The sequence below is a fragment of the Bradyrhizobium sp. CCBAU 65884 genome, from assembly GCF_028128835.1.
Classification (GTDB): Bacteria; Pseudomonadota; Alphaproteobacteria; order Rhizobiales; family Xanthobacteraceae; genus Bradyrhizobium; species Bradyrhizobium ottawaense.
This window is the reverse complement of record NZ_LBJU01000132.1, coordinates 57,672-115,342: the sequence shown is the minus strand read 5'-3', so window position 1 is coordinate 115,342 and position 57,671 is coordinate 57,672. Positions and strand designations below refer to the sequence as shown.

The window sequence follows — 57,671 nt, the reverse complement described above, 5'->3', positions numbered from 1 at the left end:
CAGCATCGAACGCATCAAACCGGCCTCTTGTGCATCATCGCCATGCGGCGGCATTTGCCGACGATCTCGTCGTTCTGGTTCAGGGCATGGTGCTCGAACTCGACGATGCCGGCCTTGGGCCGCGATTTGGATTCCCTCAACGAAAGCACCTTCGTCGTCGCCCGCAACGTGTCGCCATGGAAGACCGGCTTTGGAAAGGTGACGTCGGTCATGCCGAGATTGGCAACGGTGGTCCCCATGGTCGTATCATAGACCGTCATGCCGATCATGATGCCGAGGGTGTAAAGGCTGTTGAAAATGCGCTGGCCGAACTCGGTCTTTTCGGCGAAATGCGCATCGATGTGCAGCGGCTGCGGATTGAGCGTCAGCAGGCTGAACATGGTGTTGTCCATCTCCGTGACGGTGCGGGTCAGCGGATGCCTGAACTCCTGGCCTACGGAAAAGTCTTCGAAATACAGCCCGGCCATCGCGGTTTCCTCCCTGCGAAATAACGGCGCGCTCATAGCTTTACGTCGCATGACCCTATGCATGGTAGACACAGTTGATAGACAAATTCACGTATCTGTACGCGGTTTTTCGAGCTAAGAACCCAGCCAAGGGCACGTCAGGGCGCGAAGCAAGCGGCCGCGGCCTTCGAGCGGGGAACGCGAAGAGACGGGGGATGGCGCGGTCGCGGCTCCCGACAAGGAGATCAAGACCATGGATTTCGCGCTCACCGATCAGCAGGAAGCCATTCGCGATGCCATCGCCAAGATCTGCGAAGGCTTTCCGGATGCCTACTGGCTGAAGAAGGATCATGACGGCGGCTTCCCGCACGATTTTCATAAAGCACTTGCCGACGCCGGCTGGCTCGGCATCTGCGTGCCGGAGGAATTTGGCGGCTCGGGGCTCGGCATCACCGAAGCTGCGATCATGATGCGCACCATCGCCGAATCCGGCGCCGGCATGTCCGGCGCATCCGCCGTGCACATCAACGTGTTCGGCCTCAATCCCGTCGTCGTGTTCGGCACCGAAGAGCAGCGCAGGCGCATGCTGCCGCCGATGGTGGAGGGCCGTGAAAAGGCCTGCTTCGCCGTCACCGAGCCCAACACCGGCCTCAACACCACGCAGCTCAAGACCCGCGCGGTCGCCAAGAACGACCGTTACATCGTCAACGGCCAGAAGGTGTGGATCTCGACCGCGCAGGTCGCGCACAAGATCCTGCTGCTGGCCCGCACCACGCCGCTGGAGGAGGTGCGCTCGCCGACCCATGGCCTCAGCCTGTTCTACACCGATTTCGACCGCAACAGAATCAAGGTCCACGAGATCGAGAAGATGGGCCGCAAGATCGTCGATTCCAACGAGCTGTTCTTCGAGGACTTTGAAATTCCGATCGAGGATCGCATCGGCGAGGAAGGCAAAGGCTTCCAGTACATCCTCGAAGGCATGAACCCCGAGCGTATCCTGATCGCGGCGGAGGCGGTCGGCCTTGGCAAGCTGGCGCTGGCGCGGGCCACGGAATATGCCAAGACGCGCGTGGTGTTCAACCGTCCGATCGGCAAGAACCAGGGCATTCAGCATCCGCTCGCGGTGAACTGGGTCGAGCTCGAGGCGGCCTGGCTGATGGTGATGTCGGCGGCGTGGCAATACGACAAGGGCATGCCGTGCGGCGCTGCGGCCAATGCCGCAAAATACCTTGCGGGCGAAGCGGGCTTCTCGGCCTGCGAGCAGGCGGTGATGACCCATGGCGGCTTCGGCTACGCCAAGGAATTCCACGTCGAGCGCTACTTGCGTGAAGTGCTGATCCCGCGCATCGCGCCCGTCAGCCCGCAGCTGGCGCTCAGCTTCATCGCGGAGAAGGTGCTGGGGCTCGCGAAGTCGTACTGAACGAGCCTTGTCCCAAACCAAATGGGCCGGCCTATTCGGCGGCGATCCGCTCCATCGCCATGGCGCGAAGCCTGGCGCGCTGGATCTTGACGCCGTTGGCGCTGTCGGTGACGGGGAAGGCCTCCACCACATAGATCCGGGCCGGGATCTTGTAGCCGGCGAGCCGCTCGCGCAGGCGCGCGACCAGCGTCTCCTGCATTGGCGGCTCCTTCGCCGGGATCACGAAGGCGACGCAGCGCGCCTGACCCTTGAGGTCGACTGCAACCACCTGGGCATCAGCCACGCCGGCACATGATTTGAGCTCGTCCTCGATCTCGCCGGGCGCGACGAGGAAGCCGCCGAGCCGCATGGCGTCGCCCGCGCGGGTCTCGTAGACGAAGGAACCGTCGCCGCGCAGCCGGCCGATGTCGCCGGTGCGGAAGAACCCGTCCGCGGTGATCGCATCGCGCGTCGCATCCGGATTGTTGAAATAGCCGAGGAAACGTGACGGCGCGCTGATCTCGATCTCGCCGGAAACGCCTTCGGCCGCAAGTTCGCCGGTCTCGGTGTCGCGCACGCGCACGCTTGCGTCGGGTGACATCGGCCAGCCGCCGCCCTCGATGCGGTCGGAAAAGGTGTCGCTGGTGCGGGCGATCGAGAATAGGGCCTGAACCTCGCTCGACCCGTAGAGGCCGAACAGCGGCAGGCCGCGCGCCTCGGCCTCCGCGGCAAGCTCGCGCCAGCCAGGCTGGAACGCGGCGAAGCCGCAGAGTTCGAGATGCGGGAATGGGCGTGGCGTACCGCTGAGGGCGACAATGCGCCGGAACATCTCGTCGGAGCCGAAGGCGTGCGTGATCCCCTGCGTGCTGAGGATCTCCAGTGCCGGTGCCGCCTCGAAGGCGTCGAGCACATGGATGGTCGCGCCCGCCGCGACGAAGCCGAGCAGGCTCGTCATGCCGAACGTGCCGCAGAACGGAAGCATGGCCAGCAGCGAATGACGCTGCGGATCAAGCCGAAGCGCCTTGGCGACAGAGACGGCGTGGCCCGCCAGCGTGCGCTGCGTATGCGCGACGAGCTTCGGGCCCTTGGTGGTGCCCGATGTCGTGTAGAGCAGCACCGGCAGATCGACGTCGTCCCGTATCGGAGAGGCGGCCGGATAGGGCTTTTCGAAAGCGTCGAAGCGGACACAGGGCCAATTGGCCTTGATCGCGTCCGCGCCGACCACCGCAAGCCGCTGCAGCGCCGGCACTTCGTCCTTGGCGATGTCGGCGAGGATCGCGGCAAAATCCACCGAGCGGAATGCGGCCTCTACCACCATCAGCCTGGCGCCGGACAAACGAAGCAGATGCGCGACTTCCGCGCTGCGATAGCGGGTATTGACGGCCGCGACGATCGCGCCAAGGCGGGCGGCGGCGAACAGCAGCGCGATCCATTCGATCCGGTTGACCAGCCAGACCGCGATCACGTCGCCCTTGCCGATGCCTTGCGCCGCAAGCCAGGCCGCGGTCTGCTCTATCCTTTCGGAGAACTCAGCGCGCGAGACCCGCGTGCCGTCGAATACGAAGGCGGTATCGGCGGCGGCCTCGGTCCGGATCAGCGATTGCAGTGAAAACGCGTTGGCACTCATGGCAAGGGGAGTAACCCGATCGCGCCAACCTGTCTACTTGGTGCCGAACATCCGGTCGCCGGCATCGCCCAGGCCCGGCACGATGTAGCCGTGGTCGTTGAGCCGCTCGTCGATCGCGGCGGTCCAGATCGGCACGTCAGGATGCTCGCCCTGGAATTGCGCGATGCCCTCGGGCGCGGCCAGGAGGCACGCGAAGCGGATGTCGCGGGCGCCGCGGGCCTTGAGCAGAGAGGCGCCGGCGCAGGCCGAGTTGCCGGTCGCCAGCATCGGATCCATCAGGATCACGGTGCGATCCGACAGGTCCTGCGGCGCCTTGAAGTAATATTCCACGGCTTGCAACGTCTCGGGGTCGCGGTAGAGCCCGATATGGGCGATGCGCGCCGATGGCATCAGCGCCAGCATGCCGTCGAGGAAGCCGACGCCGGCGCGCAGGATCGGCGCCAGCGTGAGCTTCTTGCCGGCGATCTTGGGCGCCCGCATCGGCGCGATCGGCGTCTCGATCTCGACCAGCTCCAGCGGCAAATCCCGGGTCACCTCATAGCCAAGCAGCATCCCGATCTCGTTCAGGATCTCGCGAAAGCTCTTGGTCGAGCGATCCTTCTCCCGCATCAGCGAGAGCTTGTGCTGGACCAGGGGGTGGGCGACGATGTTGACATTGCCAGTGCTCATGAAACCGCTCTACACGTTTCCCTAGAATTGCGCCAGATCGGCCCGGTTTTTTCCGCCGGACAGGCGGCGTCAACCGGGCATCGCCACCGCGCTGCGGGCCGGGTTGCTCGCGGCATAGGCAGCCATGGTCAGTTCGCGGTTGGAGCGGAGGAGCTAGACGCCGAGCCCGCGTGCGACGAGGATGAGTGCAGCGGTTGTTCAAAGCCATCTGTCAGCACCGGCATTTTCCAGGATCCTTCCGTCAGGCTGCCTAGCCGCAATTGTCGCAGGCGAGCGGCTCGTAAAGCGGAGCCGGCACAGGGCGAACGGAGGGAACGCTCGGCCGCGGCACGTCCGCGGCCAATGCCCGGACCTCGACGAGGGCCGACAGCAGAGCCAGCGCGAGGTCGGAATGGCGCGCCTCGACCGCGGCGTCCAGCCAGTCCGGCAGCTCACGCGCGCGCGACAGTGCACAATGCCACTCGCCCTCGTCATAGGCGATGCGGCGGACCTGCCACATCGGCAGCTCGAGCTCGATCAGCGCCAACGCCGCATCGGCCCAGGCCTCGACGTCGATCAGGCGCATGATGCGTGCGGGGCGTTCGCCTTGGCCGAGCGTGGGGACACGCCGGCAGGCGTGCGCGATGATGTCGAGCATCAGCGGCCGGGTCATCGCCGGTGCCGCGCGGAGCTGCTGGTCGAGGGAAGGTGGGGCGAGGCGTCGGAGAGCGGCGGTCATGTCAGGCCTCCTGGAGTTGGCGTCGGTCAGTCGGCCGGCCTTGCCAGGATGGCGGGCAGTGCATTTGAAAACGAGATGGGGAAGCGGGGGGAGATATAGGGATTTCATAAGTGGCGCGTGGGTGGGCGAGGGGCGCAATCGCCCCATTCTCCGCTGTCATCCCCGCGCGCGCGGGGATCCATAACCACAGGCAGTAGCTGAGGCGCAAATCAGGTCACTCCGAGTCCTCGCCCAACCTCTCCCTGTGGCTATGGATCCCGGATCTGCGCTGCGCTTGTCCGGGACGACGGGGGTTGTCTTCCGATCTCGGCCCGCGCCGGCCTTTATGAGATTCCTATATCTTCGCCATAGCCCTCATCTCGAAAACCTATGTCCGGGGTGGCACTTCAGCACGGTCGAGAATCCCGACTGTCGCCCGTGGAAATGCGTTCCATTTCCGGCGCGAGCCGCCGGGTCACCGTGAGAAAGTTGCGCCGGATCTTACGGCGCAATGAGGAGTATCGCCATGATGGACATCCTGATGCTGGCGCTGGGCTTCGTCTTCTTCGCCCTCGCGATCGGCTACACCTACGCCTGCGAACGGCTGTGACGGAGCAAACCATGATCTTCGATTATGCGCTCGCCGGTGCCGTCTCGTTCGGTCTGCTGGTCTACCTCACCTATGCGCTGCTGCGGCCCGAGCGGTTCTGACCCGTGCTGCTGCTCGTCGAATTGCTGCTGGCGGACGCGGTGCTCGTCGCCTGCCTGCTGACGGTGCTCCTGCCGCTGTTGCGGGCAAAAAGTCTGAAGGATTGCACCAAGCCTGAAGGGTTGATTCCATGACTGTGATCGGTTGGCTCCAGATCATTCTGTTCTGCGCCATTATTGTTGCGCTGACCAAGCCGCTCGGCTGGTACATGACGCGTGTGTTTGGCGGCGAGCGGACGTTCCTGTCGCCGGTGCTGCGCCCGATCGAGGCCGGCGTGTACTGGATCTCCGGCGTCGACGAGAAGCGCGAGCAGCATTGGCTGACCTACACGGTCGCCATGCTGCTGTTCCATGTCGGCGGCTTCCTCATCATCTACGGCGTGATGCGGCTTCAGGCCGTGCTGCCCTTCAATCCGGCCGGACAGGGCGCGGTCGCTGAGGATCTTTCCTTCAACACCGCGGTCTCCTTCATCACCAACACCAACTGGCAGAACTACGGCGGCGAGAGCACGCTGTCCTATCTCGTCCAGATGCTCGCCCTGACACATCAGAACTTCCTGTCGGCGGCAACCGGCATCGCGCTGGCGATGGCCCTGATCCGCGGCTTCTCGCGCGCTTCGATGCGCACGGTCGGCAATTTCTGGGTCGACGTGACCCGCTGCACGCTCTACGTGCTGCTGCCGATCTGCGTCGTCTACGCGCTGTTCCTGGTCTGGCAGGGCATGCCGCAGACGCTCGGCCCATATATCGAGGCGACCACGCTCGAAGGCGCCAGGCGGACCATTGCGGTCGGCCCGGTCGCTTCCCAGGTGGCGATCAAAATGCTCGGCACCAATGGCGGCGGCTTCTTCAACGCCAACGCCGCGCACCCGTTCGAGAATCCGACCGCGCTGTCGAATTTCGTGCAGATGCTGTCGATCTTCGCGCTCGGCGCCGCGATGACCAACGTGTTCGGCCGTATGGTCGGCAACCAGCGCCAGGGCTGGGCGATCCTGTCCGTGATGGGCGTGCTGTTCGTCGCAGGCGTCGCCATCACCTATTGGGCGGAGGCCAATGGCACCTCGACCATGCATGCGCTGGGCCTGACCGGCGGCAACATGGAGGGCAAGGAGGTCCGCTTCGGCATCGTCGCGTCCTCGCTGTTCGCCGTCGTCACCACGGCCGCCTCGTGCGGCGCGGTCAACGCCATGCATGACAGCTTCACCGCGCTCGGCGGCATGATCCCGCTGATCAACATGCAGCTCGGTGAGATCATCATCGGCGGCGTCGGCGCCGGCCTCTATGGCATGCTGCTGTTCGTCGTGCTCGCGATCTTCGTGGCGGGGCTGATGGTCGGCCGCACGCCGGAATATGTCGGCAAGAAGATCGAGGCACGCGAGGTCAAGATGGCGATGCTCGCGATCCTGGTGCTGCCGCTGATGTATCTCGGCTGGACCGCGGTCGGCGTGGTCTATCCGGCGGCGGTCGCCTCGATGGCCAATGCCGGCCCACACGGCTTCACCGAGGTGCTCTATGCCTTCACCTCGGCGACCGGCAACAACGGCTCGGCCTTCGCCGGCCTGACCGGCAACACCCTCTTCTACAACCTCACGCTGGCAAGCGCGATGTTCGTCGGCCGCTTCTTCATGATCGTCCCGGCGATGGCGATTGCGGGCTCGCTGGCCGCCAAGAAATCCATCCCGCCGTCGGCAGGCACCTTCCCGACCACGGGCGGGCTGTTCGTCGGCCTCGTCGTCGGCGTGATCCTGATCATCGGCGGCCTGACCTTCTTCCCGGCACTCGCGCTCGGCCCGATCGTCGAGCATCTGGCGATGAACGCTGGCAACCTCTTCTGATTGTCTGGAGTGACCTCCATGGATACGATGAAACTGCAAAAGCGTGCTGCCGTCTCGGCAATGCTCGATCCGAAGATCGTGCTGCCGGCGATCCGCGCCTCCTTCACCAAGCTCGATCCGCGGCTGATGGTCAAGAACCCCGTGATGTTCGTGGTCGAGGTCGTGGCCGCGCTGACGACGGTGATCTTCCTGCGCGACGTCGTCGCGGGCGGCGCTGGCCTCGGCTTCACCTTCCAGATCATCGTCTGGCTCTGGTTCACGGTGCTGTTCGCCAATTTCGCCGAAGCGGTGGCCGAAGGCCGCGGCAAGGCGCAGGCTGAATCGTTGCGCAAGACCCGCACCGAGAGCCAGGCCAAGCTGCTGACCGGCGCCGGCCAGGACTTCAATCTCGTGCCGGGGACCAGCCTCAAGGTCGGCGACATCGTGCTGGTCGAGGCCGGCGACACCATTCCCTCCGACGGCGAGGTGATCGAGGGCGTCGCGTCCGTGAACGAGGCCGCCATCACCGGCGAGTCCGCGCCCGTCATCCGCGAATCCGGCGGCGACCGTTCCGCGGTGACCGGCGGCACGCAGGTGCTGTCCGACTGGATCCGTGTCCGCATCACGGCGGCGCAAGGCTCGACCTTCATCGACCGCATGATCAAGCTGGTCGAAGGCGCCGAGCGGCAGAAGACGCCGAACGAGATCGCGCTCAATATCCTGCTCGCCGGTCTCACCATCATCTTCGTGTTCGCAACCGTGACCATTCCGAGCTATGCGGCCTATGCCGGCGGCTCGATCTCGGTGATCGTGCTGGTCGCGCTGTTCGTGACGCTGATCCCGACCACGATCGGCGCACTGTTGTCGGCGATCGGGATCGCCGGCATGGACCGCCTGGTGCGCTTCAACGTGCTGGCGATGTCCGGTCGCGCCGTCGAGGCCGCCGGCGATGTCGACACGCTGCTGCTGGACAAGACCGGCACCATCACGCTCGGCAACCGGCAGGCGACGGCGTTTCGCCCGGTGCGCGGCGTGACCGAGCAGGAGCTCGCCGACGCAGCCCAGCTCGCTTCCCTCGCCGACGAGACGCCGGAAGGCCGCTCCATCGTGGTGCTGGCGAAGGAGAAATACGGCATCCGCGGCCGCGACATGGCGGAGCTCGGCGCCACCTTCATTCCGTTCACGGCGCAGACCCGCATGAGCGGCGTCGATGCCGGCGGCTCGTCGGTGCGCAAAGGCGCGGTCGATGCGATGCTCAACTATGTCGGCGGCGGCGCGCAGCTGGCGGTTGCTTCGGGCAACGCGGCGCGCGCCATTCAGCCCAGCGGGCTCTCTGAGATCGGCCGCGAGATACAGACCATCGCGGATGAGATCGCCAAGGCCGGCGGCACGCCGCTGGCGGTCGCGAGGGACGGCAAGCTGCTCGGAATCATCCAGCTCAAGGACATCGTCAAAGGCGGTATCCGCGAGCGTTTTGCCGAGCTGCGCCGCATGGGCATTCGCACCATCATGATCACCGGCGACAACCCGATGACGGCGGCTGCCATCGCAGCGGAGGCAGGGGTCGACGACTTCCTGGCGCAGGCAACCCCCGAGGACAAGCTCAAGCTGATCCGCAACGAGCAGGCCAAGGGCAAGCTGGTTGCGATGTGCGGCGACGGCACCAACGACGCCCCGGCGCTTGCGCAGGCCGACGTCGGTGTCGCCATGAACACGGGTACGCAAGCTGCCCGCGAGGCCGGCAACATGGTCGACCTCGACTCCAACCCGACCAAGCTGATCGAGGTCGTCGAGATCGGCAAGCAGCTCCTGATGACGCGCGGCGCGCTGACGACGTTCTCGATCGCCAACGACGTCGCAAAATACTTTGCGATCATTCCGGCGATGTTCCTGGCGTTCTACCCCCAGCTCAACGTCCTCAACGTCATGAATCTGTCGAGCCCGCAGAGCGCCATCCTGTCGGCGATCATCTTCAACGCGTTGATCATCATTGCGCTGATCCCGCTCGCGCTGAAGGGCGTCGCCTATCGCGCCGTCGGTGCCGGCGCGCTGCTCCGGCGCAACCTCTTGATCTACGGCCTCGGCGGCATCGTCATTCCCTTCATCGGTATCAAGGCGATCGACCTCGTCGTCGTTGCTTTACACCTGGCTTGACCGTCCCCGCGCGGTGCAAGGCGCCGCGCGCCATGACGAAGACTTAGGAGACCAACATGCTCAGAGAAATCCGCCCCGCCATCGTCCTCTTGCTGGTGCTCACCGCCATCACCGGCCTTGCCTATCCGCTGGCGATGACGGCCATCGCCGGCGCGCTCTTCCCGGCGCAGGCTCAAGGCAGCCTGATCGAGAACGACGGCAAGGTGATCGGCTCCGCCCTGATCGGGCAGGAGTTCAGGGACAACAAATACTTCCACGGCCGTCTCTCGGCGACGGTGGCGCCCGACCCGAACGATCCGACCAAGACGGTGCCGGCGCCGTACAACGCCGCCAATTCCGGTGGCTCCAACCTCGGCCCGACCAGCAAGGCGCTGGCCGACCGGCTCAGGGAAGATGTAGACAAGCTCAAGGCTGAGAATCCGAACGCTGCCGTGCCGGTCGACCTGGTGACAACCTCCGCCAGCGGCCTCGATCCTGATATCTCGCCGGAAGCGGCGCAATTCCAGGTGCCGCGCGTGGCCAGGGCGCGGAATATGCCGGAGGATCAGGTCAAGCAGATCGTGACCGCCAATACCGAAGGCCGCTTGTTCGGTCTGATTGGCGAACCCAGGGTTAACGTTCTGGCACTGAATCTCTCGCTGGATCGCGCCGCCGCCAGGTAGCGGTCTAGGCTCGCGTCACGCAGATGATTATATTGGCAAAATGGTCCGAGAGCGCCGCGATCCCGAACAACGTCCGTCGCCCGAGGCGCTGCTGGAAGCGGCGCGGCGGGAAGGGAGCGCGAGCGGCAAGCTGAAGGTTTTCGTCGGCGCCGCCCCCGGCGTCGGCAAAACCTACGAGATGCTGCAAAGCGCCCACGCCAAGCGCAAGGCCGGCATCGACGTCGTGGTCGGCTTCGTCGAGACCCACGGCCGTGCCGAGACCGAGGCGCTGGTGCGCGGTCTCGAAGTGGTCCCGCGCAAGCGGCTCGACTATCGCGGGCAGATCGTCGAGGAGATGGATCTCGATGCGGTGATCGCGCGCCGGCCGCAGATCGCGTTGGTCGACGAGCTCGCCCACACCAATGCGCCCCTTTGCCGCCATCCCAAGCGCTATCTCGACGTCGAGGAATTGCTGTCCCACGGCATCGACGTCTACACCGCCGTCAACATCCAGCACATCGAGAGCCTGAACGACGTCGTGGCCCAGATCACCCATGTCAGGGTACGCGAGACCGTGCCGGACTCGGTGTTCGATCGCGCCGACGCGATCGAGCTGATCGACCTCACGCCCGACGATTTGATCCAGCGCCTGAAGGAGGGCAAGGTCTATGTGCCCAAGCAGGCCGAGCGTGCGCTGGAGCATTATTTCTCGCCGGGGAACCTGACGGCGTTGCGCGAGCTCGCTTTGCGCCGCACGGCGGAGCGGGTCGACGAGCAGCTCCTCAACCACATGCAGGCCAACGCGATTCCCGGGCCCTGGGCCGTCGGCGAGCGCATTCTCGTCTGCGTCAGCGAGGATCCGCGCGCCGCCGGTCTCGTCCGCTACACCAAGCGGCTGGCGGACCGGCTGCATGCCCCCTTCACCGCGGTTTCGATCGAGACGCGGCGATCGCTGCAATTGTCCGATGAGCAGCGCGACCGGCTGGCCGATACGCTGCGGCTCGCGGAATCGCTCGGCGGCGAGGCGTTGACCATTCCGGCGGTCGGTCGCCGCATCGCCGACGACGTCGTCAATTTCGCGCAAGGCAACAACGTCACCCAGATCGTGATCGGCAAATCGACCCGCTCGCGCTGGTTCGAGATGACACGCGGCTCCGTCGTCCATGATCTGGTTCGCCGCGCGGGCAATATCAGCGTTCACGTCATCCCCGGCGACGAGCTTCCGACCGAAGACGTGCCCAAGACGGCGGTACAGACCGCTGCGCGATCCGAGCCGTTCGATCCGCTGCCCTATCTCAAGGCACTCGGGGTTGTGCTGATCGGTCTTGGTGCCGCCGAGCTGATTCAGCCGCGGTTCGGCATCGAGAACGTCGACCTCGTGCTGCTGACGGCGGTGGTGGCGGTCGCGGTCCGCTACGGACTATGGCCGTCGCTGCTGGCGACTGTCGCGGCCTCGCTCTGTTACAATTTCTTCTTCCTGCCGCCGATCCACACCTTCACGATCACCGACCCGACCAACGTCGCCGCCTTCGTGCTGTTCATGGTGGTGGCCATGCTCGTCTCCAATGTTGCGGCGCGCGTGCGCACCCAGGCCGATGCCGCCATCGGCCGGATCAGGATGAGCGAGCAGCTCTACGCCTTCAGCCGCAAGCTCGCCGGCACCGCGACGCTCGACGACGTGCTGTGGGCGACGGCCTACCAGATCGCGTTGATGCTGAAAGTCCGGGTGGTTTTGCTGCTGCCGGAAGCAGGTCTGCTCACGGTGAAATCCGGCTATCCGCCCGAGGACGAGCTCGATCAGGCCGATCTCGCCGCCGCCAACTGGGCCTGGAGCAACGACCGCCCCGCCGGCCGCGGCTCGGACACGCTGCCGGGTGCAAAGCGGCTGTTCCTGCCGATGCGCACCGGGCGCGGCCCGATCGGGGTGATCGGCATTGACGACGACCGCACCGGTCCGCTGCTGACGCCGGACCAGCGCCGCCTGCTCGATGCGCTGGTCGACCAGGGCGCGCTCGCGATCGAGCGCGTGCTGCTGGTCGAGGACATGGACCGCGTCAAGCGCACCGTCGAATCCGAGCGGCTGCGCTCGGCGCTCCTGACCTCGATCTCGCACGATTTGAAGACGCCGCTCGCCTCGGTGCTCGGGGCGGCCTCCACCATGCGCGATCTCGCCGGCGCGCTTTCCGACAGCGAGAAGCGCGACCTGCTCGCGACCGTGATCGACGAATCCGAGCGGCTCAACCGCTTCATCGCCAATCTGCTCGACATGACCAAGCTCGAGTCGGGTGCCGTCGTGCCCAACGCGGCGCTGCACGATCTCAGTGAGATCGTGGGCAGCGCGCTGCGGCGTGCAGCCAAGATTCTCACCGCACACGAGGTCGAGCTGGTGCTGGCCGCCGATCTGCCGATGCTGCAGCTCGATGCGGTGCTGTTCGAGCAGGTGCTGTTCAACCTGCTCGACAACGCTGCGAGATATTCGCCACCCGAGACCACAATCTCGATCCGCAGCCGGCGTGACAGCGATCATGTCGTGCTCGAGATCGCGGACGAGGGGGCCGGCATCCCGCCTGATGAACTCGAGAGCGTGTTCGACAAGTTCTACCGCGTTCAGAAAGGCGATCACGTCCGTCCCGGCACGGGGCTCGGGCTCGCCATCTCGCGCGGCTTCGTCGAGGCGATGCGGGGCACGATCTCGGCCGCCAACCGCAGCGACCGCAGTGGCGCTGTCCTCACCATCCGTCTTCCCGTTCCGGCAGAGAGCCGCGCATTGGATACCGCCGCATGAGCGCTGCCCCGATCAAGGTCCTGGTCATCGACGACGAGCCGCCGATCCGCAAATTGCTGCGGATGGGGCTGACGACGCAAGGCTATGAGATCCTGGAAGCGTCGAACGGCAAGATCGCACTGGAGAAGCTCGTTGAGGAGCCGGCGCTGATCATCCTCGATCTCGGTCTGCCCGACGTGCAGGGACACGAGCTGCTGCGCACCATCCGCGCACGCAACGAAGGCGTGCCGATCGTGGTATTGTCGAGCCGTGGCGACGAAGCCGGCAAGGTACAGGCGCTCGATCTCGGCGCCGACGATTATCTGACCAAGCCGTTCGGCATGGACGAGCTGCTGGCCCGCCTGCGCGCGGCGCTGCGGCACCAGCTCCAGGTCCAGGGCGAGCGCCCGGTGTTTCGCAGCGGTGATCTCTCGGTCGATCTCGTGCGCCGCATCGTCAAGGTCGGCGAGCGCGAGGTGAAGCTGTCGCCGAAGGAATACGACCTCCTGCGCGTGCTGGTGCAGCACGCCGGCAAGGTCCTCACCCACCGCTTCCTGCTGAGGGAGCTCTGGGACGAATTGACCGACGCGCAATACTTACGCGTCTATGTCCGCCAGCTCCGCCAGAAGATCGAAGCCGACCCGGAGCGGCCGCAATTTGTGCTGACCGAGACGGGGATCGGGTACCGGTTGAAGGCGGGGGATTAGGCTCCGACTTCGACAGCCCGTAGGGTGGGCAAAGGCGCAAAGCGCCGTGCCCACCATTCTCGCGATTTTGATAAAGGTGGTGGGCACGCTCCGCTTTGCCCACCCTACGATATCGAGTGCCGGGCGAGCGATCCCCTCAACCCGCCTTCCGATGTCGCGCCGTGGACCGATGCGTCTTCTTCGCGGCCCGCTGCCGTCCAGTTGCCCGCCGCGCATGCGACTTCGCGGCCGTCTTCTTGCCGCCACGTCCTTTCAGGCTCTGCTTCAGCGCATCCATCAGGCTGACGACGTTGCTGGGGCGCTCCTCGGGCTCCGGCAGCTCGATCTTCTTGCCGCTGGCCTTGCGTTTCACCAGCGCCTTCAGCGCGTTCTCGTACTCGTCCTTGAACTTGCCGGGGTCGAAATGGGCGGCCTTGGTCTGGAGAATGTGGCCCGCGAGCTCGACCATGTCCTTGGTGATCTTCGGGCTCTTGATGTCTTCGAAGAACTGGTCCTCGTCGCGCAGTTCGTAAGGAAAGCGCAGCGTGGTGCCGAGCAGGCCCTTGCCGAGCGGCTCGATCGCCATGATGTGCTCGCGGTTGGTGAGCACGATCTTGGCGAGCGCCACGCGCTCCTGGTCCTTCATGGCGTCGCGGATCACCGCAAAGGCATCGACCGCGGCCTTGCCGTCGGGTGCAAGGTAATAGGGATGGTTGAGGTAACGCTGGTCGATCTCCTCGCTCGGCACGAAGCTCTCGATGTCGATGGTGTGGTTGCTCTCGATCTGGACCGCCTCGAGCTCTTCCGGCTCGATCTCGACGTATTTGCCCTTGCGCAGCTCATAGCCGCGGCCCTTCTGGTCGCTCTCGACGACATCGCCGGTCTCGGCATCGATCATCTGCTGCTTGAGCCGGTTGCCGGTCTCGCGGTTGATCAGATGAAACCGCGTCTTCTCGGCCGCCGTGGTCGCCGGATAAAGCACGACCGGGCAGCTGACCAGCGACAGCTTCAACGTTCCCTTCCAATAGGCGCGCGGGGCCATTCCATTCTCCAGCGTTCTCAAGGCGTTTTGGAACCCCAACCGCCCCGCGGGGTTTTGGTTCCGGATGGGACTTTGGCCGTGATAGGCTTGAATCCCCGAAAGAGAAGCGGGACCGGTCGTGCTGCAAAAACTCTCCACTTACCGACAGAAGCGTGATTTCGAGAAGACACCGGAGCCGTCGGGCAAGACGGCGGTGACGCCGTCGAAGCAGCGGCGCTTCGTGATCCAGAAGCACGACGCGAGCCGGCTGCATTACGATCTCAGGCTCGAATTCGACGGCGTGTTCAAGTCCTGGGCGGTGACCAAGGGTCCCTCGCTCGATCCGCACGACAAGCGGCTGGCGGTCGAGGTCGAGGACCATCCGCTCGACTATGGCGATTTCGAAGGCACGATTCCGGAAGGGCAATACGGCGGCGGCACGGTGATGCTGTGGGATCGCGGCACCTGGGAGTCGGAAGATCCCGAACGCGGCTTCAAGAAGGGCGATCTGAAGTTCACACTGCATGGGGACAAGCTGCAGGGAAGCTGGGTCCTGGTCCGCATGCGCAGCGACCGTACCGGCGGCAAGCGCACCAACTGGCTCTTGATCAAGCACCGCGACGAATTCGTCCGCGAAGGGGCCAAGAACGACATTCTCGACGAGGACAAATCCGTCGCCTCCGGCCGTGCGATGGAGCAGATCGCCGAGGGCAAGGGGCGCGCGCCAAAGCCGTTCATGCTGGCCAAGGGTGCCAAGACCAAGGCCGACGCGGTCTGGCAATCCAACCGGGCCGAGGAAGCGAAAGGGCAAACGGTCAAGCCGGCGCCACGTACGGCATTGAAGGGCGGCAAGATCTCTAAGAGCGGGGCGGCGAAGAAGGCCACAACTGCCATCAGTGGCAAGAAGGTCACCGAGATGCCGGACTTCGTGCCGCCGCAGCTCTGCACGTCGGTCGAGCGGCCGCCGGGTGGCGAGGGCTGGTGCCACGAGATCAAATTCGACGGCTACCGGGTGCAGCTCCGGGTCGAGGACGGCAAGGCGACGCTGAAGACGCGCAAGGGTCTCGACTGGACCGACAAGTTCGCCTCGATCGCGAAGGAGGCGGCTGCGCTGCCGGACGTGATGATCGACGGGGAGATCGTGGCGCTCGATCACGACGGTGCGCCGAATTTCTCCTCGCTCCAGGCCGCGCTGTCGGACGGCAAGACTGAAGAGCTGATCTTCTTTGCCTTTGACCTCCTGTTCGCGGAAGATCTCGATTTTCGGCGTCTGCCGCTCGGCGAGCGCAAGGCGCGGTTGAAGCAGCTGCTGGGAGCGCGCAAGCGGAAATCGGCTCAGATCCGCTATGTCGAGCATTTCGAGAGCGGCGGCGACGCGGTGCTGCAATCGGCCTGCAAACTCGAGCTGGAGGGCGTGGTGTCAAAGAAGCTGGAGGCGCCCTATCGCTCCGGCCGCACCGAGAGTTGGACCAAGGCAAAGTGCCGTGCTGGCCATGAGGTCGTGATCGGCGGCTACAAGACCACCAACGGCAAATTCCGCTCGCTGATGGCCGGCGTGCATCGCGGCGATCATCTTGTCTTCGTCGGCATGGTCGGCACCGGCTTCGGCGCGGACAAGGTCAAGCGCATCATGCCGTCCCTGAAGGCCATGGAGGCCAAGGAGAGCCCCTTCGGCGGCAAGAACGCGCCGAAGAAGAGCCGCGAGGTGCACTGGCTGAAGCCGGAGCTCGTCGCCGAGATCGAGTTCGCCGGCTTCACCGCCGACGGCAATATCCGCCAGGCCGCGTTCAAGGGCCTGCGGCAGGACAAGCCCGCCGAGGAAGTCGAGGCGGAGACGCCTGTCGACACCGAGCTCGCCGAGCCCACGCCCCGCAAGCGCGCGGCGGAGACAGCCAAGCGATCGAAGGACACCGGCACCGCCGAGGTGATGGGCGTCGTCATCTCCAAGCCGGACAAGGAGCTGTGGCCCGACGGCGGTGACGGCGAGGGCGTGACGAAGCTTGATCTCGCGCGCTATTTCGAGGCGGTCGGGACCTGGATGATCGAACATCTGAAAGGGCGCCCGTGCTCGATCGTGCGTGCGCCCGACGGCATCGGCGGCGAGACGTTCTTCCAGCGTCATGCCATGCAGGGCACCTCGAATTTGCTCGAGCTGGCCAAGGTCTCGGGCGATCGCAAGCCGTATTTGCAGATCGATCGCGTCGAAGGGCTGGCCGCCGTCGCGCAGATCGGCGGCGTCGAGCTGCATCCCTGGAACTGCGCGCCTGATGCCTACGATACGCCGGGCCGGCTGGTGTTCGATCTCGATCCGGCGCCGGATGTGGAGTTCGCCGATGTCGTCGAGGCCGCCAAGGACATGCGTCAGCGGCTCACGGACCTCGGCATGGAGAGCTTCTGCAAGACCACGGGCGGCAAGGGCCTGCACGTGGTGGTGCCGCTGCTCCACGGCGCGCGCGACAAGGTGAGCTGGAAGGAAGCCAAGGCCTTCGCGCAGGGCGTCTGCCAGTGGATGGCCGACGACGATCCAGAGCGCTATCTGCTCAACATGTCGAAGAAGCTACGCAAGGGGAAGATCTTCCTCGACTATCTCCGTAACGACCGGATGTCGACGGCGGTGGCCCCGCTGTCGCCGCGTGCGCGGGCCGGAGCCACGGTTTCGATGCCCGTCACGTGGGCGCAGGTCAAGAGCGATCTCGATCCGAAGCGCTATACGCTGCGGACCGTGCCGGGCCTGCTGCCGCGGTCGAAGGCGTGGGAGGGCTATGACGATGCGGCCGCGTCGATCAAGGCGACGATCAAGAAGCTTGCGGAGAAGATGAAGTAGGGTGGATTAGACGGCGCAGCCCCCGCTCCAGCCGCGACACTCGTAGGGTGGGCAAAGCGAAGCGTGCCCACCACCTTCTTGTTGCGGCGAGGGAAGGTGGGCACGGCGCAAGAGTGCCTTCCCACCCTACGAAGTCCTCGCTGTGTCGCTAGATCCGTCCCATCAGCAGCAGGATCAGCAGAATGACGATGACCAGTCCGAGGCCGCCGCCGCCGTAATAGCCGGTGCCGTAGAACGGGCCGCCGCCGATGCCGCTGAAACCGCCAAGCAGGGCGATGACCAGAATGATCAGAATGATCGTACCGATTGACATGCGAATCTCCTCAGCCCTTCGTTGCAAGGGTCGTTTGCACCTGTCCCCTCGTGCGAGGGCAACTTGCCGCAGGGTTTTAGGTTCCGTTTTTGAAACAGGGCCACAGGTCCAAGTTGCATGGAACCTTTGCCGCGTCGTCCGGCATGACTATGTGAGGATCGATCATCACGGGGCAGGGCCATGTCAGCACCGCTTGTCGTTTCAATTCCGCATCATCTCGGCCGCGAGGAGGCGGTCCGCCGGCTCAAGACCGGGCTCGGCCGGGCGGCAGCCAGCATTCCGGTGATGCAGGTCGAGGAGGAACGCTGGACCGGCGACAGCATGGCCTTTCGCATTCGCGCGCTCGGGCAGATCGCGACGGGTCAGGTCGACGTCGCCGAAGACCATGTCAAGGTCCAGGTGGTGTTGCCCTGGCTGTTGCAGCGCTTTGCCGAGATGGCGCAGGCCACGATCAGGAAGCGCGGGCAGTTGCTGCTGACCAAGGACGACGGAAAGTAGCTTCAGGCGCGCACGCGCGGGCGCGCGGGCCTGATGGCGCTTGCCGTGCGGGCCTCGATGACAGCGGCGGGAAAATCACGGAAAGCCTGCGTGACCGGCAGTTCGTGGCCCTCATGGCCTGTCGCGGCATAGCCCGTGATATCGACGGTCGCGTCAATTCCCTCCACCGCGGGCCATTCCCGGCCCGCTTGGGTAAACGGCGCGAACTGGCGCCCGACCACGACGATCGCCGCAGCGCGGCCATGGCGCCGGGCGTAGGCAATGACATGGTCGGCATGGGCGCCGCGCACCGCCAGCGGCTGATAGTCGCCTTGAGCGAAGACGTCGGCGAGTTCATTGCGCAGCTTGAGAAGACGCCGTGTCCAGGCCAGCTTGATCAGGCCGTCGGGCCAGCTCTTGGTCAGGCTACGCCAATCCGGATCGTCCAGTGACCTCAGCGCCGCGTGCCGCGCGCCAAAATCGACCGGGCGACGGTTGTCGGGGTCGACCAGTGACAGGTCCCAGAACTCGGTGCCCTGGTAGAAGTCGGGCACGCCGGGCAGGGTGGCCTTGAGGGTGAGCTGGCTCAGAGAATTCAAGGCGCCGAGCAGCGCCAGGCGCCGGGCCAGCGTTTGCAGTGAATCCAGGAATTCACCGGATAGTGCGGGATCGAGAATCTTGTCGATGAAGCTCTTGGCGCCGTTCTCATAGGCTTCATGCGGGTTGAGCCAGCTCGTCTCTTCCTTGCCCTCGCGCGCGGCCTTCAGCGCATAGGCCTGGATGCGCTCGACGAAGCCGGCATCGACCGGTCCCTGCAGCGGCCAGGCTCCGAGCAGGGTCTGGTAGAGCATGTATTCGAACGTCGCCGACGGCGCGCGGTAATTGCCATGGAGCGTGAGGTGTGGCGCGTTCAGCACCTTCCATCGCGCCACCGCGCTGGTCCATTCGCCGGGAATCTCGCTGATCGCCGCGATGCGCGCGCGGGCGTCCTCGCCGCGCTTGGTGTCGTGGGTGGCGGTCGCCGTCATTCCCAATGGCCATTCCTTGGCGCGGGCCTGCATGGTCTCGTGGAAGGCGGAAATCGTGAGCCCGGTGCTGGCGGGATCGCCGCCGACCTCGTTCAGCGCGAGCAGCCGGTGGAATTGATAGAACGCGGTGTCCTCCAGCGACTTCGCCATCATCGGCCCGGTGAATTGCTGCACCTTCAGCGCGAAACGACGCACGCGCGGGGCGCTGTGCGGGGGGCGGCCGGGCTTGAGCAGGTCCATGGTCAGCGCGTCGCGCAGGAAGTCGAAGATGCCTTCGTCCGCGGCGAACCATTCCGCGCGGGCGCGCGCGATGGTGTCATCGATCAGCTTGCGATCGGGCGCGGTCGGGCCGCTATTGGTCAGATAGGTGCGGTACACCGGGAAATGCAGCACATAGAGCTCCAGCGCCTGCCGCAAACTGTCGGCGGAGAAATCGCGCGTCGAATAATGCCCGTTGGCGATGCGCGCGAGCAGGCGGGTCAGCACGGTGAATTCGCTGGTGAGCAGCGTCTCCAGCACGCGCCGCTTGGCGTCCTTGACGTAAGGCGCAAGCCGCGGCGGCCGGTTGCTGACCTGCCGCCAGGTCTCGTCCAGCGCCCCCAGGCCCCCGGCCTCGACCAGCGCATGGGTGATGACGTTCATCCATTCATAGCCGGTGGTGCCCTGAACGCCGGCGAGGTGCGGCAGGCGTTCGTGCTCGCACAGGATCTTCTCGATCACGGTGTAGAACGGCTTTGTATTTCCTTGCGCGTCGCGCACCAGCCGGCGCAGCCGCTGGCAATATTGCGCGGGGTCGCGCAGGCCGTCGATGTGATCGAGCCGGATGCCCTGCAGCTTGCCGCTGGCGATGAGCTGCTTCACCAGCCGGTGCGTGGCGGCGAAGGTGCTCGCGTCCTCGACGCGCAGACCTGCGAGCCCGTTGACGTCGAAGAAGCGGCGATAGTTGATATCGCTGGAGGCAAGCCGCCAGTGCCCGAGCTTGTAGTGCTGGCGCTCCAGCAGATGGTGCAGCGCCAGCGTCTGCGCGGGACGATCCTTGGCGGCACGATAGGCGGCAAGGCCGCGTGCGATCACCTCGGCAGCACCAGGGATCTCCCTGAGCTCGGTCTTGAACGCCGGTGCCTCCTTGCGATTGGGACGACGCAATCCCGTATAGCGCGCCGCAAGCGACAGCAGAAGTTCGCCGGCCTCCGTCTCGGCGGCATCCGCTTCCTTCACGATCATGCGCAGCATCTCGCCATAGCGCTCCGGCGCGACGGGCAGGCGATGCTCGAAATACCAGGCGGAGAAGCTTCCCTGGTCCGGATCGTAGCGCAGCTCGATGTCGCCGCGCTCGAGCGCCTCGCCATAGGACGCGCCGAGGATGGGCAGCAGCACGCCGCCGCGGGCGCGGTAGGCGAGCTGATCCCAGTCGATGTCGAAGGAGACCGCGTGGGGCGAAGCCTGGCCCCATTCCAGCACGTCGAGCCACCAGGGATTGTCGGCAAAATGCACGCCGACATGGTTGGGCACGAAGTCGATGATGAGGCCGAGGTCGTGCTTGGTCAGCGCCTCGCTCAGCCGGGCGAAGCCGGCCTCGCCGCCAAGCTCCGGATTGAACTGGCTGTGATCGACGGTGTCGTAGCCATGGGTCGAGCCCTTGCGCGCCTTCATCACCGGCGAGGCATAGAGATGCGTGATCCCCAGCGCCTTCAGATAGGGGACCACCGCGGCCGCCTTGTCGAAGTCGAAATCCGCGGTGAGCTGAAGCCGATAGGTCGCGAGCGGAATGGCGGGAGGCATCCTAACCTCCGAGGCGCCAGATCACCGACCAGGGCGGAAGCCGGTCGCCGGTCTCGCCGCCCCAGATCGGCGTACCCGCGCTGACATTGGAGACGATCTCGTGGTCCGACAGGTTGGCGGACAGGCGCAGCACCGTGCCGTCGCCCATACGCCAATGCGCGGTGAGCAGGCCGCTGTCGGCCGCCTCGGCTTCGCCGAAACTCGCGCCCCTCAGCCGCGGCATGATCTCCTTGCGGCGAAGCGCAAGCAGCTCCCGGACCAGCGCGAGCCGCGCGTCCTGCTGCGGCGTGCGGCCGGTCCAGTCGAGCACGGCCGATTGCAGCGTTGCCGGATCGAGCGGGTCGGGCACCTCGTCGCCGTACTTCTCGTAAGCCCAGGCATATTCCTGCTTACGCCCCTTGCGGACGGCATCGGCGAGTTCGCCGTGGAAATCGCAGAAGAACGGAAAAGGCGCCCTGGAGCCCCATTCGTCGCCCTGAAACAGCATCGGCACCATCGGCGCGAGCAGTGTCACTGCAAGCGCCGCTTCGATCTGCTGCGATGATGCCAGGCTCTCGAGCCGGTCGCCGAGCGGACGATTGCCGATCTGGTCGTGGTTTTGCAGGAAATTGACGAAGGTCGCCGGCGGCAGCTTGCCGCTCGGCTCGCCGCGCGGCTTCTTGCCCCAGAACTCCGAAACCTCGCCCTGGTAGACGAAGCCGGAGGCCAGCGCGCGGGCGAGATCGAGCCGTGGCGTTTGATAATCCGCGTAGTATCCGGCGAGCTCGCCAGTCAGCATCACGTGCCAGACGTGGTGATAATCGTCGTTCCACTGTCCCCGATATTTGCCATTCGGCGGCTCCTGCGCCGCGTCGAGCAGGCTGGCGCGATTGTCGCCGTTCTCCAGCACGAGATGGATGCGCCGCCCCGTGGCCTTGGCAAGCTCGCCGGCGGCGACGCTGAGGTCCTGCAGCATCGACTGCTCGCCGGGGATTGCCATGATGTGATTGGCGGCATCCAGCCTCAGGCCGTCGAAACGGTAGTCGCTGAGCCAGGACAGCGCGTTCTCGACCGCGAATGCGCGCACCTGCGGCACGCGATAGTCGATCGCACTGCCCCAGGGCGTGTGAGCATCGGTGAAGAAGGTCGGCGCATAGCGGCCGAGATAATTCCCCTCGGGCCCGAAATGATTGTAGACGACGTCGAGGAATACCATCAGCCCGCGCAGATGCGCTTCGTCGATCAGCGTCTTCAGGTCTTCGGGCCGGCCATAGGCGCTGTCGGGCGCGTACCACAGCACGCCGTCATAGCCCCAGCCGCGGCGCCCGGCGAAATCGGCCAGCGGCATCAATTCCAGCGCGGTGATGCCGGTTGCGACAAGATGATCGAGCTTGTCGATCATGGCGCGGTAAGTGCCTTGGGAGGTGAAGGTGCCGACATGGGTCTCGATCAGCACCGTCTCTTCCCAGGGCCGGCCGCGCCAATCGCGCGCACGCCACGAAAAGGCGTCGTGATCGATCACCTCGCTCGGGCCGAACACATCCTCGGGCTGAAAGGCCGAGGCGGGATCGGGTACCTCGATCTCGTCGTCGATTCTGAACTTGTAGGGACTGCCGGCGGTGAGGCCGGAAATATCCGCCACGTACCAGCCATCCTGCCGGCGTTGCATCGCGTGTCTTCGGTCGAGCAGGAGGTCGACACGGCGAGCGCCAGGCGCCCACAGGCGGAACGACACGCCGTCCTTTGTCGGCCTCGCCCCGAAGGATGGCCTCATAGCGCCCCCGCGAAGGCGAGCACGGAGCGCGGCGGCGCCTTGCTATCGCTCCCGGGCGGGAACTCGACCGTATTCAGCTTGGCATCGGTCGTGTTCAAGATCTGTTGCCAGCTCTTGTATTCGGGCATTTTGGGCAATTTGAATGCGATCTCTTCGGGGGCGGCGTTCAGTACGATAAAGATCGCGGCCCCACCCGGTTCCATCGGGCCCATCACATAGGAGAGGAATCTTCCCTCCGGGAATTTCCAGTCGTTCTCCGTCATCTCGTCACCCGCAGGTGTCAGCCACAATGCGCCGTACGACACGCCGTCTGCGGGGCGGCCGTCGAGCCAGCGATGGCTGCGAAGTTGCGAGAACCGGCGGCGGATGTCGGCGAGATGGCCGACGAAATCGACCATGTCGTCGCCCTCTTTGCCGAGATTGTCCCAGCCGACCCAGCCGATCTCGTTGTCCTGGCAATAGGCGTTGTTGTTGCCGGATTGCGAGTTGCCGACCTCGTCGCCGGCGAGGATCAGCGGAACACCCTGCGCCAGCATCAGACAGGCCAGCACGTTCTTGCGAAGCTGGCGGCGCAGGGCGATGATATCAGGATCGTCGGTCGGACCCTCGACACCGCAATTGTTGCTGTGGTTGTCGTTGGAGCCGTCGCGGTTGTCCTCGCCGTTGGCCTCGTTGTGCTTCTCGTTGTAGCTGAAGAGGTCGGCGAGCGTGAAGCCGTCGTGGACCGTGATGTGATTGATGCTGGCGCGCGGCCGCCGTCCGTCATGGTTGAACAGGTCGGAGGATGCCGTCATCCGGCTTGAGATGTCGCCGATCAGGCTGCCTTCGCCGCTCCAGTAGCGGCGCATGGCGCTGCGATAGCGATCATTCCATTCCGACCATTGCGAGGGGAATGCTCCGACCTGGTAACCGCCGAGGCCAAGGTCCCAGGGTTCGGCGACGAGCTTGACCGTCGCGAGCACCGGATCCTGCCGGATCGCGGTCAGGAACGAGATGCCGCGATCATAACCGTTCGGTCCGCGCGCGAGCGTGGTGGCAAGGTCGAAGCGGAAGCCGTCGACGTGGCAGACCTCGACCCAGTAGCGCAAGGAATCCATCACCATCTGCAGCACGCGCGGATGGGTGAGATTGACCGACGAGCCGCAACCGGTGAAGTCGTCGTAATAGCGCGGGTTCTCGCGGTTGAGCCAGTAATAGGAGGCGTTGTCGATGCCGCGGTAGCACAGCGTCGGACCAAGATGGTTGCCTTCGGCGGTGTGGTTGTAGACGACGTCGAGCATCACCTCGATGCCGGCATCGTGCAGGCGCGCCACCGTGGTGCGGAAGGAGTCGAGCGCGTTGTCCTGGGCGTAGCGCAGCTCCGGCGCGAAGAACGAGAGCGAGTTGTAGCCCCAGTAATTGGCGAGCTTCTTCTCCACCAGGATGCGGTCGTCGACGAAGCTGTGCACCGGCAGCAGCTCGACCGTGGTGACGCCGAGCTTCTTCAGGTGCTCGATCATCGCCGGCGAAGACAGCCCGCCATAGGTGCCCCGCAGGTTCGGTGGCACGTCGTCGCGCTTCTGGGTCAAACCCTTGACGTGAGCCTCGTAGATGACGGTGTCTTCCCATGGGATGTTGGGACGGATCTCGCGGCGGCCCCAGTTGAAGGTCTCGTCGACCACGACGGCCTTGGGCATGCCGCGGGCATTGTCGCGCCGGTCGAAGGAGAGATCCTCGCGCGCGCTTCCGGTGCGGTAGGCAAAATGCGCATCGCTCCAGACCAGGCGTCCCGCGAGCCGCTTGGCATAGGGATCGAGCAGCAGCTTGTTCGCGTTGAAGCGGTGGCCGTGCTCGGGCTCGTAGGGGCCGTGCACGCGATAGCCGTAGAGCTGGCCGGGCGAGACGTCGTTGAGATAGCCGTGCCAGACATCCTCGGTTCTTTCAGGCAGCTCGATGCGTTCGAGCTCGCGGCGGCCTTGCGCGTCGAACAGGCAGAGTTCCACCTTCTGTGCGTTCGCGGAGAACAGCGCGAAATTGGTGCCGCGTCCGTCCCAGCTTGCGCCGAGGCGTGCAGGCGATCCAGCAGTCAGGCGCATGTGTCAGCTTTCCGGAACGAGGAAGATCGCGGCGAGCGGCGGAATGGTGAGGCGGAGCTCGGGCGCCTTGCCTTCAACGGCATGAACCTCGCCGATGTTCCCGACATTGCTGCCGCCATAATGGGCGGAGTCCGAATTGAACACTTCCTTCCATTTGCCGGCAAAGGGCACGCGAACGCGATAGTTGCGATAGACATTGGGAGAGAAGTTGATGATGACGAGACACCGCGCCTGCTCGTCGAATCCCTTGCGCAGCCAGGCGAACACGTTGCGGTTGGCATCATCCGTGATCAGCCATTCGAAGCCGGCCTGGTCGCAGTCCATCTGGTGCAGCGCCGGCACCGCGCGGTAGAGCCGGTTGAGGTCGCGGATCAGTGACTGGATGCCGGAATGATACTTGTATTCGAGCAGGTGCCAGTCGAGCGACTGGTCGTGATTCCATTCGCGGCTCTGGGCGATTTCCGCGCCCATGAACAACAGCTTCTTGCCGGGATGGCCGAACATGAAACTGTAATAGGCGCGCAAATTCGCAAAGCGCTGCCACTCGTCGCCGGGCATGCGGCCGAGGATCGAGCGCTTGCCGTGCACGACCTCGTCATGCGAGAGCGGCAGGATGAAGTTTTCCGAGAAGGCGTAGTGCAGGCCGAACAGGATGTCGCCGTGATGGTGCTTGCGATGGATCGGATCCTTGCTGATGTAGTTCAGCGTGTCGTGCATCCAGCCCATGTTCCACTTGTAGCCGAAGCCGAGCCCGCCGAATTCGACCGGGCGTGAGACCTGCGGCCAGGCCGTGGATTCCTCGGCCGCCGTGGTCGCCTGCGGGAAGCGCGCGAATACTTCCGTGTTGAAGCGGCGCAGGAAGTTGATCGCCTCGATGTTTTCGCGGCCGCCATATTGGTTCGGGATCCAGGCGCCGGGCGGCCGGCTGTAGTCGAGATAGAGCATGGACGCGACGGCATCGACGCGTAAGCCGTCAATGGCATAACGCTCCATCCAGAACAGCGCGTTCGACACCAGGAAGTTCGTCACTTCGGTGCGGCCGTAATTATAGATCAAGGTGCCCCAGTCGAGATGGCGGCCCTGGAGCGGGTTGGCGTGCTCGTAGAGCGCGGTGCCGTCGAAGCTGCCGAGCCCGTGGGGATCGTCGGGGAAGTGACCGGGCACCCAATCGAGCAGCACGCCGACGCCTTCGCGGTGGCAGGCATCGACGAGGGCGGCAAAATCCTCCGGCGTGCCGAAGCGGCTGGTCGGCGCATAGAGGCCGGTCGGCTGATAGCCCCAGGAGCCATCGAAGGGATGCTCGCTCACGGGCAGGAATTCGAGATGGGTGAAGCCCATGTCGCGGGCATAGGCCGGCAACTGTTCGGCCAGCTCGCGATAGGTCAGCCATTCATCGCCGTTCTTGCGACGCCACGAGCCGAGATGGACCTCGTAGATCGACATCGGCGCCGACAGCGCGTTGATGCCATCAGGCGCCGGGCGCGGGCGCGCCAGATCCGCCTCGTCGAACACGATGGAGGCCGTCTTCGGCCGGACTTCGCTGGCAAAGGCCATCGGGTCTGATTTCAGCGGAAGCAGATGGCCGTGCGGCCCGATGATCTCGAACTTGTAGTGATCGCCGGCTTTGGCATGCGGAATGAACAATTCCCAATACCCGGCGCCGCGCACCCGCATCGGATGGCGACGTCCGTCCCAGAAATTGAAATCGCCGACCACGGAAACGCGGCGTGCGTTCGGCGCCAGCACCACGAAGCCGATGCCGTCGATGCCCTCGAGCCGCATCGGATGCGCCCCGAGCTTGTCGTAAAGGCGCTGATCGGTGCCTTCGCCCAGCAAATAGAGGTCGAAATCGGTCAGGATCGGCGGAAAGCGGTAGGCGTCCTCGAACTCGACGACGTTGCCGCCGAATTTTGCGCGCAGCTGATAGTGCTTCGAGCCATTGGGCAGGGCCCCGATGAACAGGCCGGAATCGTGCACGCGGTCGAGCGGAGCGACTTCGCCACGCTCGCCGACTGCCTCGACATTCGAGGCCTCGGGGAGAAAGGCGCGCACCACGCTTTTACCGCCCTCGGGATGCAGCCCGAGATAGTGGAAGGGGTCGGAGTGGCGGCCCTCGATGATCGCATAGGCCTCGGCAGGCAGTTTAGGCATGGGCTTCGCTCCCGGCATTGGACAGAATGCGAAGCAGTCCGGTCAGCGGCGCATGGAGCCCCTCAGGCCGGTTGGACAGCTCGTACTCTACTTCATCGAAGGCGTGATCAAGCAGGAAAAACCTTAACAGGCCTTCTGCGGATTGCCGATCCTCCGGCCACAGCCGTCGATCGGTCACGGCCTCGCGATAGGCGGACAGGAAGGTTGCGGCGGTTCGCTCGCGCCATTCGTCGAGCGCTGCGGTGATCCGGCCCTGCTCGTCGGAGGCACCCGTGAGTGCGCGGCTCAGCGCAGCGTTAACCGAAAGATCGATCGAGCGGATCAGGCCGGCGACGTCGCGCGCGGCAGGCAGCTTGCGCCGCTTGTCGGCCAGCGGCACACGGGGATTGCCGTCAAAGTCGATGATGAAGATATCGTCCTTCACGATCAGAGTCTGCCCGAGGCGGAAGTCGCCATGATGACGGATGTTCAGCCCGCCGATCCCGGAAGGCAATAGCGCATTCAGGGTGGCGGGCAGGGACGCGCGCACGGCGGCGAGCTGGTCGATCAGCGGCCGGTCCGCCTCCCGCAGGCCGTCGCGGCTGTCGGCCAGCCGTTCGAAAATCCGCTCGGCCCGCGCCTTGAGGTCGGACACGAGGCGTTTGACGTGCGCAGAGCCGATCGGCTCCGGGGCGAGATCGTCCGGCTTTGCCGCCGCCAGGGCAACATGCAACTCGCCGAGCCGCCGGCCGATCTGCGCGATGAAGTGCAGATAAGGCGCTTGCTCCTGGGTCTCGCGCGGCGCTTCGCCTGCCGACAACACGCGTTGCTCGTCGATATAGCGATCGAGATAACCCGTGGTCACGGTCCAGCCGTCACCCTGGTTCTCGACATAGGCATGGAGCACGCCGAGCGTGCTGCGCTGATCACCTTCGACCAGCTCGACGCTGCCGAGCAACGCCGGCGTATTGGCAAAGCGCGCGACCTCGGTGAGATAATGGCCGATCTCGATCTCGGGATTGATGCCACTTTCGAGCTGGCGGTAGAGCTTGGCGACGTACTGGTTGTCGACCAGCGCGGTGCTGTTCGATTGCTCGATCGCGCGGATGCGTTCGGGCTCCTTGATGGTGTAATCGGCGAATCGGCTGGTCGCCTTGAACTCCAGCCGCAGATTGTTCTCTTCCACCACCAGGTTCTGCGACAGGTTGCGCAGGAACAGGCCGATGAAGATCTGATCGGTCGCCACGTCGAGCAGCGTGCCCTCGCGCGCGCCCTGGCGCACGGCGGCGAGCGCCTTCGGGTTGAACCGCTCGCGGTCGAAGCGCACCCACTCGATCTGCATCGGCAGCACGTAACGCGGCGCAGCGTCCTGGTCCGGCCTCTCAAAGAACGCGATCCAGGGCCTGTTGTCGCCGATGTCGCAGAACGGCACCGCCGAGGTCAGCGCGGTCTTGATGTGCTTGGGATTGTGCTCGGGATACCACCGCGTCCGCGACAAGAATCCCGGCAGCACGTCGCGCTCGAACACGCCGCGCTCGCGGGCGAGCGACACCCAGTTCGAGTTCACCGGCACCACCAGCGTCTCGAACTCTGGCACCGCGCGCGGCGTCACCGGCTCGGACTTGTCGCGCTCCTGGAGCTGGAACCAGTAGAAGCCGTAGGGCCCCAGCGTGATCATGTAGGGCAGTTCGCCGATCGCCGGAAAACGCGTCCGTCCCAGCATCTCCTGCGGGATGCGGTCCTTCCAAGGCGACAGGTCGAGCTCGGTCGCTTGCGCTGCGCGCGACAAATTGGCGACGCAGAGGATCACCTCGTCGCGGTATTGGCGGACATAGGCGAGCACGGCGCGATTGGCCGGGCGGATGAAGGTCATGGTGCCGCGGCCGAAAGCGAGCGTCGACTTGCGCACCGAGATCAGCCGCTTGGTGGCGCTGAGCAACGACGACAGGCTGCGCGACTGCGCCTCCACATTCACCGATTCGTAGCCGTAGACGGGATCCATGATCAGCGGCGCGTAGAGGCGGGCCGGGTCGCAGCGTGAGAAGCCGCCGTTGCGGTCAGGGCTCCACTGCATCGGCGTGCGGACGCCGTTGCGGTCGCCGAGATAGATGTTGTCGCCCATCCCGATCTCGTCGCCGTAATAGATGATCGGCGTGCCGGGGAAGGACAGCAGCAGCGAGTTCATCAGCTCGATCTTGCGCCGGTCATTGTCCATCAGCGGCGCAAGGCGCCTGCGGATGCCGACATTGATGCGGGCACGGGGATCGTTGGCGTAGGTGGTCCAGAGATAATCGCGCTCGACGTCGGTGACCATCTCCAGCGTCAGCTCGTCATGGTTGCGCAGGAACAGCGCCCATTGGCAGCTTGCCGGAATATCCGGCGTCTGGCGCAGAATGTCGGTGATCGGAAAGCGGTCCTCCTGCGCGATCGCCATGTAGATGCGCGGCATCAGCGGGAAGTGGTAGGCCATGTGGCACTCGTCGCCGCGGCCGAAATATTCCTGCACGTCCTCCGGCCATTGATTGGCCTCCGCGAGCAGCAGCTTGCCCTTGGAGTAGGAATCCAGCTCGTGGCGCAGGCGCTTGATGATCGCATGCGTCTCGGGGAGGTTCTCGTTGTTGGTGCCGTCGCGTTCGCACAGATAGGGAATGGCGTCGAGCCGGAAGCCGTCGACGCCGGCGTCCAGCCAGCGCTTCATCACCTGGATGAGCGCGCTGACCACGCGCGGATTGTCGAAATTGAGATCGGGTTGGTGCGAGAAGAAGCGGTGCCAGTAGAACGCGCCGGCCTCGTGATCCCAGGTCCAGTTCGACTTTTCGGTGTCGGTGAAGATGATGCGCGTGCCCTGGTATTTCTGGTCGGTGTCGCTCCAAACATACCAGTTGCGGGCGCTGGAGCCGGGATGGCTGCGGCGCGCGCGCTTGAACCATTTGTGCTGGTCCGAGGTGTGGTTGACGACGAGTTCGGTGATGACGCGCAGGCCGCGCTTCTGCGCTTCCTGGATGAAACGCTTGAAGTCCTTCATCGTCCCGAAATCGGGATTGACCGAGCCGTAGTCGGCGATGTCGTAGCCGTCGTCGCGGCCGGGCGAGGGGTAGAACGGCAAAAGCCACAGCGCGGTGACGCCGAGTTCCTGGAGATAGGGCAGCTTCTCGGTTAGGCCGGCGAAATCGCCGATCCCGTCATTGTTGCTGTCGGCGAAGGCTTTGACGTGGAGCTGATAGATAATGGCGTCCTTGTACCAGAGCTCATCCACGATCTCAGCAGCCTCAAGCTTCTTGGTGTCGACGGAAGACAGAACATTCATGGCGTGGCCCCTTACGCCAGGCAGCGGAACAAGAGCGCCGGATCGCGGTCGGGATCGATACGCAACCTGATCCCGCCCCATTCGATGCGGGACTGTTCGCCGGTGAGAAGGTTTTCGAGTGTCGTCACATGGTGCCGCTGCCCGCCGGCGTCAACGGTGACGTCGCCGAGCGGCAGCCAGCACTCGCGCAAATGGCCCGAAAGCGCGATCACGATGAGGACGGTGTTGGCCGGCTCGGCCGCCTCCTTGACGAAGGCGATCGTCTCGCCGTCCTCAATGCCGAGAAACCGCAAATTTGCCGTTTGCTGGAGCGCGGCATTGTCGTTGCGGATGCGGTTGAGACCGGCAATGTAGGACTTGATGTTGCCGGGCCGGTCCCAGTCGCGTTGCCGGATCTGGTATTTCTCGGAATCCAGATATTCCTCGCGGCCGGGCATCGCCTCGTGTTCCAGCAGCTCGAAGCCGCTGTAAACGCCGTAGCTGCCCGACAATGTCGCCGCCAGCGCAACGCGCGACTTGAACGCCCAGGCTTCGCCGCCCTGGAGATGATAGGGCAGCAGGTCGGGCGTGTTGACGAACAGGTTCGGGCGATAGAAGTCGCGCTCGGGATAGCGCGTCATCTCGCCGAGATATTGCTCCAGCTCCCACTTTGTCGTGCGCCAGGGGAAGTAGGTGAAGGACTGCGCAAAGCCGAGCTTGGCGAGGCCCTTCATCAGCTTCGGCCGTGCAAACGTCTTGGAGAACAGGATCACCTCGGGATGCCGGCGGCGGATGTCGCGGATCAGCCAGTCCCAGAACGCAAGCGGCGCGGTGTCGTGGTTGTCGATGGCGAAGATGGTGACGCCTTGGTCGATCCAGAACAGCATGGCATCGCGAAACCCGTTCCACAGCCCGGCCCTGTCGACGGAGTCGAAATCGGGGATCACGATGTCCGAATAGGGTCCATCCGCGGTCCGCACCGAGCGGTCCGGCCGCCATTTGAACCATTCCGGATGCAGCGTCAGCCAGGGATGGTCGGGCGAGCATTGCACGGCGAAATCGAGCGCGAGCTCGAGACCGTATTCCAGGCAGGTCGCAACCAGCGCGCGGAAATCCTCGATGGTGCCGAGATCGGGATGCAGCGCATCGTGGCCGCCCTCGGCGGCTCCGATCGCGTAGGGCGAGCCGGGCTCGCCGTCGGTTGCCACCGGCGCATTGTTGCGGCCCTTGCGACGGCTGCGGCCGATCGGCTGGATCGGCGTGAAATAGAGCACGTCAAAACCCATCGCGGCGATATCGGGCACGCGGGCGATGCAGTCGCGCAGCGTCCCGTGCTGGCCGGCGACCTGGCTCTGGCTGCGCGGCATCATCTGATACCAGGCGCCGAAGCGCGCCTTGTCGCGGTCGACGGTCAGCGGGAAAGGCTGCGAGCGGGTCAGGTCTGGCCGGGACTGGCTCTCTGCCATGGCATTGCCGAGCTCGGCCGCAAGCAGCGAGGCGACGTCGCCGGTCTGAAGATAATCCTCGCACTGTCTGACGATGACCGCCGCCGCGTCCTGTCGCGCGCCATGCGCCTTGGTCAGGAGCCCGGCCCCCTCGATCGCATCGAGGCTGACATCGGCACCCATTCGCTGCTTGCGCGCGACCCCGTGCGACCAGGTGGCGAACTCGTCGGTCCAGGCCTCGATCGCGTAGACATGTTGGCCGGGCTCAACGGGTGTGAATCCGCCGGACCAGCGGTCATTGCCCCGATGGTCCATCGGCTCGCGCTTCCAGTCGCGGTCCTGCTCGCGGCGCCAGATCAGCGCGGCCCCGACCACGGCGTCGCCATCGCGGTAGACATCGGCCCACACCTCCATGCGCTCACCCGCGATCCGCTTCACCGCGAAGCGGCCGGCGTCGATTGCGGGATAGACGTCCTCGATCAGGAAAGCGCTGCCGGCTGCGGCACTTTCGACAGTTTGAATTGTCTTGTTCACGGTGATGCCATTGACAAGAAAGCAGGAGCCCGTTTCCCTTGTCGGGAACCTACGCTTGGTACCTATATAGAAAGCCGGTTGTGTGTCATTAGTTCCCTCGGGAACGGGTGGCGCGGTCTGCGAGTTAGGGCTGACTAACGTCTTCCACCGTCTCGTTAAAATCGATGCCCCCGGCAAAAGGGTGGCCTGCAAGCTGCGTGCCGAATGGATCTTTTAGCTCAAGCCCGGATCAAGGGCGTTCAATCCGAATTCATCGACGCCCTCGGAAAGCTGCGGGTCACCGATCCCGTGGCCCTCAAATCCATTCTCGATGCCCTGCCGGAGAAGCGGGTTTACCGCTTCGTCAGCGGGCCGGTCGTGGTCCGCGCCTTGGGGCATCCGCGCACGGAATTGGCGACGATCGGCGCGCCGCCGCTGAAGTGGAAATTGGCCGCAAAGGGGGAGGTGACCGCCGAGGGCGAAACGCGCGAGCCCGTGATCGCCTGGCCTGCCGGCCTGCCGCTCGGCTATCACCGGTTGACACTGACCGATGCCGAAGGTGTGACGGAAGAGGTGCCGATGATCGTGGCTCCCGAGCGCGCCTTCGGCGGCGATTTCGATCGCGGCTGGCTGCTTGCCGTGCAGCTCTACAGCGTCCGTTCGGACCGCAATTGGGGCATCGGCGATTTCACCGATCTCGCCGATCTCGTCCGGCTCGCAAAGCAGCTGGGGGCTGACGGTGTCGGACTCAATCCGTTGCATGTCCTGTTCGACGACCACCCGGCCGATTGCAGTCCCTACTCGCCGAATAGCCGGCTGTTCCTCAATCCGCTCTATATCGACGTCGAAGCCATTCCCGAATTCTCCGCAGACCTCGTGCCCGACGCGGCCGCGACCGCGGCCCGTCTGCGCCAAGGCGATCGCGTCCCCTATGCCGACATGGCGGCGTTGAAATGGCTGGGCCTGCGCGCCGCCTTTGACAGCTTCGTGACGACGGCAAGCGCGGCGCGCCGCAAGGCGTTCGACGCCTTCCGCGCCGCCCGCGCGCCGCTATTGTCCCGCTTCGCCTGCTTCGAGGTGCTGCGCCATCGTTTCACCGCGCCATGGTGGGAATGGCCGGTTGAATGGCAGCAACCGGACGAGGCGAAATGCGCCAGCTTGCGCAATGGGCCTGACAAGCGCGAGGTCGAGTTCGTCGAATTCGTGCAATGGACCGCAGATAGCCAGCTGCATGCTGCCAAGGAGCTTGCCAGCCAGCTCGGCATGCGCGTCGGGCTCTATCTCGACGTCGCCGTCGGCGTGCAGTCCAACGGCTTCGATGCCTGGAACGAGCAGATGGCGATCTCCCGTCATCTCGCCGTCGGCGCGCCGCCCGACGTGCTCAACACCATCGGCCAGGACTGGGGCCTTGCCGGCTTCAACGCCGGCGGCCTGGAAGCGCAATCCTTCGTGCCGTTCGCCGACATGCTGGCGGCCTCGATGCGCCATGCCGGCGCGATCAGGCTTGATCACGTGCTGGGCCTGAAGCGGCTTTATCTCGTGCCGCGCGGCTTCAAGCCGGATAACGGCGCCTATGTGCAGATGCCGTTCGAGGCGCTGCTTGGCGCCGTGGCGCGCGAGAGCGCGGCCCACAAATGCATCGTGATCGGCGAGGACCTCGGCACCGTGCCGGAAGGTTTTCGCGAGACCATGCAGGATTTCGGCATCTGGTCCTATCTGGTCATGATGTTCGAGCGCGACGATGCCGGCCATTTCCGCAATGTCGACCATTACCGGCCTAACGCGCTGGTCACGCTGAACACGCATGACCTGTCGACCTATGCCGGCTGGCGCTCCTTCGGCGACCTGAAGATGAAGCGCTCGCTCGGGCTCGATCCCGGCGAGAACGACCAGGCGCGCTGGGATGCGCTCGGCAGGCTCGACGAGATCCTGCGCCAGAACGGCATTCGTGCCAACGACCTCTATTCGGTGCTCGCCTTCCTGTCGCGCACGCCGTCGCGGCTGCTCGCGGTCTCGATGGAGGATCTGCTCGGCGTGATCGACCAGCCCAACATTCCCGGCACGATCGACGAACATCCGAACTGGCGCCAGCGCCTGCCTGTTGCGCTCGACAAGATCGCCGCGAAGGTCGATCTCACGGCCTTGCGAGCAGCGACGCGGGAACGTTCGTTGAATGGCGGGAGTTGACGGCGTAAAGGGCTTCCAGGGGCTGTTTTCAAGGCTCGCACCACATTGTCTCAGAGGATCGAGGACTATGCGCTGATCGGTGATTGCGAGACCGCGGCGCTGGTCGGGCGCAACGGCTCGATCGACTGGCTGTGCTGGCCCGCCTTCGATTCCGATGCCTGCTTTGCCGCCATCCTCGGCAGCGATAAGAACGGCCGCTGGCTGGTTACGCCGGCCGAGGACGTCACCAGCATCTCACGCCGCTATCTCGGCAACACTCTCATCCTCGAAACGCGTTTCAAGACGAAGAGCGGCACCGTCGCGCTGATCGATTTCATGCCGCCGCGCGGCAAGGCGTCCGACATCGTGCGGCTGGTCCGCGGCGTCAGCGGCGCGGTGAAGATGCGGATGGAGCTCGTCATCCGCTTCGGCTTCGGCATCGATATCCCCTGGGTGCGGCGGATCGACCATTCGCTGATGGCCATCGCCGGCCAGGATATGACCGTGCTGCGCACGCCTGTCGAAACTCGCGGCGAGGATCTGACCACGGTTGCCGATTTTGAGGTGAAGGCCGGCGAGACGGTACCCTTCGTGCTGACCTACGGCCCCTCGCATCTGGAGCCGCCCGCGCCGATCGATCCGGAGATCGCGCTTCAGGACACCGAAAAGTTCTGGCAGGATTGGTGCGGCCATTGCACCCGCGACGGCGACTATCAAGACCTCGTCATGCGCTCGCTGATCACGCTGAAGGCGCTGACCTTCGCGCCGACCGGCGGCATCGTCGCGGCACCCACCACCTCGCTGCCGGAAAAGCTCGGGGGCAGCAGGAACTGGGACTATCGCTTCTGCTGGCTGCGCGATGCCACCTTCACGCTGCTGGCGCTGATGAACTCGGGATACACCGAGGAAGCCCTGGCTTGGCACAATTGGCTGCTGCGCGCGGCGGCCGGCTCGCCGGCGAACATGCAGATCATGTACGGCATCTGGGGCCAGCGGAGGCTCTTGGAATGGGAGGCGGGCTGGCTCAAGGGCTATGAGGGCGCCAAGCCGGTGCGCGTCGGCAATGCCGCCCATGCGCAGCTCCAGCTCGACGTCTATGGCGAATTGATCGACGCCTTCCACCAGTCGCGCATGGCCAAGCTCAAGCTGGACGACGAAACGACATGGGCGCTGGAATGTGCCGTGCTCAATCATCTGGCCGAAGTCTGGGACCGGCCCGATCACGGCATCTGGGAGCGGCGCGGCCAGCCCAGGCACTACGTCTTCTCCAAGGTGATGACCTGGGTCGCCTTCGACCGCGGCATCAAGAGCGCCGAGACCTTCGGCTTCAAGGCGCCGCTGCTGCACTGGCGTACGTTGCGCGAGGCCATTCATCGCGACGTCTGCAACCGGGGGTTCGACGTGGAGGAAAATGCCTTCGTCGAATCCTACGGCTCGAAATTGCTCGATGCCAGCGTGCTGCTGCTGCCGGCCGTGGGCTTTTTGCCGCCGTCGGACCCGCGCATCCGTGGCACCATCGCCGCGGTCGAGACATGTCTGGTGCGCGACGGCTTCGTGCTGCGGCACGATCCGCGCGAGCTGCCTGCAGGGCAGCCGCCGCTCGAAGGCGCGTTCCTGGCCTGCAGCCTGTGGCTCGCCGATGCCCATGTGCTCGCCGGCGATCTCGACAAGGCGCAGATCTTGCTCGATCGCGTGGCCGGCATCGCGAACGACGTCGGGCTGCTGGCCGAGGAATACGATTCAGTCGCCCGGCGCCAGACCGGCAATTTCCCGCAGGCGCTGACCCACATCGCGCTGATCAACACCGCGCACAATCTGTCGGCGGCAAGGCAACAGTGCGACAAGCCGGCGGTGCAGCGGTCGAAGTAGTAGCGCTCTCTCCGTTCTCTCCCCCACAAGAGGGGAGGGAACGCACCGCAGTGGAGGAGCCTGTCGAGGCTCTTCACATCAAGCTCAGCCCACCCCATTCCACTTCAAGATCATCTCCATCGCCTCGGCAAAGCCATCCTGCTCGTTGCTCGCAGTGACGTGCGTCGCCTGGTCCTTGACGTAGTCGGTGGCGTTGCCCATGGCGATCGAGATGCCGCTGACGGCGAACATCGCAAGGTCGTTCTGCATGTCGCCGATGGTGGCGACGGCGCCGGTCGCAATGCCCAGGCGCCTGGCCATCGCCTCCACGAATGTGCCCTTGTTGAAGCCCGGCGGGGTGATGTCGAGATAATAGGTCTGCGAGCGCACCGCGGTGGCCTCGCTGCCGAGCGCCTCCTGCATCGCCTTCTCGCAAGCCTCGAGGCCGGCGGCGTCGGTGCTGGCGCCGACGATCTTGCATGCGCTCGACAGGTAAGGCGAAAAGTCCGTCACGATGGTGGGATCGGAGCGGATCGTATGCTGCTCGTGCGCGACGTATTTACCGCTGGGGTTGTCGATCAGCCACTTGTCGGTGGTGAACAGCCAGATGTCGGCGCCGAATTCGCGGAGGATCTGCAAGGACCGCTCGGCCGCACTGGCCGGGATCAGGTGCTGTTCGACCGGCCGCATCTCGGGATCGACGATCGAGGAGCCGTTGAAGGGGCCGACCGGCAGCCAGAGCGCCAGCGGCTCGATCAGGAAGCGCATGCCGATGGCGGGACGGCTGGAGGTGATGGTGAAGCCGATGCCGGCCTTGTGCAGCCGCTGCACCGCACCCCTCGCGCGTTCCGTCAGCGTCTTGTCCTTGGTCAGCAGCGTGCCGTCGACGTCGGAGACCACGAGGGAGATTTGCGTCATGACAGAACCTTCAGGTTTCCAAATCTCAGCGCTTCGCCCCGCCCAGCTTCAGCTGCCGTACGATCCCGTCCACGATCGCTTCGACGGTTTCGTCGATCGAGACGGTGATGACGTGCTCGCCCGCCTCCGGCGGCTCCAGCGTGTCGAACTGGCTCGTCAGTAGCCCAGGCGGCATGAAATGACCCTTGCGCCGCGCGAGCCGTTCGGCGATCAGCTCCTTGGTGCCCTTCAGGAACACGAAGCGGACGTCGTCGCGTCCACGCAGCAGCACGTCACGATAGGTGTGCTTCAGCGCCGAGCAGGCGATGATGATATGCCCGCCCTCGTCGCACACCCGTGCGATCTCGTCTGCGATGGCGTTGAGCCAGGGCCAGCGGTCCTCGTCGGTGAGGGGATGGCCGGCCCGCATCTTCTCGACGTTGCTGGCGGGATGAAAGCTGTCACCGTCCTCGAAGCGCCAGCCGAGCCGCTCGCCGAGCGCTTCCGCAACCGTGCTCTTGCCCGAACCCGACACGCCCATCACGATCAATGCACAAGGTGCTTCAGCGCCCGCCACGAATGTCCTCCGGAAGCGCGGCCCTGTCGACCAGCCAGACGGTCTCACCATTCGAGCGCGCGCGTAAGGCCGGCAGAGTCTCGCCATTGACGATGCGCGTCAAGATCGGCTGCTTGTCATGCCCGGCAATCTCGAACAGCATTTCGCGGCAGGACGCCAAAGCGGGCAAAGTGAGCGAGACCCGCGGCACGAAAGGCGCGACATTGGCCTTGGGCACCCCGACGACCCAGCGTTCGGTCTCCTCGATTTCGGGGAAGCCCGGGAAGAGCGAGGCGGTGTGGCCGTCGGGGCCGGCGCCCATCAGCACCAGGTCGAACAGCGGCCGCGCCGGATCGAGCCTTTCAGAACGGTAGAAGGCCTGCAGCTCGCGCGCATAGGCCTCAGCGCTTCGGTCCGGATTGTCGGCCGTGGTCGGGATCGGGTGGATATGGCCGGACGGCGCATTGCGGTCGAGAAAGGTCGCGCGCGCGACCGCCATGTTGTTGAGGGGATCGCTGTCGGGCACGAAGCGTTCGTCGCCGATGAACCAGTGCACGCGGTCCCACGGGATCTTGCCCCGCCAGGGCTCGCTGCCGAGCAATTGATAGAGCTTCTTCGGGCTGGAGCCGCCGGTGAGGCAGATCGCGATGCGGGAGGGGTTGGCCGTGACCCGCGCCATCACCCGTTCGGCCGCGGCCTGCGCCAGCGCCCCGGCGTCGGCCGCGACGATCAGCTCCGGCGGTCCGGCCGCCGCCATCACGAAAATTTCCGCCAGCTTCGTCCGTCGCGCCGCAGCAGCTCGTCGGCGCAGGCCGGGCCGTCGCTGCCGGCTTCGTAGGTCTCGATGCCGTTGGTGCCCGCGCTTTTCCAGGCGTCCAGGAACGGCTGCACCGCCTGCCATCCGGCCTCGATGCCGTCGGCGCGCTGGAACAGGATGTTGTCGCCGATCATGCAGTCGTAGATCAGCGTCTCGTAGCCGGTCGAGGGATCGGCCCGAAAATAATCGCCATAGCGGAATTTCATCTCGACGCCGTCGATGGTGACGCTCGGTCCGGGGATCTTGGCGTTGAACTGCAGCTCGATGGTCTCGGTCGGTGCGATGCCGATGGTGAGAAAATTCTGCGACAGGCGATCGACTGTCGTGCCTGAGAACATCGACAGCGGCGCCTGCTTGAACTTGATCGCGACCTCGGTGCGCTTGTGGCCCAGCGCCTTGCCGGTGCGTAAATAGAAGGGCACGCCGGCCCAGCGCCAATTGTCGATCATAAGCTTCAGCGCAACGAAGGTTTCGGTGCTGCTCCCGGGCTTGACGTCCTCGGTCTTGCGGTAGTCCGGGATCTCGTCATCGCCGACGCGGCCTGCGAGATATTGCGCGCGGACCGAGTTCTTCAGCGCATCCTCCCGGCTCGGCTGCTGGATCGACGTGAGCACCTCGGCCTTCTCGGAGCGCACGGAATGGGCGTCGAAGCGCGCCGGCGGCTCCATCGCCACCAGCGACATCAGCTGGAACAGATGGTTCGGCACCATGTCGCGCAGCGCCCCGGTGGCATCGTAGAAGCCGCCGCGGTGGCCGACGCCGAGCTTCTCCTCCACCGTGATCTGGATGTGGTCGATGTGGTTGCGATTCCAGATCGGCTCGAACATGCCGTTGGCAAAGCGCAGCACCAGGATGTTCTGCACGGTCTCCTTGCCGAGATAATGATCGATCCGGTAGATCTGGTGCTCGTCCATGATCTTCAGCAACTCGGCGTTCAGCGCCTTGGCCGAGGCGAGGTCGGTCCCGAACGGCTTTTCGATCACCAGCCGCCGCCAGGCGCCGTTCTCCTTCGTCATGCCGGTGCGGCCGAGCTCGCGCGCCGTCGGTGCGAACGCAGTGGGCGGCGTCGCCAGATAGAACAGTCGGTTGCCGCCGGTTTCCTGCGCGCATTCCAGCGAATCCAGGTGCTCGCGCAGGCGATCGAACGACGGCGGGTCCTTCGGATCGGCCTCGACGAAGGTCACGCATTCCAGCAGCTTCTTTGCGATGTCGTCGTCCACGGGACGGGTCGCGAACTGGCGCAGTCCCTTCAACAGGCTGTTGCGCAGTTCGTCATCCGACTGCCCCCTGCGGGCCACGCCGACGACGCAGAACTTTTCCGGCAACAGATGCTCGGCCGCCAGATTGTAGAGCGACGGCATCACCAGCCGATGAGTGAGGTCGCCGGTCACGCCAAAGATGACGAAGGCGCAATTTTCCGGCTTGCGCTTTACTTGCGGGTCTTTTGTCACGAATTGTCGGCCTTCGCTTGGTACGCTTACTGAGCTCTTATTTGGACTTCGCGGCGCCCGGCTGCTTCGGCTCCTTGTGGCCGCCAAAACCTGCGCGCATCGCGGAGAGAATTTTTTCGGCGAAGGTGTGTTCCTGGCGGGAACGGAAACGTGTGTAGAGCGCCGCGGTCAAAACTTCGGCCGGCACGGCCTCGTCGATCGCCGCGTTCACGGTCCAGCGTCCTTCGCCGGAATCTTCCACGAAGCCGGAATATTCCGTCAGCTGCGGACTGTCGGCGAGGGCCGTCGAGGTGAGGTCGAGCAGCCAGGACGGGATCACGCTGCCGCGCCGCCACACTTCGGCGATGTCGGCGAGATCGAAATCGTAGCGGTGATCCGCCGGGAGAGCCTCGATATTGGCGTTCTTGAGGATGTCGAAACCTTCGGCATAGGCCTGCATCAGGCCGTATTCGATGCCGTTGTGGATCATCTTGACGAAGTGGCCGGCGCCGACGGGGCCGGCATGGATGTAGCCCTGCTCGATGCGGGGATCGCGGCCCTCGCGTCCTTCCGTGCGTGGAATGTCGCCGGCGCCGGGCGCCAGCGCGGCGAAGATCGGATCGAGCCGGTCGACCACCTGCTTCTCGCCGCCGATCATCATGCAATAGCCGCGGTCGAGGCCCCAGACGCCGCCCGACGTGCCGACGTCGACATAGTGGATGCCGCGTTCCTTCAGCGCCTTGCCGCGGCGGACATCGTCCTGCCAGAAGGTGTTGCCGCCATCGATGATGACGTCGCCCGCCTGCATCACGCCCGCGATGGTGTCGATCGTGGTCTGGGTGATGTGCCCCGCAGGCAGCATCACCCAGGCCGTGCGCGGCCGCTCGAGCTTCGAGATGAAGTCTTCGAGCGTCGAGGAGCCGACCGCACCGTCCGCGGCAAGGCCCGCGACGGCCTTGGCGTCCTTGTCATAGACCACGGTCGAATGTCCCTGGCGCATCAGGCGGCGAACGATGTTGCCGCCCATCCGGCCGAGGCCGATCATGCCGAGTTGCATCTGCAATATTCCCTTAGTTCAGCGCGTCGTTGAGCGCCGCATTGAGTGCCGCGAGACCCTTCTTGAGCCCGCCCTTGAGGTGGACGCGCAGCGCGCGCCGGCCGCGTTCGGTGAGCACGTCGAAATCGCCGCGTGCCTGCGCCGCCTTGATCACGCCGAAGCTTGCCTTCTGGCCGGGTACCGCCAGGTCCTTGGCATCATCAGCGGTGATCTGGAGGAACACGCCGCTGTCGGGTCCGCCCTTGTAGGCCTGCCCCGTGGAGTGCAGGAAGCGCGGTCCGAACTCGGCACAGGTTGCGACCTGCCGCTTCTCACGGACTTCGAGCCGCATGGCCTGGAGCGCGTCGATGGTCAGCTTGTCCCGCGCGACATAGCCGAGCAGGGCGACGTAATCGCCGTCGCCGGAGCGCGACAGATGCGCCTTCAGCCACGAGGTGAGGTCGCCGTTGGCGCCGGCGGCGCGCAGCGCGGTGGCGTTGGCCTCGTCGGTGTAGAGATCGGCCTCATCGGTGCTGACCACCGGCTGCTCTTCCGGCAACGCGCCGGTCTTCTCGAACGACGCGGTAAGCTCGCGGGTCTTGATCTTGGCGGCTTCCACGTCCGGCTGGTCGAACGGGTTGATGCCGAGGACCGAGCCCGCCACAGCGGTCGCCATCTCGAAGCGGAAGAACTCCTGGCCGAGATGGTCGATCGACTTCATCACGATGTGCACCACGGGATGGCCGGCCGCCTCGATCGCGGCAAGCTTGGAGTCGTGGGCGGCGTCCGCTTCGCCTTCGACGCGGATGTCGATGAAGAACCGGTCGTTGCCGTAGACGGAAGGGTCGCCCAGCGGCTCGCCCTCGATCGGGATCAGGCCCTTGCCCTCCTTGCCGGTCGATTCCGCGATGAGCTGCTCGGCCCAGGCTCCGAAATCGGCGATCTTCTTCGACGACAGGATCGTCACCTTGTCGCGGCCTTCGAGGCCGGCGAGGCCGATGGCAAGGCCAAGCTGCACGCCCGGGTTTTCGCTCGGCGGCACGTCCGGTCCGCAGGAGCGCGCCATGGCGAGCGCGTGCTTGACGAAGGTCTTGACGTCGATGCCGGCGGTCGCCGCCGGCACGAGGCCGAACGGCGACAGCACGGAATAGCGTCCGCCGATCGAGGGCTCGCCATGGAAGATGCGGGCGTAGTTCAGCTTCTTGGCGGCCTTCTCCAGCGATGAGCCGGGATCGGTCACCGCGATGAAGCGGAAGCCCGTCTTCGCCTTCGGGCCGAGCGCTTGCGCAACGCGCTCATGGAAATAGTCCTTCATCGCGTTCGGCTCGGTGGTGCCGCCCGACTTGCTGGAGACGATGAACACGGTGTTGGCGATGTCGATCCGGGCCTCCATCGCCCGCACCTGCGCCGGATCGGTGGAGTCGAGCACATGCAGCTTCGGGAAGCCGGGCTTTTTCCCGAAAGTCTCGGCCAGCACCTCCGGCCCGAGGCTCGATCCGCCCATGCCGAGCACGACGGCGTCGGAGAACTTTTGCCCCTTCACGCGGCCGGCATAGTCCTCGTAATCGGCGACGTCGGCCTTGGCGGCGCTGTCGAGCCAGCCGAGCCATTTGTCCTCGTCCGCGCCGGTCCAGACCGACTTGTCGTGCTGCCACAGCCTGCGGATCTTGGCCGATGCACGCCATTCCTCCGTACTCTTGGCCATCGCCTTGCCGAGCCCGTCGCCGAGCGAGAGAGACTGGCGGTCGAGCGCGGGCCCAAGCACCGTGGCGCGCTTGTGGGCGACGGCGCCGTAGAGCTTGTCGGCGGCGTCCGCGAACAGCTTGACGCCGTCCTTGACGAGCTCTTCGGTGATGGCGTCGAGCGAGACGCCGGAGCGCTCCAGCTCTTCCAGCACGCGGTAGGCGTCCTCGACGTTCTCTTCCAGGCTGTCGCGCGGCTTGCCATGGTCGCGGAACGCATCCAGCGTTGCCGGCGGCACGGTGTTGATGGTGTCGGGGCCGATCAATTCTTCGACATAGAGGACGTCGCTGTAATCCTTGTTCTTGGTGCCGGTGGAGGCCCACAGCATCCGCTGCGGTTTGGCGCCCTTGGCGGCGAGCTTGTCCCAGCGGGGACCCGAGAACAGGCGCTTGTAGTCCTGGTAGGCGACCTTGGCGTTGGCGATCGCAACCTTGCCCTTGAGCGCGGCCAGCCGCTCCTTCTCGGACGGATCGTTGGCGCGGGCGATCTTGTCGTCGAGCTGCTTGTCGACCACGGAGTCGATACGGCTGACGAAGAAGCTGGCCACGCTCGCGACATGCGAGGGATCGCCGCCGCCTGCGACGTATTTTTCGAGCCCGGCGATGTAGGCTTCGGCCACCTGGAGGTAGACTGCCTTGGAGAACAGCAGCGTGATGTTGATGCTGATGCCGTCGCCGATCAGCTGCTCGATCGCCGGCAGGCCCTCCGGCGTCGCCGGCACCTTCACCATCAGGTTCTTGCGGCCAACGTCCTTCCAGAGCCGGCGCGCCTCAGTGACCGTGCCTGATGTGTCCATGGCGAGATAGGGCGAGACCTCCAGGCTGACATAGCCGTCACCGCCCTCGAGGCGGTCATAGACCGGGCGAAGCACGTCGGCCGCGTTCTGGATGTCCTCGATCGCGACGGCCTCGAACAGGTCGGCCACGGTCCGGTCGCCGCGCTTCAGCGCCTTGCCGATCGGGGCGTCATATTCGTCCGAGCTGCCGATCGCCTTCTCGAAGATCGAGGGGTTGGAGGTGACGCCCTTGACGCCGTCGGTCTCGATCAGCCGCTTCAGGTCGCCCTTGGCGATGAAGCCGCGGGCCAGGAAGTCCAGCCAGACGGCTTGTCCGTGCTTTTCCAGTTCTTTGACGGGATTCATGATGCTTATTTATCTCCAAGCCTGCGGGCGAGGGGTTTCCGCGCCGGTCCTGACGCGCTATCCTCTAGCTTACATGCTCCCGGGAGGGAACCAATCAAGGGTACAGGCGTCATACCCTCCAGTGTAACTCCGTCGCGATCATGGCGATCCGGGCGGCAGTAGCGGTTGTTGCGTAAAAAGTCGTTGGCCGAAGGTTCGGCCGGGTCTCCTTGCGTAACGCCGGCCGCTTCGTCGTCAGCCAGTGGCTGCGTGGAGTGCCATCAGCGGATTCCGGTCCGTCTGGTGCATCGTGGTTCGGCCGCGAATGGCCATGCTGGGGAAGAGCATGCACGCCCATCCTGAAGGTCTGGCGTTTGCTGTCGCCGACAGCCAGCAATCTGCCATGACCATCGACGCATCCCGCGATCTCGAAATCAGGCGATGCGCGACGCAGTTGCGGCTGCTGGTTGCAGCGGGGTTTGCGATGACCCTGCTCAGCGCGAGCCTCGCCTTCGACTTGTGGGACGGTTTGGGCGACTACGACACGACGCTCGGCTATGCCGGCGTCGTGCTGTTCGGCCTGGTGACCTGCCGGCTGATCTGGATGCTGCCCGCCGAACGGGGGGCGGTCGTGGTCGTCACCCCCTACGGCATCCGCGATCTGCGCATCGGCAATGAATTTCTGCCTTGGGATTCGATTGCAGAGATTTCGGCTGAGGAAAGCCGCGGCCACAAGATGATCGTGCTGACGCCGACGCCGGCTTTGCAGCAGCAGCTCTGCGGCATCCGCGATCTGGCCCGTTGCGCGCGAAACGATCGCATCGTCATCCTGTCGGACGGCCTGGCGACCGATTTTGATACATTGCTGCGCGCTTGCCGCGACTGTCACGCTGCCAGCACTCCGCGCGCCGCATTGCAGCAGGAAGATGAACGCGGCACCCAAGGTGGTAACCAAGGCGGCGCTCAAGGCTTCGCCGTACAAGCGTCATAAGATCGCCGCTCGCAGATCGCTATGCTGCAACGCCGGATGGTCTCATCCCCGGTAACGCCCGGATGTTGCGACCGAGTGACATTTTGTGGAAATGAGCCAATATAGACAGGGATTCGCACAAAATACGGGCAGGTGCCTGTTCGTAACTCAACGAGTGCCTACGTTGTGCGTTGCGTCGTGTCTGCACCCGGGTGTCCAATGATCGTCATGTGCTCACGCTGATTCGAAACGGCCTGAGGAACGGTCCGGCAACTGCTTTCGTTTCAGCTTGTAGCGGAACTCACGCGGAGAGGGATCATGTACAACGATTCTCTATTCAACGCTTTCGCTAAGTCGTTCGAGGCGAGAAGCCAACACGACATGTCGATGGCGGAATATCTGGAATCGTGTCGAAGCGATCCCATGAAATACGCGAACGCGGCCGAGCGACTGCTAGCGGCGATCGGTGACCCCCAGACGATTGACACGGCCAAGGATACCCGCCTTGGCCGTATTTTTTTGAACCGTACGATCCGTACCTATCCGGCCTTCGCCGGCTTCTACGGCATGGAAGAAACCATCGAGCGCATCGTCGGTTTCTTCCGCCATGCGGCGCAAGGTCTCGAAGAGCGCAAGCAGATCCTCTATCTGCTCGGCCCGGTCGGCGGCGGCAAATCCTCGCTCGCCGAGCGGCTGAAGTCGCTGATGGAAGTGCATCCGATCTACGTGCTCAAGGCCGGCGATGAACTCTCGCCCGTGTTCGAGAGCCCGCTCAGCCTGTTCGATCCCGATCAGCTCGGCCCGATGCTGGAAGAGAAATACGGCATTCCGCGCCGTCGTCTCACCGGCCTGATGAGCCCGTGGTGCTACAAGCGGCTGGAAGCCTTCGGCGGCGATATCTCCCAGTTTCGTGTCGCAAAAATCCAGCCGTCGCGGCTGCGCCAGATTGCGATCTCCAAGACCGAGCCCGGTGACGAGAACAACCAGGACATCTCCTCGCTGGTCGGCAAGGTCGATATCCGCAAGCTTGAGACCTACGCGCAGAACGACCCCGACGCCTACAGCTATTCCGGCGGCCTCAATCGCGCCAACCAGGGCGTGCTCGAGTTCGTCGAGATGTTCAAGGCGCCGATCAAGATGCTGCACCCGCTGCTGACTGCGACGCAGGAAGGCAACTATATCGGCACCGAAAACATCGGAGCGATCCCGTTCACCGGCGTCATCCTCGCGCATTCCAACGAGGCCGAGTGGTCGAGCTTCAAGGCCAACAAGAACAACGAGGCCTTCATCGACCGCATCTGCGTCATCAAGGTGCCGTACTGCCTGCGCGTCACCGAGGAGCAGAAGATCTACGAGAAGCTGATCCAGGGCTCCGAGCTCGCGTCGGCGCCTTGCGCGCCTTCGACGCTGGAGACGCTGGCGCGGTTCTCGGTGATGTCGCGCCTTCGCAAGCACGAGAACTCCACCCTGTTCGGCAAGATGCGGGTCTATGACGGCGAGAGCCTGAAGGAATCCGATCCGAAGGCGCGCAGCGTCCAGGAATACCGCGACGCCGCCGGCGTCGACGAGGGCATGGACGGCGTCTCCACCCGCTTTGCCTTCAAGATCCTGGCCGCGACCTTCAACCACGATCCGCAGGAGGTCGCCGCCGACGCCGTGCATCTGATGTACGCGCTGGAGCAGTCGATCCGCCGCGAGCAGCTGCCGGAGGAGGTCGAGAAGCGTTATCTCGAATTCATCAAGGCGGATCTGGCGCCGCGCTACGCCGAGTTCATCGGCAACGAGATCCAGAAGGCCTACCTGGAATCCTACTCGGATTACGGCCAGAATCTGTTCGACCGCTACGTCGACTATGCCGACGCCTGGATCGAGGACCAGGACTTCAAGGATCCGGACACCGGCCAGCTGCTCGATCGCGAGCTTTTGAACCAGGAGCTGACCAAAATCGAGAAGCCGGCGGGCATCGCCAACCCCAAGGACTTCCGCAACGAGGTCGTCAAATTCTCGTTACGGTCGCGAGCCCAGCACGGTGGCAAAAATCCGACCTGGACCTCCTACGAGAAGATTCGCGACGTGATCGAAAAGAGGATATTCTCGCAAGTCGAGGACCTGCTTCCGGTCATCTCTTTCGGATCGAAGAAGGACGGCGAGACGGAGAAGAAGCACGGCGAGTTCGTCGCACGCATGGTGGAGCGTGGCTACACCGAGCGTCAGGTTCGCCGGCTCGTCGAATGGTACATGCGTGTGAAGCAGGCCGGTTGAGGCGGATGGTAAAGTGCCCATTCACATTATTGACAGGCGCCTGAATCCAGGCGGCAAGAGTCTTGAGAACCGCCAGCGGTTCTTGCGTCGGGCCAAATCCCTGGTGCAGGGCGCCGTCAAGAAGACCTCGCAGGAACGCGACATCAAGGACGTCCTGGAGGGTGGTGAGGTCACGATCCCGCTCGACGGCATGCACGAGCCGCGCTTCCGCCGCGAAGGTGGAACGCGCGACATGGTGCTGCCCGGGAACAAGAAGTTCATCGAGGGCGACTATCTGCAGCGCTCCGGCCAGGGCAGTGCCAAGAATTCCGGCCCGGGCGAAGGCGACAGCGAGGACGCCTTCCGCTTCGTGCTCTCCCGCGACGAGTTCGTCGATCTCTTCCTCGACGATCTCGAACTGCCGGATCTCGCCAAGCGCAAGATCGCGCAGACCGAGAGCGAGGGCATCCAGCGCGCCGGCTACACCACGTCGGGCTCGCCCGCCAACATCTCGGTGAGCCGGACGGTGAAGCTGGCGCTCGCCCGCCGCATCGCGCTCAAGCGTCCCCGCAAGGAGGAGATCGAGGAACTGGAAGCCGCGCTCGCCGCGTGTACGGACGAGGACGAGCGCGTGGAGCTTCTCGCCCAGCTCGAGAAGCTGAAGGCGAAGTCCAAGCGGATTCCCTTCATCGATCCGCTCGACATCCGCTACCGCCGCTTCGAGACGGTGCCGAAGCCGGTGGCGCAGGCGGTGATGTTCTGCCTGATGGACGTGTCGGGCTCGATGTCCGAGCACATGAAGGATCTCGCCAAGCGCTTCTACATGCTGCTCTACGTGTTCCTGAAGCGCCGCTACAAGCACGTCGAGATCGTCTTCATCCGTCACACCGACCGCGCCGAGGAGGTGGACGAGCAGACCTTCTTCTATGGCCCGGCCTCGGGCGGCACGCTGGTCTCGAGCGCGCTGCAGGCGATGCACGAGATCGTGCGCGAGCGCTTCAACCCGTCGGACTGGAACATCTACGCCGCGCAGGCCTCCGACGGCGACAATTCCTATTCCGACGGCGAGCTCACAGGGCTCCTGCTGACCGACAAGATCCTGCCGGTCTGTCAGTTCTTCGCCTATCTCGAGGTCGGGGAATCCGGCGGCAGCGCCTTCGATCTCTCCGACTCCTCGCTCTGGACCCTTTACGAGCGCCTGCGCAACGGCGGCGCACCGCTCTCGATGCGCAAGGTCAGCGAGCGCAGCGAGATCTTTCCGGTGTTCCACGATCTGTTCCAGCGCCGCGAAACTGCCCAGGAGAAAGCCGCTCCATGACGGAACGATTGTTCGAAGGCGCGGATTGGGATTTCCACACCTTGCAGCGCATCACCGATGCCTGCGAGATGGTGGCGACGAAAGATCTCGGGCTCGACGTCTACCCGAACCAGATCGAGGTCATCACCGCCGAGCAGATGCTGGATGCCTACTCCTCCGTCGGCATGCCGCTGTTCTACAAGCACTGGTCGTTCGGCAAGCAATTCGCTTTCCATGAGGCATCCTATCGCAAGGGCCTGATGGGGCTCGCCTATGAGATCGTGATCAACTCCTCGCCCTGCATCTCCTATCTGATGGAGGAGAACACGGCGACGATGCAGACCCTCGTGATCGCGCACGCCGCTTTCGGCCACAACCACTTCTTCAAGAACAACTACCTGTTCAAGCAGTGGACCGACGCCGACGGCATCCTGGATTATCTCGACTTCGCCAAGACGTATGTCATGCAATGCGAGGAGCGCTACGGCCGCGTCGAGGTCGAGCGCACGCTCGATGCCGCGCATGCGCTGATGTCGCACGGCATCGACCGCTATCCCGGCAAGAAGAAGCTGGACTTGCGCGCCGAGGAGAAGCGGGCAGGGCGGCGCCGCCAGCACGAGGAGGAGGTCTTCAACGACCTCTGGCGCACAGTCCCCAAGGGCGCGGCCAAGAGCCGGTCCGCGCTCAGCATCGAGCGCCGCCGCAAGCTGCTCGGCCTGCCGCAGGAAAACCTGCTCTACTTCCTGGAGAAGAGTGCGCCGCGGCTGGCGCCGTGGCAACGCGAGCTGCTGCGCATCGTCCGCCACATCGCGCAATATTTCTATCCGCAGAGCCAGACCAAGGTGATGAACGAGGGGACGGCCACCTACGTCCACTATCGCATCATGACCAAGCTGCACGAGCAGGGCCGCATCACCGACGGCAATTTCCTGGAATTCCTGGGATCCCACACCAACGTGGTGTTCCAGCCCGAATTCGACGACCCGCGCTTCTCCGGATTCAACCCCTATGCGCTCGGCTTTGCCGTGATGCAGGACATCGAGCGCATCGTCACCAAACCGGAGGACGAGGACCGCGAATGGTTCCCCGACATCGCCGGCAAGGGCGACGTGATGGGCGTGCTGCGCGACGTCTGGGCCAACTACCGCGATGAAAGCTTCATCGCCCAGTTCCTGAGCCCGAAGCTGATGCGGCACTTTCGCATGTTCCATCTGCACGACGATCCCGAGGAGCGTGCCGGCATCCGGGTCGATGCCATCCACGACGAGCGCGGCTTCCGCCGCGTCCGCCGCGAGCTGGCGCGGCAGCACGATGTCGGCTTCATCGACGCCAATATCGAGGTCGTCGACGTCGATCTCTCCGGCGACCGCCGGCTGATCCTGCACCACCACGTCATCAAGGGCTCGCAGCTCAACGAGACCGATGCCAAGCGGGTGCTGCAGCACCTGGCCGATCTCTGGACCTACGACGTCGCGCTGATCGAGGTCGATGCCAACGACAAGGTCATGCGCGAATACGTCGTCAGCCCGCGCCCGATCCCGGCGGCGGTGGCTTGAGGCGGCTGACTGTGCCGGACGTCTGATGGGTTACCCTCAACTAGCGCACCGGCGGAGGTGCGTTCCCTCCCCCCTTGTGGGGGAGGGTTAGGGAGAGGGGTACCCAGCAAAAGGTGCTGGTTGTTGATGATGCACCGAGTGTGATCGCGCGACGGAAAGAATCCCCGTGTCGCACCCCCCTCCCTGCCCCTCCCCCACAAGGGGGGAGGGAACGGAGAGAGGCTCCGAACTCGCTTTGAACTCGCTACCCCTTAGCGCTTCGCCGGCTTCTTCACCTTGCTCATATTCAACTCCACCGCCGCGCGGATCAGTGCCTTCAACGCCTTCTCGTTGATCTTCTCGCCCTCGCGAATGTCGATCGTGCGCCGGACATTGCCCTCGAGGCTGGAATTGAACAGGCCGGCCGGGTCGTCCAGCGCGGCGCCCTTGGCAAAGGTCATCTTCACCACTTCCTTGTAGGTCTCGCCGGTGCAGATGATGCCGTCGTGCTCCCAGACGGGAACGCCGCGCCACTTCCATTCCTCGACGACCTCGGGATCCGCCTGCTTGATCAGGCCGCGGACCCGCGCCAGCATTTCGCCGCGCCAGTCGCCGAGCTCCTTGATCCTGCCGTCGATCAGCTTGGCGGGTGACGGCCCAGTCGCGTCTTTCGTGCTGGTCTTCTTCGCCGCTACTGCCTTCTTCATCGTCTCGCCTCGTGTCACGCGTTGCCGCGGCGGCCGAGATAGGGCAGCGCGAACAGATAGAGCCCGGTCGCCAGCAGCGGGATCAGCGGGACCAGCGCCAGGAAGCCGATCCAGACGGCCTGGAGCTGCATGGTCATGGCGACGATGTTGGCGATGACGGCAAGCGTGAAAGCCATCGACAGCCAGCGATGGATCTGACGAATCCGCATGTCTGTGCTCACTGGGGTCTCCTTCTAGAGATGATTGGAATGGATATGGCCGGCCGGAGCTATTCTCCCCGCGCCAGCACCTCGTCCAGCTTGGCAAGGAACTGCTTCCAGCCGGCATGCGCGCCGCCGTAAGCCTGCTTCTGCGTCGGGCTGAAGCCCGCCTGCTCGACGCGTAAGTGCGTACCCGCGCCGGTCGGAGTCAGCGTGAAGGTGACGACGCTCTTGAGGTCGAACGCGGCGTCCTCATGCGAGAAATTCCAGGTGTAGGCGAGCGTCTTCTGCGGCTCGATGGTGAGCACCTCGCAGTCCAGCACGCCGCCCCATTCGCCGCGAAGATTGAAGCGATGACCGACTGACGGCTTGAAGTCGTTCTTCATCAGCCATTCCTCGATCAGATGCGGTTGCGTCAGCGCGCGCCAGAGCCGCTCGGCCGGGAAGGCGAATTCGCGCTCGATCACGACGGAGCGCGTTTCGCTTGAGGCTTCGGTCATTGGTCCATCCTCTTCAGGAGATCGTTGAGTGCGTCGAGCCGCCTCTGCCAGAATCCGGTCATCTGGCTGGTCCAGTCGAGCAGCGGATCGAGTGCGCCGGGCTGCGCGCTGTAATGGGTCTGCCGTCCCTCATGGCGGTCGCGCACCAGGCCGGCCAGCTTCAACGCGCCGAGATGTTTTGAGACTGCCGGCTGGGAAACGCCGGATCTCACGGTCAGGGCCCCGACCGTCTGCTCCCCCTCGCGGCACAGCCGCTCGAAGATCGCCCGCCTTGTGGGGTCGGCGAGCGTCCGGAACAGGAGGTCGGGGGCGAGGGACATGGGAATCCATAACCGGGAAGTTATGGTTTAACTCATAACCGTTGGGTTATGGGTAAGTCAAGCATGATGGCGGCGGCGGGAGCTTTGAAGCGGAAGGCATCCGCGGGCGCGACTTACCTCTCTCGCTTGCGGGAGAGGTCGACGCGAAGCGTCGGGTGAGGGTTCTCTCCTCTGGGGGTTCTTCATTGCGGAGACACCCTCTCCCCAACCCTCCCCCGCAAGCGGGGGGAAGGGGCGCACCTTTCTCGTGGCAACCGCAATGCCCTAGGGCCGCAGATACAGATACCCCTGCGACTGCAGCTCAGCCAAACGAACCACGCCGCCCTTTTCCGCGCTCACGAAGCCCGGCAGCAGCTCGGTGAGCGTCACGTTCTGCGCCTTCATCGTGTTGCCGCACGCGGCGAGCTCGACGCCATCCTTGGAGAATTCGCCCACGCGCTTGCTGATGTCGGGGTTGGCCTGCGCCGAGTGGAATGCCTTCAGCGCCGGCCCGTGGATCACCAGCGCGATCGTGACGTGATCAGGACCGCCGACGCCGTCGATGTGGTTCTGGATGTTGCCCAGCACGAAATTGACCTTCTCGGCATCGCTGAGATGGTAGACCACTTTGAGCTTGTTACCCGCGCCCGCTTCCGTCGCGGCTTTCGCGCTGGAGGCACCGAATGCTGCGCCCAGGGCCGAGATAGCGCTCCACACGATGTTCCGCCGGTTCATGGCGATCTCCCTCGACTGGACTGAATTCGCCGGGGACATATCATCATTTGTGGCGGAGCGCTGCGAGTTCCTTGCGGTCGGTCACCAGCGAAGCGCACTCGCTGTTGTCGGTGCGGTCGAGGCGGAAAATCCGGTCGTCGGCACCGCCGACCAGCGACTGCTCGGCCTCGTCATCCGGCTTGTTGTTCTGCCAGACGCGGACCCGTTCGAGCCGCACGATCGCCGATCTGTCGTCTTTGGACAGTGCAACGCCGATGCCACCGCCCTCGCAATCGACACCGCAACCGAGGCGAACCTCGTTGCCGTCCTTGGTGAATACGGCGTGGTTACAAGAACCGCTGGAGTCGAAATCGCCGGAGCGATGGCGGTACCTGAAGCCCAGGCGGAAGGAATTGTGCAGCTCCCTGTCTTCCTTGTCCAACTCGGCTGAGATCAGCAGCTTCATCGAAGCGACCTTCTGTTTCGGATGCCGCGCCAGATGCTCCGCATCGTAGCGGCGGACGAAGCAGGCATAGGCCTTGTTGCCGGGGGTGCCCGCATACATCCGCGTGTTGAAGGTCTCGGCCTCGGCCTTGCTGGCTTCGCGGATGTCGTCAGCCTCATCCGCGTGGGCCGCGCTGATGAGTGCGGCAACGGCGAGGGCAGTCAGGAGAGAGAGCTTCATGATGGCCTCGAGCGCAATAGCTGAGCTGTAGGCTTTAGACGCGGCCCAGGTGCGACGCGTTCAACGCGCGCAAGTCGCGCATGATCATCGCAGCGCGGAGTGGGATGGATAGTTCCAGGCACGGCGTTAGTCACCGGGAGGGCGAGGAAGGTTCAACCGATGCGACGCCTTCGCCGTCCGGAACTCGATCCCTGCGAGTCGTTCGACATTGCTCCATTTCATCAATGTGATAGCCTTCACAGACGATCGCCTTTAGCGGTCGTAAGCTGGGGCTGCCTTTGTAGGTTTGTGGAGTCCCCCCGCAATGGGCGAAATTCGCAACTTCAGACCCGGAAGTCAGGATGAGCCGCCTCCGCACGGCTCAATGCCTCGTCGTCTCGCAGCCATCATCGTCGGTGACATCGCCTCCTACAGCCGCATGATGCAGGCCGACGAGGAGGGCACGCATGTCCGCGTCAAGCGGATCGAGCGTGATCTCATCCAGCCCAGCATCGTCGAACATCACGGGGCGCTGGTGAAGACGACGGGCGATGGCTTCATCGCGATCTTCGACAGTCCTGTCGAGGCCGTTCGCTGCAGCATCGTCATCCAGCAGAACCTAATCGGCCGCAATGCCTCGCTTCCGAAGCACTCCCGGCTCGAATACCGGATCGGCGTTAATCTCGGTGACGTGATCGTGGAGCCGGACGATGTCTATGGCGACGGAGTCAACATCGCCACACGTATCGAGGGTATCGCCGAGCCCGGTCACGTCTATATCTCGGGCGCGATCTACGAGCAGATCAAGCACAAGGTGGTGTGCGGCTATGAGTCGCTCGGGGACCGCAAGGTCAAGAACATCACGGATCCGGTGCGCGTCTATCGCGTGCTGCCGGACGCAGATGCCGTCGGAAGGACGCGAGGACGGCGCGAGAATACTCTGATCTTTCTCCTTGGCATCACGCTGCTGGTGATTGCGACCGGCGCGCTGTGGTATCTGCTGGCGCAGCCGCGGGGTAGAGTGGGCGAGCAGGCCGCCACGCCGGCCGCATCCCCGGTCGCTTCCCCGAGCCCGCTGGCTCCGCCGCGCGAAGCGGCGACGCAAACGCCGCAACCATCTCCGTCATTGGCGTCGTCTCCGGCACCGGCGCCCAGCCCGTCGGTCGCGCCGCCCAGCCCATCGGCCACGCCGCCCCGCGAACCCGAGATGATCGCCATTCGCGGCGGCAGCTTTGCGATGGGAAGCAATGACGATCCGACCGAACGTCCTGTCCACCAGGTCACGGTCAAGCCGTTCTCGATCGGCAAATATCCGGTGACCGTGCAGGAATGGAACGAATGCGCGGCCGCAAAGGCGTGCAGCTTCACCGCTACCGGCAAAGACGATGCGCCGATCAGCAATGTGAGCTGGACCGACGCGCAGCAATATGCGGGGTATCTGGCGCAGGCGACCAAGAAGCCCTACCGGCTTCCGAGCGAAGCCGAATGGGAATACGCCGCGCGCGGCGGCACGCAGAGCAAATATTGGTGGGGCGACAAGCTCCAGCCAGGCATGGCCGGATGCAAGGATTGCGGTGACCTCGCGGCCGAGCAGCCGGCGAAGGTCGGCAGCTTCAAGCCGAACCCGTTCGGCCTCCACGACATGGGTGGCGGTATCGATCAATGGGTCGAGGACTGCTGGCACAAGACCTATCAGGGCGCGCCCACCGACGGCTCGGCATGGAGTGGCGGGGACTGCAGCTCGCACGTCCTGCGCTCGGGCTCGTGGAAGAACGATGCGAGATATGTGAGGCCATCCAATCGCGATGGTTACGACACCAATGTCCGTTATCCCACGCATGGATTCCGCGTCGCGCTCGGTCCGTAAGTGCTGGAGTGGATTTGATGAAGATCATTCATTGTGTCGCATTGGCGACGGCGATCGCAGTGCACCCGGGCGCAGCCTACTCGCAGGGAAAGACCGCGCCAAAGGACGCAAAGCTCTATTTCATTACGCCGCACGATGGGCAGAAGGTTCGCGGTGGATTCTGGGTCCGGTTCGGGCTGCGCAACATGGGCGTGACGCATGCCGGCGACGATTACCAGAATGCCGGTCATCATCATCTGCTGGTCGACGTCAACGATCCCATCGATCCCAAGGAGCCGATCCCGCAGGACAAGTCGCACCTGCATTTCGGCGCAGGGCAGACCGAGACCATGCTGGACCTTGCGCCGGGCACTCACACCCTGCAGCTGGTGCTCGGCGACGCCAAGCACTATCCGTTCGAACCGCCGGTCGTGTCGGAGAAGATCACCATACGCGTCAGGTCGCCGGCTGCGGCCCGGAGCAAATGATCACCGCAGGCTGGCGTTGATCTTGTCCAGCACGGCCGAACCCGGGCACAGCGTGTCCGCTTCCAGCGTGTTGAGCGGCGTCTCGACCGTGTTGAGATGCTCGTGCAGATCTTCGGCGTCGGGGTCGACGTAAAGGAGACCGGTGACGATCTGCCCCTTGGCGGCGTGCCGCGCGAGGAAGGTCTGGGCGCCCAGCCGGTCATGCGGATCGTAGTCGGCGTCGATCTTGCGCAGCGCGATCTTGCTACCGTCATGCTGCTCGACCATTTGCACCGTGCCCGGCGCATAGTCCACCGCGATGGGGTCGCGGCCGACCAGCACGTCGAGCCGGTTCACGGCGTCGTTGTGCTCGCGGACATAATCAAAGCTCTTGGTCGAGCCGGCGTGGTTGTTGAAGGCGATGCAGGGGCTGATGACGTCGATGAAGGACGCGCCCTTGTGGCGGATCGCGGCGGCGATCAGCGGCACCAGCTGGGTCTTGTCGCCGGAAAAGCTGCGCGCGACGAAGGTGGCGCCCAGCTGCAGCGCGATCGCAACGAGGTCGATGGCGTTGTCGGTGTTGGTGACGCCCTTCTTGGACTTCGAGCCGCGGTCGGCGGTGGCCGAGAACTGGCCCTTGGTCAGCCCGTAGACGCCGTTGTTCTCGACGATGTAGGTCATGTTGACGCCGCGCCGGATCGAGTGTGCGAACTGGCCGAACCCGATCGAGGCGGAATCGCCGTCGCCGGAGACGCCGAGATAGATCAGATCGCGGTTGGCGAGGTTGGCGCCGGTGAGCACGGATGGCATGCGGCCGTGCACGGAGTTGAAGCCGTGCGAATTGCCGAGGAAATAGTCCGGCGTCTTCGACGAGCAGCCGATCCCGGAGATCTTCGCCACCCGGTGCGGCTCGATCGAGAGCTCGTAGCAGGCCTCGATGATCGAAGCCGTGATCGAATCGTGACCGCAGCCGGCGCACAGCGTCGAGATCTTGCCCTCGTAGTCGCGATGCGTGTAGCCGAGCTCGTTCTTCTTGAGGCCGGGATGATGGAATTTCGGCTTTGCGATGTAGGTCATGAGAGCACCTGCGATCCCAAGCCCGTCATGGCCGGGCTTGTCCCGGCCATCCACGTCTTGGCCGGGAAGAAGAAAGGCGTGGATGCCCGGATCAAGTCCGGGCATGACGATGGAGAGAGCAACGCGTCGGTCATGACACGGCCTTGCGGAGCGGGGTCACCTTGAGGTGATCCTGGTGGTCGCCAATGGCTTTTGCGATGAAACGGGCGGTGATCGGCGAGCCGTCATAGTGCACGATCGGCACGAGGCGCACCGGGTCGATGCCGTTCTCGTTGACGATCAGCTGGCGGAGCTGGCTGTCGCGGTTCTGCTCGACGACGTAGACGAAATCGTGCTCGGCGAGGAAGCTCGCCACGCTCGAATGGAACGGGAAGGCGCGGATGCGCAGGCGGTCGAGCTGATGCCCGCGCGCTTCCAAAAGGCCGATCGCCTCGTCCATTGCCGGCGAGGTCGAGCCGAAATAGATCACGCCGTATTTGGTCGGCCGTTCCGCATTGGCCTGCAGCGGTCGCGGCACGAGGTCCTGCGCGGTCTCGAACTTGCGCATCAGGCGCTGCATGTTGTCGGCGTAGACCGAGCCTTCCTCGGAGTAGCGCGCATAGCGGTCCCGCGAGGTGCCGCGGGTGAAATAGGAGCCCTTGGTCGGGTGCGTGCCGGGATAGGTGCGGTAGGGGATGCCATCGCCGTCGACGTCGAGATAGCGGCCGAAGTCGCGCCCCTCTTCCAGCATCTCCTCGGTCATCACCTTGCCGCGGTCGTATTGCCTTGCGTCGTCCCATTTCAGCGGGCGGCAGAGCCGGTGGTTCATGCCGATATCGAGGTCGAGCATCAGGAAGATCGTGGTCTGGATACGCTCGGCGAGATCGAACGCGGCGGCCGCGAATTCGAAGGCCTCGGCGGGATCCTCGGGGAACAGCAGCACATGCTTGGTGTCGCCGTGCGAAGCATAGGCGCAGGCGATGATGTCGCATTGCTGGGTGCGGGTCGGCATGCCCGTCGAGGGGCCGGCGCGCTGGATGTTCATGATCACGGCCGGGATCTCGGCGAAGTATGAGAGGCCGATGAACTCGGTCATCAGGGAGATGCCGGGGCCCGACGTCGCGGTGAAGGCGCGGGCGCCGTTCCAGGACGCGCCGATGACGATGCCGATCGAGGCCAGCTCGTCCTCCCCCTGGACGATGGCGTATTTCGCCTTGCCGGTCTCAGGATCGTGCCGGTATTTCTTGCAGTGCGCGGTGAAGGCTTCGGCCACCGAGGAGGACGGCGTGATCGGATACCACGCGCATACC

The 57,671-nt window shown here is 64.6% G+C and carries 45 protein-coding genes (2 of these 45 cut by a window edge); 18 read left to right on the top strand and 27 right to left on the bottom strand.

The window, feature by feature from the left end:
* Together XI03_RS35300 and XI03_RS35295 are read right to left on the bottom strand one after the other, a co-directional pair.
* Positions 1-15 carry the beginning of an HpcH/HpaI aldolase/citrate lyase family protein gene (locus XI03_RS35300; RefSeq protein WP_028145692.1) on the bottom strand. 837 nt of this gene lie to the left of the window's left edge, so only the first 15 of its 852 coding nucleotides appear in the window; it begins with the start codon at positions 13-15; the stop codon falls past the left edge of the window.
* Positions 15-518: a MaoC family dehydratase gene (locus XI03_RS35295; RefSeq protein ID WP_333909114.1), complete on the bottom strand. Its 504-nt coding sequence runs from the start codon at positions 516-518 to the stop codon at positions 15-17. Before XI03_RS35295 ends, XI03_RS35300 begins: the two co-directional genes overlap by 1 nt.
* A 181-nt stretch (positions 519-699) precedes the next feature.
* Between XI03_RS35295 and XI03_RS35290 the strand changes: the two genes are divergently transcribed.
* On the top strand, positions 700-1,866 hold the full coding sequence (locus XI03_RS35290) for an acyl-CoA dehydrogenase family protein (protein ID WP_271594667.1): 1,167 nt from the start codon (positions 700-702) through the stop codon (positions 1,864-1,866).
* A 31-nt stretch (positions 1,867-1,897) separates the two neighbouring features.
* Here the strand turns inward: XI03_RS35290 and XI03_RS35285 are convergent, their stop codons facing one another.
* The 3 genes from XI03_RS35285 to XI03_RS35275 all read right to left on the bottom strand — a co-directional run bounded on the left by XI03_RS35285 (position 1,898) and on the right by XI03_RS35275 (position 4,859).
* Positions 1,898-3,472 carry an AMP-binding protein gene (locus XI03_RS35285; protein ID WP_271594666.1) on the bottom strand — a complete coding sequence of 525 codons (1,575 nt, stop codon included), beginning with the start codon at positions 3,470-3,472 and terminating at the stop codon, positions 1,898-1,900.
* A 33-nt stretch (positions 3,473-3,505) separates the two neighbouring features.
* On the bottom strand, positions 3,506-4,141 hold the full coding sequence (upp, locus tag XI03_RS35280; protein WP_271594665.1) for a uracil phosphoribosyltransferase: 636 nt from the start codon (positions 4,139-4,141) through the stop codon (positions 3,506-3,508).
* 250 nt (positions 4,142-4,391) lie between these two features.
* On the bottom strand, positions 4,392-4,859 hold the full coding sequence (locus tag XI03_RS35275) for a hypothetical protein (protein ID WP_271594664.1): 468 nt from the start codon (positions 4,857-4,859) through the stop codon (positions 4,392-4,394).
* 600 nt (positions 4,860-5,459) lie between these two features.
* Between XI03_RS35275 and XI03_RS35270 the strand changes: the two genes are divergently transcribed.
* From XI03_RS35270 to XI03_RS35240, 7 genes are read left to right on the top strand one after another with little or no spacing between them, the layout of a single operon-like run.
* Positions 5,460-5,549, top strand: coding sequence for a K(+)-transporting ATPase subunit F (locus XI03_RS35270; RefSeq protein WP_018641117.1), 90 nt, complete (start codon positions 5,460-5,462; stop codon positions 5,547-5,549).
* A gap of 3 nt (positions 5,550-5,552) precedes the next feature.
* Positions 5,553-5,681 carry a hypothetical protein gene (locus tag XI03_RS35265; RefSeq protein WP_256379457.1) on the top strand — a complete coding sequence of 43 codons (129 nt, stop codon included), beginning with the start codon at positions 5,553-5,555 and terminating at the stop codon, positions 5,679-5,681.
* Positions 5,678-7,381 carry a potassium-transporting ATPase subunit KdpA gene (kdpA, locus tag XI03_RS35260; RefSeq protein ID WP_271594663.1) on the top strand — a complete coding sequence of 568 codons (1,704 nt, stop codon included), beginning with the start codon at positions 5,678-5,680 and terminating at the stop codon, positions 7,379-7,381. Before XI03_RS35265 ends, kdpA begins: the two co-directional genes overlap by 4 nt.
* 18 nt (positions 7,382-7,399) lie before the next feature.
* Positions 7,400-9,514, top strand: coding sequence for a potassium-transporting ATPase subunit KdpB (gene kdpB / locus XI03_RS35255; protein WP_028145686.1), 2,115 nt, complete (start codon positions 7,400-7,402; stop codon positions 9,512-9,514).
* Between the two features lie 56 nt (positions 9,515-9,570).
* A complete protein-coding gene (locus XI03_RS35250) occupies positions 9,571-10,176 on the top strand; it encodes a K(+)-transporting ATPase subunit C (RefSeq protein ID WP_271594662.1) in 606 nt (201 codons plus the stop codon).
* A 40-nt stretch (positions 10,177-10,216) separates the two neighbouring features.
* A complete protein-coding gene (locus tag XI03_RS35245) occupies positions 10,217-12,940 on the top strand; it encodes a sensor histidine kinase (protein ID WP_271594661.1) in 2,724 nt (907 codons plus the stop codon).
* On the top strand, positions 12,937-13,626 hold the full coding sequence (locus XI03_RS35240) for a response regulator (RefSeq protein WP_028145683.1): 690 nt from the start codon (positions 12,937-12,939) through the stop codon (positions 13,624-13,626). Before XI03_RS35245 ends, XI03_RS35240 begins: the two co-directional genes overlap by 4 nt.
* 136 nt (positions 13,627-13,762) lie before the next feature.
* Here the strand turns inward: XI03_RS35240 and ku are convergent, their stop codons facing one another.
* Entirely contained in the window at positions 13,763-14,647 is an 885-nt protein-coding gene (ku, locus tag XI03_RS35235; protein ID WP_038951112.1) for a non-homologous end joining protein Ku, read from the bottom strand.
* Between the two features lie 118 nt (positions 14,648-14,765).
* Here ku and ligD point away from each other — a divergent pair, with 118 nt between their 5' ends.
* Positions 14,766-17,450 (top strand): DNA ligase D, encoded by a 2,685-nt coding sequence (gene ligD, locus XI03_RS35230; RefSeq protein ID WP_271594660.1) that lies wholly within the window; start codon positions 14,766-14,768, stop codon positions 17,448-17,450.
* Between the two features lie 148 nt (positions 17,451-17,598).
* Here the strand turns inward: ligD and XI03_RS35225 are convergent, their stop codons facing one another.
* On the bottom strand, positions 17,599-17,763 hold the full coding sequence (locus XI03_RS35225) for a DUF3309 family protein (RefSeq protein ID WP_018318514.1): 165 nt from the start codon (positions 17,761-17,763) through the stop codon (positions 17,599-17,601).
* 180 nt (positions 17,764-17,943) lie between these two features.
* Between XI03_RS35225 and XI03_RS35220 the strand changes: the two genes are divergently transcribed.
* Positions 17,944-18,261 (top strand): polyhydroxyalkanoic acid system family protein, encoded by a 318-nt coding sequence (locus tag XI03_RS35220; protein WP_028145680.1) that lies wholly within the window; start codon positions 17,944-17,946, stop codon positions 18,259-18,261.
* A gap of 2 nt (positions 18,262-18,263) precedes the next feature.
* Here the strand turns inward: XI03_RS35220 and treY are convergent, their stop codons facing one another.
* The 6 genes from treY to XI03_RS35190 are packed head-to-tail and all read right to left on the bottom strand — an operon-like array spanning position 18,264 to position 32,273.
* Positions 18,264-21,050, bottom strand: coding sequence for a malto-oligosyltrehalose synthase (gene treY, locus XI03_RS35215; RefSeq protein ID WP_271594659.1), 2,787 nt, complete (start codon positions 21,048-21,050; stop codon positions 18,264-18,266).
* Between the two features lies 1 nt (position 21,051).
* On the bottom strand, positions 21,052-22,803 hold the full coding sequence (gene treZ / locus XI03_RS35210) for a malto-oligosyltrehalose trehalohydrolase (protein WP_271594658.1): 1,752 nt from the start codon (positions 22,801-22,803) through the stop codon (positions 21,052-21,054).
* Complete coding sequence (glgX, locus tag XI03_RS35205) at positions 22,800-24,878, bottom strand: glycogen debranching protein GlgX (protein WP_028145677.1); 2,079 nt, start codon at positions 24,876-24,878, stop codon at positions 22,800-22,802. The genes treZ and glgX overlap by 4 nt, the downstream gene beginning before the upstream one ends.
* Positions 24,879-24,881: 3 nt before the next feature.
* Positions 24,882-27,029 (bottom strand): 1,4-alpha-glucan branching protein GlgB, encoded by a 2,148-nt coding sequence (gene glgB, locus XI03_RS35200; RefSeq protein ID WP_028145676.1) that lies wholly within the window; start codon positions 27,027-27,029, stop codon positions 24,882-24,884.
* Positions 27,022-30,315, bottom strand: coding sequence for a maltose alpha-D-glucosyltransferase (gene treS, locus XI03_RS35195; protein ID WP_271594657.1), 3,294 nt, complete (start codon positions 30,313-30,315; stop codon positions 27,022-27,024). Before treS ends, glgB begins: the two co-directional genes overlap by 8 nt.
* An 11-nt stretch (positions 30,316-30,326) precedes the next feature.
* Entirely contained in the window at positions 30,327-32,273 is a 1,947-nt protein-coding gene (locus XI03_RS35190) for a maltotransferase domain-containing protein (protein WP_271594656.1), read from the bottom strand.
* 204 nt (positions 32,274-32,477) lie between these two features.
* Between XI03_RS35190 and malQ the strand changes: the two genes are divergently transcribed.
* Entirely contained in the window at positions 32,478-34,439 is a 1,962-nt protein-coding gene (gene malQ, locus XI03_RS35185) for a 4-alpha-glucanotransferase (RefSeq protein ID WP_028145673.1), read from the top strand.
* Positions 34,440-34,484: 45 nt separating this feature from the next.
* Complete coding sequence (locus tag XI03_RS35180) at positions 34,485-36,287, top strand: glycoside hydrolase family 15 protein (RefSeq protein WP_271594655.1); 1,803 nt, start codon at positions 34,485-34,487, stop codon at positions 36,285-36,287.
* Between the two features lie 84 nt (positions 36,288-36,371).
* Here the strand turns inward: XI03_RS35180 and XI03_RS35175 are convergent, their stop codons facing one another.
* From XI03_RS35175 to XI03_RS35150, 6 genes are read right to left on the bottom strand one after another with little or no spacing between them, the layout of a single operon-like run.
* Positions 36,372-37,184: an HAD family hydrolase gene (locus XI03_RS35175; protein ID WP_271594654.1), complete on the bottom strand. Its 813-nt coding sequence runs from the start codon at positions 37,182-37,184 to the stop codon at positions 36,372-36,374.
* 25 nt (positions 37,185-37,209) lie between these two features.
* Positions 37,210-37,740 carry a gluconokinase gene (locus tag XI03_RS35170; RefSeq protein WP_212475143.1) on the bottom strand — a complete coding sequence of 177 codons (531 nt, stop codon included), beginning with the start codon at positions 37,738-37,740 and terminating at the stop codon, positions 37,210-37,212.
* The gene (pgl, locus tag XI03_RS35165) at positions 37,727-38,476 is read right to left on the bottom strand and encodes a 6-phosphogluconolactonase (RefSeq protein WP_271594653.1); all 750 of its coding nucleotides are present in this window, start codon (positions 38,474-38,476) and stop codon (positions 37,727-37,729) included. Before pgl ends, XI03_RS35170 begins: the two co-directional genes overlap by 14 nt.
* Positions 38,476-39,987: a glucose-6-phosphate dehydrogenase gene (zwf, locus tag XI03_RS35160; RefSeq protein ID WP_271594652.1), complete on the bottom strand. Its 1,512-nt coding sequence runs from the start codon at positions 39,985-39,987 to the stop codon at positions 38,476-38,478. The genes pgl and zwf overlap by 1 nt, the downstream gene beginning before the upstream one ends.
* 37 nt (positions 39,988-40,024) lie before the next feature.
* Positions 40,025-41,023, bottom strand: coding sequence for a phosphogluconate dehydrogenase (NAD(+)-dependent, decarboxylating) (gene gnd / locus XI03_RS35155; RefSeq protein WP_271594651.1), 999 nt, complete (start codon positions 41,021-41,023; stop codon positions 40,025-40,027).
* A 13-nt stretch (positions 41,024-41,036) separates the two neighbouring features.
* Complete coding sequence (locus XI03_RS35150; RefSeq protein ID WP_271594650.1) at positions 41,037-43,886, bottom strand: bifunctional transaldolase/phosoglucose isomerase; 2,850 nt, start codon at positions 43,884-43,886, stop codon at positions 41,037-41,039.
* Positions 43,887-44,190: 304 nt separating this feature from the next.
* Here XI03_RS35150 and XI03_RS35145 point away from each other — a divergent pair, with 304 nt between their 5' ends.
* The 4 genes from XI03_RS35145 to XI03_RS35130 all read left to right on the top strand — a co-directional run bounded on the left by XI03_RS35145 (position 44,191) and on the right by XI03_RS35130 (position 49,929).
* The gene (locus tag XI03_RS35145; protein ID WP_028145665.1) at positions 44,191-44,856 is read left to right on the top strand and encodes an STM3941 family protein; all 666 of its coding nucleotides are present in this window, start codon (positions 44,191-44,193) and stop codon (positions 44,854-44,856) included.
* 297 nt (positions 44,857-45,153) lie between these two features.
* On the top strand, positions 45,154-47,097 hold the full coding sequence (locus XI03_RS35140; RefSeq protein ID WP_028145664.1) for a PrkA family serine protein kinase: 1,944 nt from the start codon (positions 45,154-45,156) through the stop codon (positions 47,095-47,097).
* A 19-nt stretch (positions 47,098-47,116) separates the two neighbouring features.
* Positions 47,117-48,394, top strand: a complete 1,278-nt coding sequence (locus tag XI03_RS35135) for a YeaH/YhbH family protein (RefSeq protein WP_028145663.1) — start codon at positions 47,117-47,119, stop codon at positions 48,392-48,394.
* Positions 48,391-49,929, top strand: a complete 1,539-nt coding sequence (locus tag XI03_RS35130; protein WP_028145662.1) for a SpoVR family protein — start codon at positions 48,391-48,393, stop codon at positions 49,927-49,929. Before XI03_RS35135 ends, XI03_RS35130 begins: the two co-directional genes overlap by 4 nt.
* Positions 49,930-50,180: 251 nt before the next feature.
* On the opposite strand, the gene XI03_RS35125 is transcribed toward XI03_RS35130, so the two are convergent.
* The 6 genes from XI03_RS35125 to XI03_RS35100 all read right to left on the bottom strand — a co-directional run bounded on the left by XI03_RS35125 (position 50,181) and on the right by XI03_RS35100 (position 53,013).
* Positions 50,181-50,615 (bottom strand): DUF1801 domain-containing protein, encoded by a 435-nt coding sequence (locus tag XI03_RS35125; protein ID WP_271594649.1) that lies wholly within the window; start codon positions 50,613-50,615, stop codon positions 50,181-50,183.
* 14 nt (positions 50,616-50,629) lie between these two features.
* Positions 50,630-50,824 carry a hypothetical protein gene (locus XI03_RS35120; RefSeq protein WP_085967818.1) on the bottom strand — a complete coding sequence of 65 codons (195 nt, stop codon included), beginning with the start codon at positions 50,822-50,824 and terminating at the stop codon, positions 50,630-50,632.
* Positions 50,825-50,883: 59 nt separating this feature from the next.
* Positions 50,884-51,315, bottom strand: coding sequence for an SRPBCC family protein (locus XI03_RS35115; RefSeq protein WP_028145659.1), 432 nt, complete (start codon positions 51,313-51,315; stop codon positions 50,884-50,886).
* On the bottom strand, positions 51,312-51,635 hold the full coding sequence (locus XI03_RS35110; RefSeq protein ID WP_271594648.1) for an ArsR/SmtB family transcription factor: 324 nt from the start codon (positions 51,633-51,635) through the stop codon (positions 51,312-51,314). Before XI03_RS35110 ends, XI03_RS35115 begins: the two co-directional genes overlap by 4 nt.
* Before the next feature lie 264 nt (positions 51,636-51,899).
* On the bottom strand, positions 51,900-52,349 hold the full coding sequence (locus tag XI03_RS35105; protein WP_095426003.1) for a DsrE family protein: 450 nt from the start codon (positions 52,347-52,349) through the stop codon (positions 51,900-51,902).
* A 43-nt stretch (positions 52,350-52,392) separates the two neighbouring features.
* Positions 52,393-53,013 (bottom strand): hypothetical protein, encoded by a 621-nt coding sequence (locus XI03_RS35100; protein ID WP_028145656.1) that lies wholly within the window; start codon positions 53,011-53,013, stop codon positions 52,393-52,395.
* 304 nt (positions 53,014-53,317) lie between these two features.
* Here XI03_RS35100 and XI03_RS35095 point away from each other — a divergent pair, with 304 nt between their 5' ends.
* Both XI03_RS35095 and XI03_RS35090 read left to right on the top strand, forming a co-directional pair.
* A complete protein-coding gene (locus tag XI03_RS35095; RefSeq protein WP_028145655.1) occupies positions 53,318-54,859 on the top strand; it encodes an SUMF1/EgtB/PvdO family nonheme iron enzyme in 1,542 nt (513 codons plus the stop codon).
* A gap of 17 nt (positions 54,860-54,876) precedes the next feature.
* A complete protein-coding gene (locus XI03_RS35090; RefSeq protein ID WP_028145654.1) occupies positions 54,877-55,326 on the top strand; it encodes a DUF4399 domain-containing protein in 450 nt (149 codons plus the stop codon).
* Here the strand turns inward: XI03_RS35090 and XI03_RS35085 are convergent, their stop codons facing one another.
* Entirely contained in the window at positions 55,327-56,382 is a 1,056-nt protein-coding gene (locus XI03_RS35085) for a 2-oxoacid:ferredoxin oxidoreductase subunit beta (protein ID WP_018318541.1), read from the bottom strand.
* 130 nt (positions 56,383-56,512) lie between these two features.
* On the bottom strand, positions 56,513-57,671 hold the 3' portion of the coding sequence (locus XI03_RS35080; RefSeq protein WP_028145653.1) for a 2-oxoacid:acceptor oxidoreductase subunit alpha. Its footprint extends 689 nt past the window's final position; 1,159 of the gene's 1,848 nt are visible here — the last part of the coding sequence; its start codon lies beyond the right edge, outside the window; it ends in the stop codon at positions 56,513-56,515.

Bases quoted from the DNA above. Each gene is read 5' to 3' on its own strand.
- XI03_RS35295 (WP_333909114.1), bottom strand. From the start codon at position 518: ATGCGACGTAAAGCTATGAGCGCGCCGTTATTTCGCAGGGAGGAAACC.
- XI03_RS35290 (WP_271594667.1), top strand. From the start codon at position 700: ATGGATTTCGCGCTCACCGATCAGCAGGAAGCCATTCGCGATGCCATC.
- XI03_RS35285 (WP_271594666.1), bottom strand. From the start codon at position 3,472: ATGAGTGCCAACGCGTTTTCACTGCAATCGCTGATCCGGACCGAGGCC.
- upp (WP_271594665.1), bottom strand. From the start codon at position 4,141: ATGAGCACTGGCAATGTCAACATCGTCGCCCACCCCCTGGTCCAGCAC.
- XI03_RS35275 (WP_271594664.1), bottom strand. From the start codon at position 4,859: ATGACCGCCGCTCTCCGACGCCTCGCCCCACCTTCCCTCGACCAGCAG.
- XI03_RS35270 (WP_018641117.1), top strand. From the start codon at position 5,460: ATGATCTTCGATTATGCGCTCGCCGGTGCCGTCTCGTTCGGTCTGCTG.
- kdpA (WP_271594663.1), top strand. From the start codon at position 5,678: ATGACTGTGATCGGTTGGCTCCAGATCATTCTGTTCTGCGCCATTATT.
- kdpB (WP_028145686.1), top strand. From the start codon at position 7,400: ATGGATACGATGAAACTGCAAAAGCGTGCTGCCGTCTCGGCAATGCTC.
- XI03_RS35250 (WP_271594662.1), top strand. From the start codon at position 9,571: ATGCTCAGAGAAATCCGCCCCGCCATCGTCCTCTTGCTGGTGCTCACC.
- XI03_RS35245 (WP_271594661.1), top strand. From the start codon at position 10,217: ATGGTCCGAGAGCGCCGCGATCCCGAACAACGTCCGTCGCCCGAGGCG.
- XI03_RS35240 (WP_028145683.1), top strand. From the start codon at position 12,937: ATGAGCGCTGCCCCGATCAAGGTCCTGGTCATCGACGACGAGCCGCCG.
- ku (WP_038951112.1), bottom strand. From the start codon at position 14,647: ATGGCCCCGCGCGCCTATTGGAAGGGAACGTTGAAGCTGTCGCTGGTC.
- XI03_RS35225 (WP_018318514.1), bottom strand. From the start codon at position 17,763: ATGTCAATCGGTACGATCATTCTGATCATTCTGGTCATCGCCCTGCTT.
- XI03_RS35220 (WP_028145680.1), top strand. From the start codon at position 17,944: ATGTCAGCACCGCTTGTCGTTTCAATTCCGCATCATCTCGGCCGCGAG.
- treY (WP_271594659.1), bottom strand. From the start codon at position 21,050: ATGCCTCCCGCCATTCCGCTCGCGACCTATCGGCTTCAGCTCACCGCG.
- treZ (WP_271594658.1), bottom strand. From the start codon at position 22,803: ATGAGGCCATCCTTCGGGGCGAGGCCGACAAAGGACGGCGTGTCGTTC.
- glgX (WP_028145677.1), bottom strand. From the start codon at position 24,878: ATGCGCCTGACTGCTGGATCGCCTGCACGCCTCGGCGCAAGCTGGGAC.
- glgB (WP_028145676.1), bottom strand. From the start codon at position 27,029: ATGCCTAAACTGCCTGCCGAGGCCTATGCGATCATCGAGGGCCGCCAC.
- treS (WP_271594657.1), bottom strand. From the start codon at position 30,315: ATGAATGTTCTGTCTTCCGTCGACACCAAGAAGCTTGAGGCTGCTGAG.
- malQ (WP_028145673.1), top strand. From the start codon at position 32,478: ATGGATCTTTTAGCTCAAGCCCGGATCAAGGGCGTTCAATCCGAATTC.
- XI03_RS35175 (WP_271594654.1), bottom strand. From the start codon at position 37,184: ATGACGCAAATCTCCCTCGTGGTCTCCGACGTCGACGGCACGCTGCTG.
- pgl (WP_271594653.1), bottom strand. From the start codon at position 38,476: ATGGCGGCGGCCGGACCGCCGGAGCTGATCGTCGCGGCCGACGCCGGG.
- gnd (WP_271594651.1), bottom strand. From the start codon at position 41,023: ATGCAACTCGGCATGATCGGCCTCGGCCGGATGGGCGGCAACATCGTT.
- XI03_RS35150 (WP_271594650.1), bottom strand. From the start codon at position 43,886: ATGAATCCCGTCAAAGAACTGGAAAAGCACGGACAAGCCGTCTGGCTG.
- XI03_RS35145 (WP_028145665.1), top strand. From the start codon at position 44,191: ATGGCCATGCTGGGGAAGAGCATGCACGCCCATCCTGAAGGTCTGGCG.
- XI03_RS35140 (WP_028145664.1), top strand. From the start codon at position 45,154: ATGTACAACGATTCTCTATTCAACGCTTTCGCTAAGTCGTTCGAGGCG.
- XI03_RS35130 (WP_028145662.1), top strand. From the start codon at position 48,391: ATGACGGAACGATTGTTCGAAGGCGCGGATTGGGATTTCCACACCTTG.
- XI03_RS35125 (WP_271594649.1), bottom strand. From the start codon at position 50,615: ATGAAGAAGGCAGTAGCGGCGAAGAAGACCAGCACGAAAGACGCGACT.
- XI03_RS35120 (WP_085967818.1), bottom strand. From the start codon at position 50,824: ATGCGGATTCGTCAGATCCATCGCTGGCTGTCGATGGCTTTCACGCTT.
- XI03_RS35115 (WP_028145659.1), bottom strand. From the start codon at position 51,315: ATGACCGAAGCCTCAAGCGAAACGCGCTCCGTCGTGATCGAGCGCGAA.
- XI03_RS35110 (WP_271594648.1), bottom strand. From the start codon at position 51,635: ATGTCCCTCGCCCCCGACCTCCTGTTCCGGACGCTCGCCGACCCCACA.
- XI03_RS35105 (WP_095426003.1), bottom strand. From the start codon at position 52,349: ATGAACCGGCGGAACATCGTGTGGAGCGCTATCTCGGCCCTGGGCGCA.
- XI03_RS35100 (WP_028145656.1), bottom strand. From the start codon at position 53,013: ATGAAGCTCTCTCTCCTGACTGCCCTCGCCGTTGCCGCACTCATCAGC.
- XI03_RS35095 (WP_028145655.1), top strand. From the start codon at position 53,318: ATGGGCGAAATTCGCAACTTCAGACCCGGAAGTCAGGATGAGCCGCCT.
- XI03_RS35090 (WP_028145654.1), top strand. From the start codon at position 54,877: ATGAAGATCATTCATTGTGTCGCATTGGCGACGGCGATCGCAGTGCAC.
- XI03_RS35085 (WP_018318541.1), bottom strand. From the start codon at position 56,382: ATGACCTACATCGCAAAGCCGAAATTCCATCATCCCGGCCTCAAGAAG.